49 protein-coding genes, 8 tRNA genes and 1 pseudogene (1 of these 58 only partly in view) are annotated in these 57,671 nt (G+C 42.1%); 22 read left to right on the top strand and 36 right to left on the bottom strand.

Annotation, left to right across the window (positions count from 1 at the left end):
* Positions 1-56: 56 nt before the first annotated feature.
* The 3 genes from AC19MV_RS00550 to AC19MV_RS00540 all read right to left on the bottom strand — a co-directional run bounded on the left by AC19MV_RS00550 (position 57) and on the right by AC19MV_RS00540 (position 3,320).
* The gene (locus AC19MV_RS00550) at positions 57-638 is read right to left on the bottom strand and encodes a hypothetical protein (protein WP_498305211.1); all 582 of its coding nucleotides are present in this window, start codon (positions 636-638) and stop codon (positions 57-59) included.
* 530 nt (positions 639-1,168) lie between these two features.
* Positions 1,169-1,948, bottom strand: coding sequence for a 2OG-Fe(II) oxygenase (locus AC19MV_RS00545; RefSeq protein ID WP_498305209.1), 780 nt, complete (start codon positions 1,946-1,948; stop codon positions 1,169-1,171).
* Between the two features lie 10 nt (positions 1,949-1,958).
* On the bottom strand, positions 1,959-3,320 hold the full coding sequence (locus AC19MV_RS00540; RefSeq protein ID WP_498305208.1) for an aldehyde dehydrogenase family protein: 1,362 nt from the start codon (positions 3,318-3,320) through the stop codon (positions 1,959-1,961).
* Positions 3,321-3,441: 121 nt separating this feature from the next.
* Here AC19MV_RS00540 and AC19MV_RS00535 point away from each other — a divergent pair, with 121 nt between their 5' ends.
* Positions 3,442-3,798 carry a winged helix-turn-helix transcriptional regulator gene (locus AC19MV_RS00535; RefSeq protein WP_498305206.1) on the top strand — a complete coding sequence of 119 codons (357 nt, stop codon included), beginning with the start codon at positions 3,442-3,444 and terminating at the stop codon, positions 3,796-3,798.
* A gap of 189 nt (positions 3,799-3,987) precedes the next feature.
* Entirely contained in the window at positions 3,988-4,755 is a 768-nt protein-coding gene (locus AC19MV_RS00530; RefSeq protein ID WP_498305204.1) for a substrate-binding periplasmic protein, read from the top strand.
* A gap of 953 nt (positions 4,756-5,708) precedes the next feature.
* On the opposite strand, the gene AC19MV_RS00525 is transcribed toward AC19MV_RS00530, so the two are convergent.
* The 10 genes from AC19MV_RS00525 to AC19MV_RS00480 all read right to left on the bottom strand — a co-directional run bounded on the left by AC19MV_RS00525 (position 5,709) and on the right by AC19MV_RS00480 (position 12,614).
* Positions 5,709-5,794: transfer RNA gene (locus AC19MV_RS00525), tRNA-Leu, on the bottom strand.
* Between the two features lie 47 nt (positions 5,795-5,841).
* Positions 5,842-5,915 (bottom strand) — tRNA-Cys (locus AC19MV_RS00520).
* A 40-nt stretch (positions 5,916-5,955) separates the two neighbouring features.
* Positions 5,956-6,031: transfer RNA gene (locus AC19MV_RS00515), tRNA-Gly, on the bottom strand.
* A gap of 250 nt (positions 6,032-6,281) precedes the next feature.
* Positions 6,282-6,830 carry a CDP-diacylglycerol--glycerol-3-phosphate 3-phosphatidyltransferase gene (gene pgsA, locus AC19MV_RS00510; protein WP_432405492.1) on the bottom strand — a complete coding sequence of 183 codons (549 nt, stop codon included), beginning with the start codon at positions 6,828-6,830 and terminating at the stop codon, positions 6,282-6,284.
* Between the two features lie 44 nt (positions 6,831-6,874).
* Positions 6,875-8,707, bottom strand: coding sequence for an excinuclease ABC subunit UvrC (uvrC, locus tag AC19MV_RS00505; RefSeq protein WP_498299652.1), 1,833 nt, complete (start codon positions 8,705-8,707; stop codon positions 6,875-6,877).
* A 39-nt stretch (positions 8,708-8,746) separates the two neighbouring features.
* Entirely contained in the window at positions 8,747-9,391 is a 645-nt protein-coding gene (gene uvrY, locus AC19MV_RS00500) for a UvrY/SirA/GacA family response regulator transcription factor (RefSeq protein ID WP_160053391.1), read from the bottom strand.
* A 257-nt stretch (positions 9,392-9,648) separates the two neighbouring features.
* A complete protein-coding gene (locus AC19MV_RS00495; protein WP_498299653.1) occupies positions 9,649-10,068 on the bottom strand; it encodes a secondary thiamine-phosphate synthase enzyme YjbQ in 420 nt (139 codons plus the stop codon).
* Between the two features lie 507 nt (positions 10,069-10,575).
* The gene (locus AC19MV_RS00490) at positions 10,576-11,247 is read right to left on the bottom strand and encodes an SCO family protein (RefSeq protein WP_432405481.1); all 672 of its coding nucleotides are present in this window, start codon (positions 11,245-11,247) and stop codon (positions 10,576-10,578) included.
* On the bottom strand, positions 11,222-11,668 hold the full coding sequence (locus AC19MV_RS00485) for a toxin-antitoxin system YwqK family antitoxin (protein WP_498305203.1): 447 nt from the start codon (positions 11,666-11,668) through the stop codon (positions 11,222-11,224). Before AC19MV_RS00485 ends, AC19MV_RS00490 begins: the two co-directional genes overlap by 26 nt.
* 124 nt (positions 11,669-11,792) lie before the next feature.
* On the bottom strand, positions 11,793-12,614 hold the full coding sequence (locus AC19MV_RS00480) for a YHYH protein (RefSeq protein ID WP_498305202.1): 822 nt from the start codon (positions 12,612-12,614) through the stop codon (positions 11,793-11,795).
* A gap of 413 nt (positions 12,615-13,027) precedes the next feature.
* Between AC19MV_RS00480 and AC19MV_RS00475 the strand changes: the two genes are divergently transcribed.
* A complete protein-coding gene (locus AC19MV_RS00475; protein WP_498305200.1) occupies positions 13,028-14,494 on the top strand; it encodes a DASS family sodium-coupled anion symporter in 1,467 nt (488 codons plus the stop codon).
* 82 nt (positions 14,495-14,576) lie between these two features.
* Here the strand turns inward: AC19MV_RS00475 and AC19MV_RS00470 are convergent, their stop codons facing one another.
* The gene (locus tag AC19MV_RS00470; protein ID WP_498305199.1) at positions 14,577-16,205 is read right to left on the bottom strand and encodes a methyl-accepting chemotaxis protein; all 1,629 of its coding nucleotides are present in this window, start codon (positions 16,203-16,205) and stop codon (positions 14,577-14,579) included.
* A gap of 458 nt (positions 16,206-16,663) precedes the next feature.
* On the opposite strand from AC19MV_RS00470, the gene AC19MV_RS00465 reads away from it, so the two are divergent.
* Entirely contained in the window at positions 16,664-17,887 is a 1,224-nt protein-coding gene (locus tag AC19MV_RS00465; protein WP_498305197.1) for an MFS transporter, read from the top strand.
* Positions 17,862-18,830 carry an HTH-type transcriptional regulator YidZ gene (gene yidZ / locus AC19MV_RS00460; protein WP_498305196.1) on the top strand — a complete coding sequence of 323 codons (969 nt, stop codon included), beginning with the start codon at positions 17,862-17,864 and terminating at the stop codon, positions 18,828-18,830. Before AC19MV_RS00465 ends, yidZ begins: the two co-directional genes overlap by 26 nt.
* Before the next feature lie 580 nt (positions 18,831-19,410).
* On the opposite strand, the gene AC19MV_RS00455 is transcribed toward yidZ, so the two are convergent.
* Positions 19,411-20,505 (bottom strand): DUF2855 family protein, encoded by a 1,095-nt coding sequence (locus tag AC19MV_RS00455; RefSeq protein WP_498305195.1) that lies wholly within the window; start codon positions 20,503-20,505, stop codon positions 19,411-19,413.
* Complete coding sequence (locus AC19MV_RS00450) at positions 20,498-21,925, bottom strand: NAD(P)/FAD-dependent oxidoreductase (RefSeq protein ID WP_498305193.1); 1,428 nt, start codon at positions 21,923-21,925, stop codon at positions 20,498-20,500. Before AC19MV_RS00450 ends, AC19MV_RS00455 begins: the two co-directional genes overlap by 8 nt.
* 184 nt (positions 21,926-22,109) lie before the next feature.
* Here AC19MV_RS00450 and AC19MV_RS00445 point away from each other — a divergent pair, with 184 nt between their 5' ends.
* The 6 genes from AC19MV_RS00445 to AC19MV_RS00420 all read left to right on the top strand — a co-directional run bounded on the left by AC19MV_RS00445 (position 22,110) and on the right by AC19MV_RS00420 (position 28,935).
* Positions 22,110-22,697 (top strand): TetR/AcrR family transcriptional regulator, encoded by a 588-nt coding sequence (locus tag AC19MV_RS00445; RefSeq protein WP_498305192.1) that lies wholly within the window; start codon positions 22,110-22,112, stop codon positions 22,695-22,697.
* A gap of 448 nt (positions 22,698-23,145) precedes the next feature.
* Positions 23,146-23,361: a hypothetical protein gene (locus AC19MV_RS00440; protein ID WP_498305191.1), complete on the top strand. Its 216-nt coding sequence runs from the start codon at positions 23,146-23,148 to the stop codon at positions 23,359-23,361.
* A gap of 281 nt (positions 23,362-23,642) precedes the next feature.
* The gene (locus AC19MV_RS00435; RefSeq protein ID WP_498305190.1) at positions 23,643-24,323 is read left to right on the top strand and encodes a response regulator transcription factor; all 681 of its coding nucleotides are present in this window, start codon (positions 23,643-23,645) and stop codon (positions 24,321-24,323) included.
* Positions 24,320-25,729, top strand: a complete 1,410-nt coding sequence (locus AC19MV_RS00430; protein WP_498305189.1) for a sensor histidine kinase — start codon at positions 24,320-24,322, stop codon at positions 25,727-25,729. The genes AC19MV_RS00435 and AC19MV_RS00430 overlap by 4 nt, the downstream gene beginning before the upstream one ends.
* Before the next feature lie 203 nt (positions 25,730-25,932).
* A complete protein-coding gene (locus AC19MV_RS00425) occupies positions 25,933-26,703 on the top strand; it encodes an Lcl domain-containing protein (RefSeq protein WP_498305188.1) in 771 nt (256 codons plus the stop codon).
* Between the two features lie 132 nt (positions 26,704-26,835).
* A complete protein-coding gene (locus tag AC19MV_RS00420; protein ID WP_498305187.1) occupies positions 26,836-28,935 on the top strand; it encodes a cytochrome c peroxidase in 2,100 nt (699 codons plus the stop codon).
* 291 nt (positions 28,936-29,226) lie between these two features.
* On the opposite strand, the pseudogene AC19MV_RS00415 reads toward AC19MV_RS00420, so the two are convergent.
* Positions 29,227-29,808 (bottom strand): annotated as a pseudogene (locus AC19MV_RS00415) (transposase); the annotation flags it as partial.
* Between the two features lie 1,225 nt (positions 29,809-31,033).
* Entirely contained in the window at positions 31,034-33,061 is a 2,028-nt protein-coding gene (locus tag AC19MV_RS00410) for a hypothetical protein (protein ID WP_498305185.1), read from the bottom strand.
* A 405-nt stretch (positions 33,062-33,466) separates the two neighbouring features.
* On the opposite strand from AC19MV_RS00410, the gene AC19MV_RS00405 reads away from it, so the two are divergent.
* Positions 33,467-34,225 (top strand): helix-turn-helix transcriptional regulator, encoded by a 759-nt coding sequence (locus tag AC19MV_RS00405; protein ID WP_498305183.1) that lies wholly within the window; start codon positions 33,467-33,469, stop codon positions 34,223-34,225.
* A 476-nt stretch (positions 34,226-34,701) separates the two neighbouring features.
* Here the strand turns inward: AC19MV_RS00405 and AC19MV_RS00400 are convergent, their stop codons facing one another.
* The 3 genes from AC19MV_RS00400 to AC19MV_RS00390 form a co-directional block, all read right to left on the bottom strand.
* The gene (locus AC19MV_RS00400) at positions 34,702-34,935 is read right to left on the bottom strand and encodes a hypothetical protein (RefSeq protein WP_498305182.1); all 234 of its coding nucleotides are present in this window, start codon (positions 34,933-34,935) and stop codon (positions 34,702-34,704) included.
* Between the two features lie 27 nt (positions 34,936-34,962).
* The gene (locus tag AC19MV_RS00395; protein ID WP_498305181.1) at positions 34,963-35,196 is read right to left on the bottom strand and encodes a type I restriction-modification system subunit M N-terminal domain-containing protein; all 234 of its coding nucleotides are present in this window, start codon (positions 35,194-35,196) and stop codon (positions 34,963-34,965) included.
* A 106-nt stretch (positions 35,197-35,302) separates the two neighbouring features.
* A complete protein-coding gene (locus tag AC19MV_RS00390; protein ID WP_498305179.1) occupies positions 35,303-35,566 on the bottom strand; it encodes a helix-turn-helix domain-containing protein in 264 nt (87 codons plus the stop codon).
* 208 nt (positions 35,567-35,774) lie between these two features.
* Here AC19MV_RS00390 and AC19MV_RS00385 point away from each other — a divergent pair, with 208 nt between their 5' ends.
* Both AC19MV_RS00385 and tnpB read left to right on the top strand, forming a co-directional pair.
* Positions 35,775-36,119 (top strand): IS66 family insertion sequence element accessory protein TnpB, encoded by a 345-nt coding sequence (locus tag AC19MV_RS00385; RefSeq protein ID WP_498305177.1) that lies wholly within the window; start codon positions 35,775-35,777, stop codon positions 36,117-36,119.
* Complete coding sequence (gene tnpB / locus AC19MV_RS00380) at positions 36,116-36,379, top strand: IS66 family insertion sequence element accessory protein TnpB (RefSeq protein ID WP_498305175.1); 264 nt, start codon at positions 36,116-36,118, stop codon at positions 36,377-36,379. Before AC19MV_RS00385 ends, tnpB begins: the two co-directional genes overlap by 4 nt.
* A gap of 295 nt (positions 36,380-36,674) precedes the next feature.
* Here tnpB and AC19MV_RS00375 read toward each other — a convergent pair.
* Positions 36,675-36,764, bottom strand: a tRNA-Ser gene (locus AC19MV_RS00375).
* A 249-nt stretch (positions 36,765-37,013) separates the two neighbouring features.
* Here AC19MV_RS00375 and AC19MV_RS00370 point away from each other — a divergent pair.
* A complete protein-coding gene (locus AC19MV_RS00370; RefSeq protein WP_498299470.1) occupies positions 37,014-38,753 on the top strand; it encodes a S16 family serine protease in 1,740 nt (579 codons plus the stop codon).
* Positions 38,754-38,828: 75 nt separating this feature from the next.
* Complete coding sequence (gene fabA / locus AC19MV_RS00365) at positions 38,829-39,344, top strand: bifunctional 3-hydroxydecanoyl-ACP dehydratase/trans-2-decenoyl-ACP isomerase (RefSeq protein WP_432401845.1); 516 nt, start codon at positions 38,829-38,831, stop codon at positions 39,342-39,344.
* A 62-nt stretch (positions 39,345-39,406) separates the two neighbouring features.
* On the opposite strand, the gene rmf is transcribed toward fabA, so the two are convergent.
* The 5 genes from rmf to rlmKL form a co-directional block, all read right to left on the bottom strand.
* On the bottom strand, positions 39,407-39,583 hold the full coding sequence (rmf, locus tag AC19MV_RS00360) for a ribosome modulation factor (RefSeq protein ID WP_160053401.1): 177 nt from the start codon (positions 39,581-39,583) through the stop codon (positions 39,407-39,409).
* 230 nt (positions 39,584-39,813) lie between these two features.
* On the bottom strand, positions 39,814-41,709 hold the full coding sequence (locus AC19MV_RS00355) for a DUF3466 family protein (RefSeq protein ID WP_498305174.1): 1,896 nt from the start codon (positions 41,707-41,709) through the stop codon (positions 39,814-39,816).
* A gap of 25 nt (positions 41,710-41,734) precedes the next feature.
* Positions 41,735-43,651, bottom strand: a complete 1,917-nt coding sequence (locus AC19MV_RS00350; RefSeq protein ID WP_432401841.1) for an ABC transporter ATP-binding protein — start codon at positions 43,649-43,651, stop codon at positions 41,735-41,737.
* 1 nt (position 43,652) lies between these two features.
* The gene (locus AC19MV_RS00345; protein ID WP_432401839.1) at positions 43,653-43,886 is read right to left on the bottom strand and encodes a glutaredoxin family protein; all 234 of its coding nucleotides are present in this window, start codon (positions 43,884-43,886) and stop codon (positions 43,653-43,655) included.
* Positions 43,876-46,011, bottom strand: a complete 2,136-nt coding sequence (gene rlmKL / locus AC19MV_RS00340) for a bifunctional 23S rRNA (guanine(2069)-N(7))-methyltransferase RlmK/23S rRNA (guanine(2445)-N(2))-methyltransferase RlmL (RefSeq protein WP_498305173.1) — start codon at positions 46,009-46,011, stop codon at positions 43,876-43,878. Before rlmKL ends, AC19MV_RS00345 begins: the two co-directional genes overlap by 11 nt.
* Before the next feature lie 292 nt (positions 46,012-46,303).
* On the opposite strand from rlmKL, the gene AC19MV_RS00335 reads away from it, so the two are divergent.
* The 4 genes from AC19MV_RS00335 (at position 46,304) to AC19MV_RS00320 (ending at position 46,822) form a co-directional block, all read left to right on the top strand.
* Positions 46,304-46,379 (top strand) — tRNA-Met (locus AC19MV_RS00335).
* Positions 46,380-46,461: 82 nt separating this feature from the next.
* Positions 46,462-46,537 (top strand) — tRNA-Met (locus AC19MV_RS00330).
* Positions 46,538-46,623: 86 nt separating this feature from the next.
* Positions 46,624-46,699: transfer RNA gene (locus tag AC19MV_RS00325), tRNA-Met, on the top strand.
* A gap of 47 nt (positions 46,700-46,746) precedes the next feature.
* Positions 46,747-46,822 (top strand) — tRNA-Met (locus tag AC19MV_RS00320).
* Between the two features lie 280 nt (positions 46,823-47,102).
* Here AC19MV_RS00320 and AC19MV_RS00315 read toward each other — a convergent pair.
* The 8 genes from AC19MV_RS00315 to prmB all read right to left on the bottom strand — a co-directional run bounded on the left by AC19MV_RS00315 (position 47,103) and on the right by prmB (position 53,616).
* A complete protein-coding gene (locus tag AC19MV_RS00315; RefSeq protein ID WP_498305171.1) occupies positions 47,103-47,798 on the bottom strand; it encodes an alpha/beta fold hydrolase in 696 nt (231 codons plus the stop codon).
* A 20-nt stretch (positions 47,799-47,818) separates the two neighbouring features.
* Positions 47,819-48,190: a rhodanese-like domain-containing protein gene (locus tag AC19MV_RS00310; protein WP_498299451.1), complete on the bottom strand. Its 372-nt coding sequence runs from the start codon at positions 48,188-48,190 to the stop codon at positions 47,819-47,821.
* A gap of 145 nt (positions 48,191-48,335) precedes the next feature.
* Positions 48,336-48,875, bottom strand: a complete 540-nt coding sequence (locus tag AC19MV_RS00305) for an RNA methyltransferase (protein WP_498305169.1) — start codon at positions 48,873-48,875, stop codon at positions 48,336-48,338.
* Between the two features lie 22 nt (positions 48,876-48,897).
* A complete protein-coding gene (locus AC19MV_RS00300; protein WP_432401827.1) occupies positions 48,898-49,176 on the bottom strand; it encodes a YfcL family protein in 279 nt (92 codons plus the stop codon).
* A 3-nt stretch (positions 49,177-49,179) separates the two neighbouring features.
* On the bottom strand, positions 49,180-50,316 hold the full coding sequence (locus AC19MV_RS00295) for an ATP-NAD kinase family protein (RefSeq protein ID WP_498305167.1): 1,137 nt from the start codon (positions 50,314-50,316) through the stop codon (positions 49,180-49,182).
* A gap of 28 nt (positions 50,317-50,344) precedes the next feature.
* A complete protein-coding gene (locus AC19MV_RS00290) occupies positions 50,345-51,526 on the bottom strand; it encodes an MFS transporter (RefSeq protein WP_498305165.1) in 1,182 nt (393 codons plus the stop codon).
* A complete protein-coding gene (gene aroC / locus AC19MV_RS00285) occupies positions 51,526-52,620 on the bottom strand; it encodes a chorismate synthase (RefSeq protein WP_498305163.1) in 1,095 nt (364 codons plus the stop codon). The genes AC19MV_RS00290 and aroC overlap by 1 nt, the downstream gene beginning before the upstream one ends.
* A gap of 51 nt (positions 52,621-52,671) precedes the next feature.
* The gene (prmB, locus tag AC19MV_RS00280) at positions 52,672-53,616 is read right to left on the bottom strand and encodes a 50S ribosomal protein L3 N(5)-glutamine methyltransferase (RefSeq protein WP_498305161.1); all 945 of its coding nucleotides are present in this window, start codon (positions 53,614-53,616) and stop codon (positions 52,672-52,674) included.
* 79 nt (positions 53,617-53,695) lie between these two features.
* Here prmB and smrB point away from each other — a divergent pair, with 79 nt between their 5' ends.
* Complete coding sequence (gene smrB, locus AC19MV_RS00275) at positions 53,696-54,223, top strand: endonuclease SmrB (RefSeq protein WP_498305159.1); 528 nt, start codon at positions 53,696-53,698, stop codon at positions 54,221-54,223.
* A gap of 165 nt (positions 54,224-54,388) precedes the next feature.
* Here the strand turns inward: smrB and sixA are convergent, their stop codons facing one another.
* Complete coding sequence (gene sixA, locus AC19MV_RS00270; protein WP_498305157.1) at positions 54,389-54,862, bottom strand: phosphohistidine phosphatase SixA; 474 nt, start codon at positions 54,860-54,862, stop codon at positions 54,389-54,391.
* A 189-nt stretch (positions 54,863-55,051) separates the two neighbouring features.
* Here sixA and AC19MV_RS00265 point away from each other — a divergent pair, with 189 nt between their 5' ends.
* Positions 55,052-57,671 carry the 5' portion of an insulinase family protein gene (locus AC19MV_RS00265; RefSeq protein ID WP_498299438.1) on the top strand. It continues 170 nt past the right edge of the window, so 2,620 of the gene's 2,790 nt are visible here — the first part of the coding sequence; the start codon lies at positions 55,052-55,054; its stop codon lies beyond the right edge, outside the window.

The raw sequence follows: 57,671 nt of genomic DNA, 5'->3' as shown, positions 1-57,671 counted from the left end.
AAATAAATAATATCGGTTTTTGACTAATGCATTAGCGTTAATAAAACGACGGCTAATTAGAAGTTATTAGATTTCTCTTCTAAATGCATTTGCTCTACAAGGCCTTGGCCTGTGCGTTGCTGATATGCTGACTCAGCTTGTTGCATTCTAGTTTTGCCACTAGTCACAAGTGCTTGGCCTTGTTCTGTTTCACTTTGGCCTTCAGCAAGATTAGTGTTGCCGTCTTCGACAAGCTCTTTGCCATCAACATATTTTTCGTCTGCATCTTCCCAATCGTCAGCGATGTCATCTAATCTCTCTACGATTGCAGCGGCACGCTTACCATTTTGCGCGCCGGTTAAAGAGCTCGCCATAGATTGGAAAGCTTGACGTTGCTTTTGAGCATCCTGTACGGCTTGCGCCATCAACTTTTCGCCTTCACGAATTTGTGCATTGCCTTTGTCCATTGCTTTACGACCATCAGCAAGTAGTTCTTGGCCTTTTTTGACGTCCTTTTGACCTTGTTCCCACTGTTGGGACACGTCTAGATTCTTTTCGCTCTCAGCTTTCACTTTTGAAGCAAAAGTATTTTGAGGTGAGGCACAACCAGTGATACCTATTACACCAACGACTAACAAACTACAAAGTACTGTTTTCATTTAACGCCTCCATAATACGGGGTGAGAATCGGCGCAATTAAACAGCCTAGCAACAAAAATAGCAAGCACTGTTTTTACATTAAATAGCGTTAATCAAACCCAGTGTCCTCGCGGTATAGCAGCAATCCACAGTCAATACAAATCACCTTATAAAACGCTATATTGCACTCATTACAAAATCCATTTACAACAAATGGTTAACCTACTTTTTCGCTTCAAAACCCAATACCCACTTGACCATTTATTTTACCAAAAGCACTGATGGTTTTATTCCTTTGCTCTGAACAATTACGATGACACTCTTAGTCAGTTAATTCATTTCTTTGCATGATGTTCTTGTCAAGGTGGTCATAGCAAGAGTATCAAGTCGATAAAGGCTTAATGATGCTACGAAGTAAAAAAGTATCAAATTATCTGTAGCGGTATTTTCACCAAGATATAAATAAAATAACGCTCGAGCACTGTCTGGGCGTTATTCATACTTTAATCCTATCAATATTTGCAACATCACCACTGGAGCACAGCGATAATTACAACTCAAATAACACATCAGTGCGGATAATGTATTTAACCCCAGAGAAAATCGGCTCAGAGCTATGAATACAGTGCAGTGGATGCATGCCGTGAGGAAAACACAACACGCTACCTGCGGGTGTTCTTATATCTACTTGTTTAACATTATCACCACGCTTAGCGGGAAAATGTGGATTGTCGGCATTGACTAAAAAGCGTGTCGCACCGCCTTCAAAATCTTCGGTCAGTAATATTAAAAAGGTTAATTGACTATAACGATCGCCAAAAGCATCACGCACAAGCTCTCCATCAATAACCTGGCTGCCCGGCCACGAACCGTCCGAGTGAGGCTTAAAATAATCACCTTCGTTATAGCGATAAAAACGGAAACGATTGTTTAGTCCCAGCGCGGCTTTACCTTCAAAAATACCTAAATCGTCGGTCATTACCCCAGCGATACGATCCCAAATAAGCCGTTCGGTGGTATTATCAACCACCCAGGTTAAGCTGTCGTTATGACGCACATTGCGCGGTAAAGACACCGCTGCGTCAGGTAAAAAACCCATGGTTTCGCTAACATTAATAAGTCGCTGACATTCTTCAGCGCTCAGTACATTTAATAATTGAAATGCCCCTGGTACATCCGTTAACGGTTTTTTACTCACGGTACTAGGCGCGGATAAGGCTAGCTTTGCACCATTGTCGTTACTGCTTGCCCATGTTGGTAAAGCTGGATGCTCTGCGCCTGGCTCATAAGCTGCGACAAAGTATTGGCCATTTTCTGTTGTATTATTCATTACATTCACCTTAACGACTGATCACACGTACTTGAGCAAATTGTCTATGCCCTGCAGCCGTGCCATGAAAACCAAAACCACTTTGCTTTGCGCCAACCCAAGGGGCATTACCTCCGCCCACCCCCTGGTTTACGCCCACCATGCCGGCTTCAAGCTGATCGGCAACGGCATTCGCACTAGGGCCTCCAAAGACTACTGCACCTAAACCATAATGACTGTTATTGGCACGACTAATGGCTTCATCAATGTCACTGAAGCGACTAATGGCGACAACTGGGCCAAAAGTTTCTTCTGTTTCGAGTTGCATCTGTGAAGTGATGTTAGTGACTACCGTGGGTTGAATAAACGGTAATGGATAATCATCGCGGCCCAATAAAAAGCTCGCCCCTTTGGCTTTGGCATCTTTTAACTGCTCAAGCACTTTTTGATGTTGGGTTGGATTGACTATCGGGCCAATATTCACATTTGCGCCATCCCATGCACCAACACGATACCGACTGGCAAGCGCCACCACTTTTTGCTCAAACTCATCAGCAATGCGATCATCCACATATACGCGTTCAGTTGAGGTACACATTTGCCCTGCGTTTTCAAACGAGCTGGCTACCGCAAAGCGCACCGCGGCATCCATATTGGCACCCGCCATCACAATCATCGGATCGTTGCCACCAAGCTCCATCACTAGGCGTTTTAAACCAGACGCCGCATTGGCCATAATGTGTTTACCTGCGGCCATCGACCCAGTAAACGCCACCATATTAATGTCTGCCGCAACTAACGCTTGGCCAAGGGCTTTGCCACCTTGAACCACTTGCAGCACATGCTGTGGTAACACCTGGTTAAGGGTATTAATAAATAACTCAGCTACCAGCGGGGTTTCTTCAGACGGTTTTAACACCACACTATTGCCTGCAATTAAGGCCGGCATTAATAAATTATTGGCCATCGCAAGTGGATAATTCCATGGCGAAATCACGGCCACGACACCCAAAGGGCGATATTGTAATTCAGTGCGATCACCTACATCTTCAGTGGCTAGAGCATCACCGATTTCACTGGCAAAATAACCTGCATTTTGTAATGTACCGCCCACTTCATAGGTGGCTCGACGGTAATCTTTACCCATTTCTTGGCCAATAAGGGTCGCCAGCTCATCTTGAACCGCATGCAATTGTTGATACGCTTTTACCACATACTGCTGACGATCTATTAAAGGCAAGCTTGCCCATGATTTTTGAGCAACCTTCGCATTGTTTATTACGGTCGGTAATTGCTCAATAGCGGTTGTTTCGACACTGCCGACCGCAGTGGCTTCAATGTGTTCACCGACATAGTGATAGCTCGCGGGATCGTAAGAAGTTAATACTGCCATGGAGAAAGATTCCTTAATGGTACTAAAGTGACACTAGTCTAATGACTGCCTATTTTGCTACAATGGAATACAAAAGCAACCAGTATACTTTTAGTAACCTACCATAATTTAAGTTTAATTTATGAAAACTAAAATTGAAACAACGGCTAACGGCCAAAAAAAAGTGATAAACCCATGCACCGAACCTTGCTCTGTTGAACGTGGAATGCGGGTACTCGGCGGAAAGTGGAAAGCGTCCATACTATGGCACTTGCAAGATGAACCCGTGCGCTTTAACGATTTGTCGCGGATGTTAGGCGGCGCCAGTAAAAAAATGGTCGACCAGCGTCTTAAAGAACTCGAAGCACAGGGCCTGGTTACCCGCCATGTGATTAACGACAGGCCTATTGCAGTATCTTACGCGATTACCGAATTAGGCCGCACCGCGTTGGATATTTTAGAACGCCTAAAAGAGTGGGCGGACGAGTATGTCGTGTGATGGCGATTTCAGTTGTATCGTTTAAAATGAATAATCTCTAAGTCATTGATATCGTAAAGCGGTTAGAGCAAATATTCAAAACAGTAAAAAAAATGTGACAGGTAAACGAAAAATACAATTGTATAGTGGGTACTTATGCTCATGCAGATATTCTACAATCCGCAACTGATTTTATTGACGTAGGTATTTATGATCAGGTTTCTCTCAGCATTTATCATTATCTCAAGCGTGCTTATTTCGCCGATAGCCAACGCCAAAGACAAGATTGTTTTTTATACCGAATCTTACCCGCCATTCCAATCACAAGATCAACAAGGTGTATTTGTCGGTTTTGCTATCGATATTCTTCACGCTGCACAGCCTTATGTCGATTTTGATATCGACATACAAATGATGCCCTGGAGCCGTGCTTACTATAATGCCCAGAACCAACCGAACACGTTCATTTTCTCCATTGCCAACACCAATAAACGTTTAGCCCACTTTAAATGGATAGGTGACTTTTATACTGTGCAGGACATGATTTACCGTAAAAGCAATCGCCCAGACATTCAGTTAGAAAACATAAGTGATATCAACCGTTATACTTTCGCCTTATCACGCAGTGATGCGGCGTTAGATAGACTAAAACTTGATGGTAAGCACCCTAATGTTTATTTAGCAAGAAGCCAAACCGCAGCGTTAAAAATGCTGCACTTTGATCGCGTTGATTTAATCTATAACAATGAAGTTGGCTTTGCAGAAGACATCAAAAAAATGGGTTATACACTGAGCGACTTTACCGCGGTATTGCCTGTAGTGAACATGCCCATTGGTATTTCAACTCATAAAGACACCGAGGAAACACTCGCCAACAATATGCGCCAAGCACTTCACACGCTTAAACAAAATGGTGAGTTAGCAAAAATCACTGCGCGTTGGTTTGCCCCTCGTGTTATCCCCCTAGTTACTGAATAACTCAGTTACTCAGTTACTCAGTTACTCAGTAATCGTTGGTTTATTCGCACGCGTTTGGCAACCCGATTGCCTACTGACTCCCACAATTAGTGCCTCATATTCAGCGTTGAATTTGGGGACATTGTTAAGTGGATATTCTTAAGTGGATATTGTTAGACAGCGGCTAACTTCATTGGGAACAAACCATATCCCCCCCCTCTCGTCGTCCCGACAATGCTTTTGAGCCGAGATCCAGGTGTTGCTTTGTACTTATGCTTGCGACCATAAACACTTAGAATCGGCAGATTCAGCGTTGAATTTGGGGATATTGTTAAACAGCGGCTGACTCATTGGGGACAAACCGAATAGCCCCCCCTCTCGTCGTCCCGGCAATGCTTTTGAGCCGGGATCCAGGTGTTGCTTTGTTCTTATGCCTGCGACCATAAACACTTAGAATCGGCAGATTCAGCGTTGAATTTGGGGATATTGTTAGACAGAGGCTGACTCATTGGGGACAAACCGTATCCGCCCCTCGCGTCGTCCCGGCAATGCTTTTGAGCCGGGATCCAGGTGTTGCTTTGTTCTTATGCCTGCGACCATAAACACTTAGAATATGCAGATTCAGCGTTGAATTTGGGGATATTGTTAGACAGAGGCTAACTCATTGGGGACAAACCGTATCCGCCCCTCGCGTCGTCCCGGCAATGCTTTTGAGCCGGGATCCAGGTGTTACTTTGTTCTTATGCCTGCGACCATAAACACTTAGAATAGGCAGATTCAACCCGCACGGGCCAAAAGAGAACAAAGTCTGACGACTATTGATAACACAAAACCAGAGCACCTGATCAACAGAACGAGAGAGGTTTATCTTTTCTATTTTGATCTTTGAATATGAAACTCAAATTGCAGACGTAAAAAAGCCCCAACTAATGTTGAGGCTTTTTTACACCACTCTCTATTACTAGAGATTATAATGGTACCCGAGGCCGGACTTGAACCGGCACGCTTATTCAGCGAGGGATTTTAAATCCCTTGTGTCTACCGATTCCACCACTCGGGCAAAGTGTGTTCTAACCGTTACTTATGGTAACCATTAAAAGCAATTTGTGGAGGCGCGACCCGGAGTCGAACCGAGATCGGCGGATTTGCAATCCGCAGCATAGCCATTCTGCCATCGCGCCATACTTACCAACTTCAAATCCATCGGATAAGATAAGAAATTGGAGCGACATATCGGGTTCGAACCGATGACCTATACCTTGGCAAGGTATCGCTCTACCAACTGAGCTAATGTCGCATTTTCAATCTTTATAAATACTCTATTAAATCTGCAAGAAAGGTATCGTCTTTCAACCTATCCAACTGAACTAATGTCGCATTTCAATTGTTATAAACAATACTTGTTAACATCATACCCTAAGGTTTGTTGCTGACTCATCACTTGTCTACGGGGAGGCATTCTACCGAATTAACCTCGTGTGTCAATTATTGATTTAAGCAATTTTGACTGTTTGCGCACTAAATAAACTTATTGAACTATTATTGCACTATTCGGCGGTTAAATCTTTCCAAGCTGCTGAAATATAACTCATCATAGACCAGAACGTCAGCGCGGCTGCAACATAAAACAATGCAAAAGCCAGGTCAGTGAGTAACGGTGTTGGTTTCCAAATCAATCCAACAATCGCTGCCATCTGTGCTGCCGTTTTGTATTTACCTATCCAAGACACTGCGACTACGCCACGTTTGCCTATTTCAGCCATCCATTCTCGTAATGCCGAAATAACAATCTCACGGCCAATCATAAACAGCGACGCTAAGGTCAAATACATGTTGTCATTTTGCTGAACCAGTAAAACCAGCGCAGTAGATACCATAACCTTGTCGGCAACTGGATCTAAAAAAGCACCAAAACGGGTTAATTGCCCTAATTTGCGAGCTGCGTAGCCATCTAACCAATCTGTTAGCGCTGCGAGCCAAAAAATAAATGCGGAGACAAAGGGCGCCCACGTATAAGGGAGATAAAAAATCACTATAAATACAGGCAGCAGAGCAATACGAAATAAAGTCAGTGCGATAGGTACATTAAACGGCATAAAAAGACCAATTTGTCAGAAGCAGCGCCAATCTTGCCTTAATTTTAGCCCCCTCGCAATGCATCATGGATTGTTTGTGCCATTTCTAAGCTAATTCCGGGAACTTTTATTAATTCAGCCACACTCGCACCTTTGACTTCTTGAAGACCACCAAGATGTTGCAACAATGCTTTACGTCTTTTAGGGCCAACGCCTGGGATAGATTCGAGTGTTGAAGTGTTACGTGTTTTTTGACGTTTGTTTCGATGCCCGGTAATCGCAAAGCGGTGAGATTCATCACGTATGTGCAAAATAAGGTGAAATGCGGGTGAGTCACTTGGGATCTCAAAAGTTTGTTCACTGCCGCCCACAGTAAAGGTTTCTAAACCTGCTTTTCGCCCCTCGCCTTTAGTGACACATATTAACAGAGGAGGGTTATCAATCTTAACGCACTTTTCATCGACAATGGTTTGCGCCACTCTGAGTTGGCCAATCCCCCCATCAATAAACACTAAGTCAGGTATTTTGCCGTTATTATCGATTTTATCAAAACGGCGGCTAAGCGCCTGTTCCATTGCGGCATAGTCATCACCGCCGGTAATCCCGGTTATATTGTAACGACGATAATCTGCTTTATGCGGACCTTCGCGATTAAAGACTACGCAAGATGCTACCGTGCTCTCACCCATAGTGTGGCTAATATCAAAACATTCCATGCGTTTAATCGACTCGTTAAGCTCTAAGGCCTCTTCTAATAGCTGGAAGCGCTGCTCAACAGTATTTTTATGCGATAGTCGAGTAGCAACGGCATTACTGGCATTTGTCATCGCTAAACGTAAAAAATTGGCCCTTTCACCTCTAACTTGAGTTTTTAATTCAAACTTTTTATCCAGAGCATGTTCAATTGATGCCTCAAGCTCTTTAATTCCCTCAAAATCATGACTAAGTATCACTTCTTTAGGAATGGTACGTTGAATATCTGCGTTTAAGTAAAATTGGCCTAAGAAAGACGATAACACTTCTTCTATATCGGTTTCGGCTGGTACCGAAGGATAATAGCTGCGGCTGCCAAAGATTTTACCGTCGCGAATAAACAGTAAATGAAAACAGGCAATCCCAGAGGCATAATCCACCCCGATTACATCCATATCGCCTTTATGATTAGACACTTCTTGTTGCTCAGCAACACGCCTTAATGCCGTGATTTGATCGCGATATTGTGCTGCTTGTTCATACTCCATATCAACCGCAGCGACTTCCATTTTAGCCACCAACTGTGAGATCACCTGTTGGTCTTTTCCACGCAAAAACAATCCAGCTAACTTAACTTGCTCGCCGTACTCTTCATCGCTCACAATGCCTACACAAGGGGCGCTACAACGATCGAGTTGATATTGTAAGCAAGGCCGTGAGCGCGACTTGTAGTACAAGTCATCACATTGGCGAATAGGAAATAGCTTTTGCATTAAGTGCAAACTTTCGCGCACCGCGCCGCCATTAGGATAAGGTCCAAAATAATGGCCTTTTTCGCGCTTAGGGCCACGATGATAGGCAAGTCTTGGGTGTTTATGGCCGCTCAGTAAAATATACGGATAGGACTTATCATCACGCAGCAGCACATTGTATTTTGGCATGTACTGTTTGATGTAATCGTTTTCGAGCAACAACGCATCGGTTTCGCTATGCGTCACCGTCACATCGATATGATCAATATGCGACACTAATGCTTGCGTTTTTACACTGGGAATATTGCTGCGAAAGTAAGAGCTGAGGCGTTTTTTGAGATCTTTAGCTTTACCAACATAAATCACTTGTTGGCGTATATCGTACATTCGATATACGCCAGGTGCGCTGGTAACCGTTTTTAAGAAAGATTTGGCATTAAAACCACTAGGCATGATTAAAGCTACTTAATGCGTTACGCGGGATATTCCCAACTAAAATGAACCTGTGTCGAGCATTTTGTAACGAATAGCTAAACGGGTCAACTCAACATCACCACCAATGCCTAATTTAGCAAATAAGCGATAACGATAACTGTTAACAGTTTTAGGACTTAAGTTAAGCTTTTCAGAAATATCATTGACCTTTTCACCATTGGTGATCATCAACATAATCTGTAGTTCACGTTCTGAAAGGCTGCTAAATGGATTTTCATCAGAGTGGTTAAACTGGCTGAGAGCCATTTGTTGGGCGATTTCTGGCGACAAATAACGCTGCCCACGAGCAACTTGAGTAATGGCTTTAAGCACCTCTGGCGAGGTTGAACCTTTGGTTAAGTAACCCGAGGCGCCAGCTTGCATAACCTTAGTTGGAAACGGATCTTCCGTTTGTACCGTTAATACAATAATCCGAGCCTCAGGCTGATAACGCAAAATTTTACGAGTCGCTTCTAAGCCGCCCATACCAGGCATGTTCATGTCCATCAAAATAACATCAGCTTCATTCTGTCGAGACCACTGAACTGCTGTTTCGCCGTCGGGAGCTTCGCCAACCACTTTAATACCGCGTTCGTCTTCTAGAATACGACGTATCCCCGTTCTCACGAGTTCATGATCGTCAACCAAATATACAGATATCACGTTAACCCACCTATTTTATGCGTTATTCTTTTAAAAGCTTTAGGGCCGTTTTATATAACAAACACTCAGATGCGGTTAATGGCAAAATAGTCCCATAAACCCACAAATAATAATTGTCTTATTAAGACGCCTGAATTTAGCATCTTTACATTAACTTACACAAGCAAAGTCATAACTGAACATGAGGAATGCATACAAAACAGGCAATGATGTTATCTCATTTGCCCGTTATCTGTGTAATGATTCAATTGGATATACTATTCGCCTTGAACTGTAACAATTATTGTTCTTGAGGACGCATTATCGCGATGCTCACACAAATATAATCCCTGCCAAGTACCTAAGTTCAAGCGTCCATGAGTAATCGGTATGGTTTGGCTGACACCAATTAAGGTTGATTTTATGTGCGCTGGCATGTCATCCGCGCCTTCAAATGTGTGCTTAAAGTAAGGCGCCCCTTCTGGTGCAAGTACATTGAAATGGCGTTCCATATCACCGCGTACTGTCGGGTCTGCATTTTCGTTAATGGTTAAAGAGGCTGAAGTGTGCTGAATAAATACATGCAATAAGCCGACCTCAATTTCACGCAGTTGGGGCATGAGCTTCAGCACCTCATCGGTAATAAGGTGAAAACCGCGTTTTTTAGGTGTTAGCGTAATGCTTCTTTGTATCCACATAGAGAAAACCTTAAATAACCACAAAACCTTAGATCACGATGACAATAAAATATCAATATTTGCTCTGCGTAAATACTCTCACGCAACCACAAACAGAGCTCCACACTATAAAAATAAATAGCATAATCAGCCTAGAGCATACACTCAAGTTAAGCCTATCGATAGAATATATCGTGTAAATAACAACAATGTAGTTTTGATTACACAGAAAACATCTGCGATAGCATAAAATACTATGATTACTGGTGAGAATGCTTAATTCAATAAATGCATATTGGCTACGTGACCAATGCGATAAATGACTAAATGTGTTTAATAAATAATGTGGCAGATCAGATAATCACGAAAAGGGTTTGATTTCGACATGGCCCAGTGATGAGTACTGGTTAAAAATAGGTGGACGGAGTTAAATCGAGTGCTCATGACAACGTTTAGGTCGGCCATCAAGTTACTTAAGCCGTTTTGGTACTCATTCTGACAGACCCAAACGGCTTAATAAGATAACGATTACTCGCTCATTAAACGTTTTATATCGGTAATTAAGTCAGCAACAGAGGTATTATTTAAACCATTATAAATACCTCTAATATGTCTATTTTTATCCACCAGCACTAAATTTTCAGTGTGTAAAAAATCTTCCTTACTGACATATTCGCCTAAATCTTCATTGGCAAAATAGGCCTTTTTGGCAAGTGAGTAAATCTGTTCACGATCGCCGGTAACTAACAGCCATTTAGCGGCATTAATATGATTTTTTTGAGCATATTGTTGCAACACTTCAATCGTATCATTACCTGGTTGAATAGAATGAGACACAATCATAATGTCGTCATCATCCATAAACTCACTTTGCACTTTAGACAACTGCGATTTCATTCGAGGACAAATACCTGGGCAGCGGGTAAAGAAAAAGCTCGCCACATAGATTTTATCTTTTACCGTATCTTGCGTGACGATTTCACCTTGCTGATCCATAAAGCTAAATGCAGGTACCTGATGAAAATCAGCCAGCTCAGGGCTGTCAGACTTAAACCAATGCGGAGTAAACTCGGCACTGCCATAATAAGGTAACTCGGCCAACGCGGGTTCGCCACTGGGCTGAGCCATCAACGGCATCGCCACAAACTGAACAGCTACCATCGCCATTAACGCATTAATCAGATTTAACCACTTCTTCATCTTCTAATCCTACACACATATTTGAACGTTTAAGGCCAAACACTCGCCCGTTAATATATTCATAATTGCTAAAAAGTTTGCCGTTTCGACGCCAGGCTTGTTGCAGCCCAACCTCAATCCCATCCACATAGTGCATCTTTTTAAACAGCTCGCCAGTGGCATACCATTGCAACGACGTGCCATTAACCTTACCTTGCCGATAAACCGACTCAGAACGCATATTGCCATTGCTCCACCAGCTTTGGGTTATACCCTCTAGCACACCCGCGACATAATGAGAGTCGAACGCTAACGTGCCGTTTTCAAACCATTGCCGCAAAAAACCGTCTCGTAGACCTTGTTCAAAATGAGCTAACTTTGCTATCTGCCCATTGGGATAAAAAGTCACGGCATCACCTGTAAAAGGTTTTTTTTGGTACATCCTTAGTCCAGTTGTATGCGAAATGCTGATGTGCTGACTTGCTATTGGCTCAGTTGTTACCGTAAAAAAATGGCCATAACTCAGACCCGCTAACAGGATTGAACCCAAAATAACCAGTAAAGGCTTAACGGATCGCACTGGCTGAACCTTGATAATTACCTGGGAATAAAATGTAATACGAGCCTAAATACAGCTCATTTTGAATGTGATAATGATATTCAGCATCTTGAGCAAATTGGGTAATCGACGTATGCCCGCCCGACTCATCTAAGTCTGTTGGGTAAGTCCCTGTGGAGTTACATTTACGACCATATAAAAAGAAACCATCGGCAATCACACCAATTAAATTCGAATCATCGTCTGAAAATGAAATGGGTTCCAAGTGATAATGATAACTTTGCGGCCCAGTGTGCGCGCCGTTAAAGTCGAGGCTGCCAGCGGCGTCATCAAGTGGAATACCAGGGCCTTCTTCATCGTTATAAATAACTGCGCCACTCACTGCAATACCAATTGCACCAAGCCCCGTTGCTGAAGTTGTGCTGGCTTTAGATGGTGTGTTATTGACGGTTAACGTATAAGTGCCCACAAAGTCATCGATATAGCCTGGAGCCATTTTGGCGTAAGAAGTCACGGTGGGTTCTACATGTAACTCATTGCTAGCTGACCAATACGGGGAGGTGTGGTTGGGTAATCCGTTGGTTTCAATCACCACCTTAGTGCCGCTGAGTACCACGTTAACGTTATCTTGATCAAATTCGTAATACGCAGTATGTAAAATGCCACTGCCTACATCTTCTGTTCCTGAATCAGTGTCTGTGTCTGTCACAGTATCAGCTGTACTCTCGCTAGCGGTGTCAGTGTCTTCAGAACCACCACAACCAGGTAAATTCAATAATAAGGCGCAGGAAATCGCAATGCTCAGTAATCGTAAATGTGGACTTTTCATGTGATATCTCATAGTGTAAACATAAGACAAAGCTTAACAATGAAATGTGCAGAAAATATGCATAAATAATGAATAATCAGCACGTTTGTATCTATTCATGTTAATGCTGTTAATTCAGTTTATTAAGTTCGCCCCATTAACATCATACTCAGATGCGTCAGATCATATTGAGCCCAATTATTCAGCTGGCATCACTGGCATAAAACGCTTATTTTCCTGTTCCGCACTTAAGCCATCACGATTATTTTTCAACTAATTATGATGTTTAACCACAATGAGAATTCGTTCACAAAATTAGTTACCACAAAGACTTAGTATCAAGTTATGGCATTAATTTAATCAACAGAGTTGCTCACCCCAAATCACAGATATCTTCATGTTCACGGTGTATTTCCCACCCTAAGGATGCGGCAATGAAAAGTACTGATATTCGCGTTATTCCTGGCATAATTTCAATTTTGATAATTCTTTTTCTTTGGTTTATCGTCGAGCCACCGCAAGGTGTATCTGCCAATGCATGGCATTTGCTTGCGCTATTTGTTGGTACTGTTGTCGCCATTATTGGTAAAGCAATGCCTATTGGTGCAATCGCGGTATTAGCCATTACTTTAGTCGCGTTGACTGGCGTAACCAATGACAAACCTTCAGACGCAATTAAAGATGCATTGAGCGGTTTTTCTAACTCATTAATTTGGTTAATCGGTATTGCGATTATTATCTCGCGCGGATTAGCTAAAACCGGTCTTGGAAACCGAATTGGTTATTACTTTATTTCTCTATTTGGCCGAAAAACCATTGGTATTGGCTATGCATTAGCACTATCAGAACTCGTCATCGCCCCCGTCACACCCAGTAATACTGCGCGAGGCGGCGGAATTATCCACCCGATAATGAAATCAATAGCCACCAGCTTTGGCTCGTCACCAGAAGACGGTACATCCAGAAAAATTGGACATTACCTTGCCTTAGTGAATTACCACACTAACCCCATTACTTCGGCGATGTTTATTACCGCCACAGCCCCTAACCCATTAATAGTAAAATTAATTGCCGATGCGACAGGTGCAGATATTAGTATTACGTGGGGCACCTGGGCACTGGCAGCATTGTTACCTGGTTTACTGTGTATTGCGCTAATGCCGTTAATTATTTATGCGGTATACCCTCCGGAAATTAAACGAACCCCAGACGCCCGCGTATATGCTAAAGATAAATTAGCCGACATGGGGCCGATGACTTTTGCTGAAAAAATCATGGTCAGTGTGTTTGGTTTATTATTGGTATTGTGGGCAGGTGTTCCCGCCATGATATTTGGCGAAGCCTTTGCTGTTGACACTACCGCTGTAGTATTTTTAGGGCTATCGATTTTATTACTCAGTGGCGTATTGAACTGGGAGGATGTACTTAAAGAAAAAGCCGCCTGGGATACTGTTGTGTGGTTTTCTGCTTTAGTCATGATGGCGACATTTCTCAATAAATTGGGATTAGTGACTTGGTTTTCTGGCGTGGTTGAAAGCAATATCGCTCAACTTGGCGTGGGCTGGATGATTTCAGTGATTATATTGGTGGTGGTTTACTTTTATGCACACTATTTCTTTGCTAGCACAACCGCACACATTACCGCCATGTTTGCCGCCTTCTTTGCTGCAGGTATCGCATTAGGTGCCCCACCTTTATACCTTGGTTTACTGCTCGCTGGGGCATCGTCATTAATGATGTCATTAACCCATTATGCAACCGGCACCTCACCCATTATTTTTGGCTCGGGTTACGTATCAATGGAACATTGGTGGATAATGGGCTTTATTATGAGCGTAGTGAACTTAACCATTTGGGGTGTGGTTGGCGGACTTTGGTGGAAAGTACTTGGCTTTTGGTAAAATGGCCTGAAATAAAATAGCGCTAGGCGAGTCGTAATATTAACGCTGGCAAATTGCATCGGTAATTTGCCAGCGTTATCGTTTATTCCGTCTTAAACTGTTTTACGTTTAACTCTAAACTCTGCGCTAAAGCTTCCAGTTGATAACTTGCTGCAGTAATTTTACTCGCCTCTTGTTGTGCTAATAAGGCGGCATTAGTGATTTGAATAAAGTTTTCGTTAATGTCTGCTGCAACCACAGATTGTTGCTCTGCGGCTGTCGCAATTTGGGTATTCATATCACTGATTTTAGACACCGACAGATTGATGGCCGTTAAAGACTCACCGGCACGTTTAGCTTGCCCAACACTGCTATTAGCTTGGTCTTGCCCCTCATTCATCACGGTAACAGCCTTGGCTGAGCTGGTGCTCATGCTTTCAATCACCGCTTGAATTTGTTGAGTTGACTCCTGGGTACGCTGGGCAAGGTTACGCACTTCATCTGCAACCACGGCAAAGCCACGGCCTTGTTCGCCCGCACGCGCGGCTTCAATAGCAGCATTTAAGGCCAATAAGTTAGTTTGCTCTGCAATGCCTTGAATAACATCTAATACGGTGCCGATTTCTTTGCTGTCTTTCGACAATAAATGAATAATACCGGCTGCCTCACTGACTTTAGCAGCAAGTGCATCAATGTCGTTTTGTGTTTGAGTGACCTCAAGCTGGCCAGCGTTAAACTCGTTGGTTGCTGTTTGCGACAGCAAAGCGGCGTCATTGGTATGGTTAGCCACTTCATTAACCGTACTCGACATTTGGTTAATGGCAGCGGCGCCATTATCTGTTGCGAGCTTTTGGTTGTTAATAAGGTGCTCGTTTTGTTGTGCCGTTTGATACAGTGCTTTAGATGCTGCAAGCAATTTGTTAGCGGTAAGCATCGAGTTTTGCGTAATTTCAGTCAAATTCACAGTTAAATCCTGCACCGCACTTAATATACTGTGAGAAGAATCAACAGAAAACTTTACCGTAAGATCGCCTCGAGCAATTTGTTGGATGACATCAGCTGCATATTCTGGCTCACCGCCAATAATATTTCTTAAGCGTTTAACTGAAGTCAACGCAACGCCACTGCCAATCAATAATGCTATAGCTGTCACGACTAACATCACCGACTGAAAACTAGTGGTTTGCTCACGCGCAGCAGACACTTGTTGCTGAATTTGTGTTTCTTGATAATCAATAAGCTGATTAATTCTTTTTAGCCACTCGCTATATAACGGCGAAACGGTCACTAATAAGTGTTCTGTTGCAGCATCATTTTGGCTCGAATTCACCATCTGTAACAAGGTTTCAGTAGCCGCTAGTGTGGTCACTTCAATGTCTTTAATCGCTTGCAGCAAACTTAACTCTTCATTGCTGTGCTGCACGCTGGCATACATAGTATTAAGTGTTTCGGCCGCGGTGAGGTAAAACTGTTTAAGTCGATTAATATCATTTTGATGTTGTTGCGACATTGAAGCATTGTTGACTAGCACAGCATCTCGAATAGAAATGGCGCGATCATGCACACTGCCTCTGAAGTTAATCGCTTGGCGCTGCTCCACTGCTGTTTGCTCAGACAATTGGGTTAAATTGCTGTCTGCAACACTGATTTTAAATAAACCAAACAAGGTAATACCAACCATAATGACCAGTAAACTTGCAAAGCCAAAGTACAGGCGGCTTATTATTCTCATGATTAACACCTTATATGTGATTAAGTTTGTTAGGTATTCTTGCGCGATACACATTAAGCTAAATAACTAATGCGTAAGTAAAATATTTATTTGACCGTTAAATGATCGCAGTAAGTTAATTCACTTTTTGCTCGCAATGTAACCGTAAGAGTTCCATCTCAATGCTTGGTACCGTAATGTAACAAATGTTCAATAAAGACTAAAATCTTATCCAGTAAAGACCGAAACATTCACTCAAAAATTTCAACCATTTCATGCTGCCAATATAAACGCGGCATACTTCAGCACGCTCAGTACGAGTACAACGCTCTTTTAGCTCACTATGGTTAAGCAAAGACTTAACATGCCCATGTCGTAAATAGAAATACCTGTTGTCAAAATGGCAACTCGTGCATCACATGCTTTCAACTTATCCTTAGCTAACTAACCTGAGTTCGGGTTAACTAATAAGTGTGGATATGATGACCCGATTTATACTCTGTAGCTTTGCGCTCGTTCTGCTCTATCCAACGGCAATCGATCTCTATCTAGTCGGCTTGCCTCAAATAGCCAAAGACTTAGGCGCGAGTGAATCACAACTGCATATTGCCTTTTCAGTGTATTTAGCTGGCATGGCGACGACCATGGTGTTTGCCGGTAAATTAGCAGATAAAATTGGCAGAAAACCTATCGCCATTGCTGGGGCGATTATTTTTACCCTCGCCTCAGCCATGGGAAGTATAGTCGATAACAGCCAAGCCTTTTTGATAGTCCGTTTTATTCAAGGCATTGGCGCAGGGTGTTGTTACGTGGTCGCCTTTGCTATTTTACGCGATACATTAGACGACGAGCTGCGGGCAAAGGTGTTATCCATGGTCAATGGCATTACCTGTATTATGCCGGTCATTGCCCCCGTGATAGGCCACTTGATTATGCTTCGCTATCCCTGGTCAAGCTTGTTTACCACCATGGCGGGGATGGGAGTATTAGTGTGTTTGTTATCTGTGTTTGTATTACAAGAAACTCACAATAAAACGCTAATACCATTGGCTGAACACTCACACAGTTCGGAGCCGACAACAGATGCACAAATAGCCACGACAGAATCCTTTTATGAACGATTTTTCTTAAGCAGATTACTCATCAGTGCCATAGCAGTGACCGCAATTCTGACGTTTGTAAATACATCGCCAATGTTGATCATGAATACCATGGGCTTTAGCCGCGGCGAATACTCAACTACCATGGCCTTAACCGCACTGGTGAGTATGTTAACCTCGTTTGCAATGCCATTTGCGTTGTCTTTTTTCCACCAGCGCAGCTTAATGATTGTCTCTCAAGGACTATTTGTCACTGCTGCAATCATACTTGGGGTAACGCAATTAGCGCCGAGCTATCAATTGCTGAGCTTATTCGGATTTAGTCTTATTTGTGCCAGTTTTTCTATTGGCTTTGGTGTAGTGATGAGCCAAGCATTAAACCCTTACCGCTTTAGGGCCGGCGTGGCCAGTTCAATACTGGGTGTGGTTCAGGTTTGCTGTTCAGCATTATTTATTTGGTTGCTGGGTTTGTTAGGAGTAAGTGCATTGAATATGCTGATATTAATCTTGCTTATTGGTGGTGTTATTAGCATGGTTTTAATATTATTAATCCCTTCACCACTGCAGAGTGACACCCATGAAGAAATCGTTAGCACGCCTTGATCTCAACCTGCTTATTACTTTGCAGTTATTGTTGCAGGAATTGAGCGTGTCTAAAGCAGCCAAAAAGCTCAATGTGACGCCCTCAACGGTGAGCAAATCACTGAGCAAATTAAGAGAGTGGTTTGACGACCCGCTGTTTGTTAAAACGCCCCATGGATTTAGCCCAACCTCACTGGCCATTAGCATGGAGCAAGAGTTAGCCGATTGGCTGCAGTTAAGCAGTCAACTATTAGCAAAACGCGGTGATGAAATCCCCAATGGTATTCGCTTTAACCTTGCGATGGAATCGCCGCTCTTACTGACCATGTTTAATCAGCTAAGCCAACAGATTTACCACAAATACCCTGATGCTAAAGTCAAAGTGCATAACTGGGATTACGACTCCATTGAAGCCATTATTCGGGGCGAAGTTGATATTGGCTTTACTGGACGCGAAAGTCACCCTAGATCAAAAGAGTCAATTGAACTGCTGCCCTACTTTATTAATTATGAAGTGTTATTTACCGATCTTCCGGTGGTTTATCTGCATAAAGATCACCCTGCATTACAAGAAGAGTGGAATATTTCGACCTTTGTAAAGTACCCGCAAATCAATATCACCTGGGAAAAATGTGACACCTGGGCATTAGATGAAGTGTTAATTGAAATGGGCCTAAAACGCAATATTGAACTCACCATGGCCACCTTTGAGCAATCGTTATTTATGACCGCTCAACCCGGCCACGAAATGATCACAACAGCGCCGCAATATTGCCAACATTACTGCCAAAAAGTGCACCCCGACTTAGTGTGTTTACCCATCCCTGTCGACAGCGCATTACAAGCAAAACTGATGATACCCTTCACCCTCATTTGGCATAAACGTAATAATCAAAACCCTAAAATATCCTGGTTAAGAAATGCCATTAAAAGCTTATATAGCGATCTCAATAATCGCCAATAAACACAAGCCATATAGGGGCACTAATGTATTAAGTAAATATTGAGATACCACTGTGGGCTAAGGGTATGAGGGTATGAGTGCGAGAAGCTAATCGTGATACCCATAAAAAAATGTATCAATTAAGTATACCCAATCAAGAAAACCAAATAACACCGTTAACCAATACCATTACACCTCAAACAACCTCAATAACGGCCAATCAAAGTCATTAACACTGCGATTATGCATTGATTTGTTATTTCAAATGATAACGATTGCCAAACAGGATCTACCCTCACAAAAAAGCCTTAGCTATCACATACCAACAAGCGTAATAGTAAGGCGTATTTTTAAGCTAACGCGAGTGTATATTGGTTATAATGTTTTAGCCTTAGCATCTTTACCTGCAATTAAAGCAAGGTAGTTAAAGCGTTCTTTGTGAACGATATTGAGTCGCAATAATAAATAACTCTACTATTTTATCTCGATATTTATGGCATGTTTATCTTTGTTTATAAACACGCCCTAATACTCAAAAGTAACTAGTGAAGTGACCCATTAGGTTTCCACTAGGTAAGTGTTCACAACTAAGGCTTAACAACTAAGGCTTAACAATGATACCTTTTTCTGGAGCTAAAACCCCGTTACAAACATCAGCGTAAACCCCTATCATTTGTTCAATGCCATCTATCGTGGTGAACGCTAACCAACTGGCACTGCGCTGCATACTTTTTGCCATAAAACTCATGGATTGGCGCTCAAACTCTTTTGCACCCCATTGAGTAATGCGCTTTTGAATATGCCCTGGCGCAAAAAACATTTCGCTGTCGGTATGGGTAAATGGCGAGGTGAACGAAGCCGCATCCCAATGCGTTAGTCCAACCTGCAAGCAATAAGTTAAATTTTTGCCCATATGCTGTTCTATTGCTTTTAATTGTTCAGCATTTCCCGCCATATCAACAATCACGGTTTTTAATGTGGGGTTAAGCTCGGAGATATCGCCATAATTAAGCACTTGTTTGTATACACCAAGCTTGTTAACAAATTCGCTATTACGTGCGCTTGTCATGCCAATTAAGTTGGGCGCAGACTCACTGTCATCAATACCATAAGCAAGGCCAATACTGGTTTTGCTCGATGCACTAATAATAACGACCTGCTCAGCGTCAAACCAGTGCTGACTTTGTAAGTAATCCCATAAACAAAATGAAGTAATATAAAGTGGAAACAATAACATGCGTTGCTTGTCATGATTTTCGTTATAACCAGGTTCTGCTAATACCCTGCGATAGACATTATAACCAGGCGGCAATGCAGCGCGATGAGCACTGCCATCAAAAAAGCGCTGTGATGACACTTGGGTTGCCGTCATTTTAACCAGTGATGTCGGCGGAAAATAACCAAATAGTTTTTCCCCCACTGCAATATCATTACTGCGTGATGACATCACCGTCGCAAACCCCCACACCGGAATAATCCCCCAAGTATTATCAGCATTATCTGAAGCGGGGAAAAACTGCCAATAGCCAAGTTTTTCACCTAATACTGCATAGGTAATATTATTTGCGGTGAGTGCAAAACTGTCGACGCGCACAATAACTTCATTGTCAGATAAGGCTGTGTCAGTCGTTAAATCATTATTTTCTACTAACCTTGTTTTTGTAAAATCGTGTTTATTCACTTGAAACTCATGCATGAGCGGCCTCCTTTTTAGGCATATTTAAGGTGGCAATTAGCCGCATTAAGTTCTCCATCGCCTTAGGCGCATTCGAGCGTAAACGCAGTAATATTGCTTGTTTTTCAATATCATCTTTTGGGGCATCAACCACTAATTGGCTAAAGCCATCCAGTCGGCTGCAATACAACCATTTTTGTAACGCCTTGTCTTGCGACCAAATATACTGGTTTCGCATAAATGCGGCATTTACCGTTAACCAATCGGTTGCTTTGTTCGGTAATGGTACGATTTGGCTTAGAGCATTTTTTTGCTGATCGTTCTGATATGTCGCTTCAATATGGGCAATGAGTGAGGCACTAAAAACGGGTTGAATAATACGTATGGTCTGCAAGGTTATTTTGTCATCGCTAAACACGGGTAACGGTGCAAGCTCACCTAAGGCACTGGCCGAGCAATCAATAAATAAGGTGTTTTCTGGCGTGTGATAACTGCCCTGCTCAAGTGTTATCACGGTGTTGTCTAAATGGGTAACGCGCCCTTTACGCAGCACCTGCTTAATGCGTCGTAATTGGCTAAGCTCTTGCTGAGAAATCGTCGCGCCGTGGTACATTTCAGGCTTAACGGTTTTATCTAGACGCACTAACACGCCTTTATCTTCAAGTTTATTAAACAGATCATCAACAGATTCTGCATTGGCCAATGCTTCCATTTGATCAGCTTGTGCGCCAATAGTGTCACTGAAAAATTCAGCCGTAGGCTGAGTGTTTCGACGATCCATCAGCCAGGCATCACGCGGCATTATCCAACAAATATCATCCGGATTAACCTGATTTTCAAGCAACCATAAACAGGCATCTATTCCCGTTTTTCCGCCGCCTATCACCACGTATTGTTCAGGCGGGTTGGTTATTGTTGGTAATTGATTTAACGCAATAAAGTTAACGCCATCTGCAATTGAGAAATTAGGCGTATGTGTTGAAGGTACCGAGGTTTTTAAATAAGTCGCATCAACTAACCGTTTGTTAACTTTAACATTAAAGATTTGGCCACTGGTCATAGAAACAAAACTGTTATCGCCAGTATATTTGCACATGGGATAATACTTTACCCGACCAGAGCCAAGAAAGTGCAGCCTCATAACCTCATCAAAGTAGGCGCTAACTTCGGCGCCAGTGGCAAGTTCATTCAAACCTGCATTAAAACCTATTTTATCTATTCGTCCTTTGCTGAGTTCTTTAGAGCCAACGCCATAAAATTTAGACGGTTGATGCAAGGTGACAAACGGATAAGCGTTATTCCAATGTCCTCCCGGCTTTGCGTGTAAATCAACCATAATAATATTGGCATCTGTTTCAGCAAGCAGAGTGTCGACAAACGCCATCCCCATTGCCCCACTGCCAATCACTAAGTAATCAGTTTCTAATACTTGAACGTCCATTTTGTCCCCGCCAATTGTTAAGCCATACCATTTTATGTATTTAGTTTTATTTTTTCGCTTCACGTAACGCTCAATATAACAGCGTTATAAATAAAATATAACAGCGTTATACTTTGTCAAGAAATAATATTAATCTCGCTAAATTAACGTTATGATGACTCAACATTGTGTGGTTGATTTGTGCATGAAAAATACTAAAGAAAAAATATTACTCGCGGCATCAAAACTGTTTTTAAAAGGCGGAATTTCGGCGTTAAGCGTCAGAGCAATTGCCCGAGAGTCGAACTTGTCAACGATTGGGATTTATAGTCATTTCAACGGTAAGCAAGGTATTTTAGATGCCCTTTACATCGAGGGATTTACTCGCTTTCAACATGCGGTTGATGTACCTATCAACAGTGAAAACCCGAAAGAAAGCATTATGCTAGCTACCCAAGGCTATATAAAAACAGCGGTAAAATATCGCGGGCACTACCTACTTATTTTTGGCGAAAGCGTCGCTGATTACTGCCCTTCTGATGAAGCCAAGCAGTCTAGCGTACAAGCATTTTTGCAAACCACTAAGATCATCGAAACGATATTACCCAAAGCCGCAAGCTTTGAGCAAAAACGCAATACGACCCTACAGGTATGGTCAATTGTGCATGGATATATGGGGCTAATGCACCACGCTATCGCTGAAGAAATCGATAACGCTCATTGGGAAGGATTAATACTTGATACCGTGAGCTTGCACATTGACGCCCTACTAAAGCTCAATCAGCCCGATTAAGTCCTCGCTAATAGCAACCCAAATGCAATAAATTGAAGCGATTATACCCAATCAACTTGAAGATACGTGTTTCAGAGCTTCACCGTGTTTTCAATACTAGGCGCGTTAATTCAGTAATGTAGGTACCTTATAAATTAGCGCAACAACGCTCTTGATTTAATAATCCGGGGAACACGGTGAAACTCCCAAAGGGCAAGTTTTACACGCGTTTATGCTGCGGCTTTTGTTAATTTAGCTGATTTTGGAAAGGGAACGACCATTACCCGCAATCAATGCCTTGCCTGAACGCGTGTAAATTCTTGCTGAAATCGAGCATCTTCAGGTTGTTTGGGTATAAATCCAACCCAGGTATTGCGTTCATGTTCTGCTCATGTTCAATCCCTTAGAATAATGTCACTGAGCTAACTAAGCCATATTTTGAATATTCTAAACATATAAGGAATCAACAATGTTGAACGAGAAAGTCTTTTACCATCAGTCTATTCAACCGCTAAAACTTTTTTTAAACATGCTTTTTTTAGCTAGCATTATCATTGTCACTTCTGGATGCACCACAGTTGTACATACACCTCCAGGGCATAAAGTGATTCATCATGTTCCTGTTAAAAAAGTGGTGGTTGTCCAACCGGTAAAAAAAGTAGTTGTAGTACAAAGAAAACGTTAAAGGTTTTTTTGACGATTGAATCTGAGCTGCAAATAAGAATTAAACAAAATGATCATGATGATATCTGATTGTTTGTAAACACTTTAATGATGGCACATCGATGCCATTGTCCGAGGCTATCACATCAGGTTCTTCTGATAAATTTCATCATGTTTACATTCTAATCATATTACCTTTAATATGCTGATTTTAGTCAGCTCAATTGAGCAAAAGCGATAGCCCGTTGATACTCTTGCGATTGAACTTGCTCGTGTCGTTTATCATATATAAGAGAAAGTGAGATGAAATTATTATTGGTCGAAGACTCAGAAGCATTACGCCGACCGGTGATGAGAGCCTTGAAAGCGTCAGGATTTGCCGTTGATGCTACAGGTGATGGTAAAGAAGGCCTGTGGATGGCACTTGAAAACGACTATGATGTCATTATTCTCGATATTATGTTGCCGAGTATGGATGGGCGAGAAGTTTTGACACAACTGCGTGAAGCCAATAATGAATCACCAGTGTTATTCCTTACAGCTAAAGATTCAATTGAAGATCGTGTCGCTGGCTTGCGCTTGGGCGCTGATGATTACTTAGTTAAATCCTTTGCAATTGAAGAGCTCATTGCTCGAGTCGAGGCCTTAGCTCGACGAAAATACCAAAACCGTTCACCCAAGTTAGTGGTCGCCGACTTAGTGTTAGACCGCTCCGCAAAAATTGTTACGAGGGCGCAGCAGTCTATACCTTTGCCATCTCAGCTCTTCTCCTTGTTGGAGTATTTAATGCTCAACACAGACAAAGTTATCTCACGCTCCCAAATTGAACAACACATTTACGACGAACAAGTCTCACCAACCAGTAATGTGGTCGACACGGCTATCTGTGCCTTACGCAAAGCAATTAGCGTTTCGCCAACCAGCTCAGCACTTATTCATACTCGACGAGGCATGGGGTATGTGATAAGTGCCCAAAAACCATGACAAGTATTCGCGCCAAGCTACTACTTTGGTTAGTTCCTAGCTTTGTGATCATTGCGATATTAGCGTGTTCAACACTTTACCTTTCTGAGCAGCACAGACTGAATGCAAGCCTGAATACAGAGTTAAATGAACTTGCACGCATCATGAAGCTCTCCCTTAAAATACACGTCGCACGATTGGGTACACCGGCGAGGTTAGATCAAAATTTTGCCTCTACTACCAATTTAAAGCTTGATGAGTTGAATAGTGGTTACTACTTGCAGTCTTGGAATAAACAAGGTCAAATTCTGCGTAAATCCATCAGCCTTGGTGAAAAAAAGCTACCAGCACCTAACTTATACAAACTAACAAAAAAGCAGACACAGCCAAACATTTCAGGCGAGCTTGAATATGACAGCCAATTAAGTACTGGCGAGGACATTAGAGTTTACTCATTTACGCTACAAGGTAGCCCAAGACGGCCCCCCGTGGACGTATCGGTTGCCATCAGCCTAGAAGAGATGAATCAACAACTCACAATCTATGCAATACAGTTAATTGGTGGCGGATTATTTTTCTGTAGTCTGTTATCGGTCATGCTGGTGTTTGCCATTCGAAAAGCATTAGTCCCAATACAAAACTTATCTGAACAAGTTGCAAGTGTAGAAGCTGGCTCATTGCATAATCGGTTAAATGAAAAAGGTGTGCCAAGTGAAATCAACCCATTGGTGAATAGACTGAATCAACTGCTGGAGCGGTTAGAGCAAAGCTTTGCACGAGAACGTCAATTTAATAACGACATGGCCCATGAATTACGTACCCCACTTGCAGCCATGCGTGCCACTAGCGAGGTAGCCTTAAAATGGCCAGAACAAGCATCCGCTGATGACTTTGGCTACATCGCACAATCCGCTATGCAATTACAACAAACCATAGACAGCTTACTGTCGTTAGCACGGATTGAAAATTCCGGCGCTGAAACCTTAATGGTACAAGTCAACATGACCACAATCGTTGAAGAGTGCCTGTCGCTGCAAACCTCTCAGATCAAGCAGCGCAATCTCAATATTATCCAACTGATCTCAAAAGCGCATTACACACAGAGCGACCCGCGTTTGTTGCGTGTTATTATTGCTAATTTAATCAGTAATGCAGTGGCTTACGCTCCCGAAGGCAGTGACGTCAGCATCGACAGCGAAAAACAAGATACGCTCATCCGTGTGGTGAATGACGCCCCAAATCTTCATCAAAATGATCTGTTAGTCATGTTTGACCGGCTTTGGCGCAAAGACAAAGCGAGAACCGATAACAAGCATGTGGGGCTAGGTTTATCTATCGCTCATAAAGCTGCGCAAGCTTTATCGTTTGAACTGACCGCCGAGCTTTACGGTCAGCAGTTACATATGAACCTAAAATACCGTCAATGAAATCATAAATCTTTCAAATCCGGCACATAATCTACACTACTATCTTATAAATCATTAGCATAACTGCAGTTTCAAGCAGCGGTATCAATCCGTTATGGCGTTGCCTTTATCACCGCATTTTTAATTGATTTCATCAGCTCATCTTCTGCTCATCTTCGTTAGATTAAGGTATCCCTGTATGAATCATTTATAAAGGAAGCACTGTGATAAACAAACTAAAAACAAATAACTCGCTTCGTATACTTTGCGCCATTTTATTCAGTCTAATGTTATTAGGTTGTGGCAGTAGCGAGAACACCGATAACAATCAAAACGAAACTGACATTAGTGAAATATCTGGCGATAATAACGATGGCTCGGGTGCAGATGATCCAGGGGATGATAATGATGACTCTGACGATGACGATAACGACGGCACCTCAACCCCACCAGCAAGCTTTAATCTGGGAATGGCCGCCCTTAACGATACAGGGATCACCTTTGGTGCAGATTACAACCGCAATGGCAGTGATTGCAGCACCACACTCACAACAAGCAATAATACCCCTATTGTCCAAGACTGTGATCAAGGCCGCAGTGCTAACTCAGCAAAAAGCGGTTTTGACTTTACACGTATCAATGCCGATGGTAGTGAATACGTAGGTAGCGGTAACTATCAAACCGCGCCTTGGTCTTGTGTTCGTGATAATCGCACGGGTTTAATGTGGGAAGTTAAAACTCAAGACGGCGGTATTCATGATGCCAATAAAACTTACCGCTGGGGAGGGTTAACCGCACTTGCACGAGACAGCATTGACCGACAAGGTGACTACTATGATGACTGGAACATTTTGATTACAAGTTCCAATGAAGCCAACCTTTGTGGTTACAGCGATTGGCGGGTACCCAATAACCATCATTTGATGTCAATCGCCCATTTCGGTGCGACACTTGCCAACAATGGCAGTTTGGCCTCTAAAATTGACCGTAATTAGTTTCCCAATACCGTCAGCGAGTTCTATTGGAGTTCAGTCCCCTATCGTGGCGAGCATAATGCATTTTACGCTTGGGCATTTCAATTTGTCTTCGGCAACAATAAAAACATTCAACGTTACCAACCAGCAGCATTGCGCTTAGTACGTGTTATTGACCCAATTGACACTCAAAACAGTATTAAGCAATCACCAGATGAACGCTACAAAATACATGATGACGGTACCGTCACTGACTTAGCCACAGGCTTAACGTGGGCACAATGTGTAGCAGGCCTTGATGGCATGTTATGTGATAGTGGCACAGCTGAAGCTATGGATTGGGGTATGGCGCTTGAATACGCTCAAAATGCTCAACTGGCAGACCATAACGATTGGCGCTTACCTAATAATAAAGAGCTGTTTTCACTGGTTGATTTTAGTACTGCCTCCCCGGCTATTAACTTAACTATCTTCCCTTCTACCACAGTCGATTACACCTGGAGCTCATCCCCTATGATTGAGTTTTCACAAGACTCATGGTTTATCAATTTCAAGACAGGGTTAAATTGGTTTAAAGGTCGCAGCGATACCATGTTAGTCAGATTAGTCCGTTCAGGCACCGATGACTCACAACTCGCTGAGATTGATATCCAACAAGGCGATGCCATTATCAGCGATGACGGCTTAGGTAGCCCTGAAGGTAATATTGCCCCTGTGGATGTACATGCACAATTATTGATCACCGAACAAGGCCTAACCGGTGATGCTACAACGGGTAGAAAGCTACCCAATATTAATGATGCTAAAGCTCAATTAGGTAAAGCGCTGTTTTATAGCAAACGCTTAAGTGGTGAGTACGATACCGCTTGCGCCTCTTGTCATCATCCTGCGCTCGGCGGCGGTGATAGCCTTTCATGGCCTGTAGGCTACGATGCTGTAAATGTGTTTCACGATTTTGCACCTAATCTACTCGGTTCAGGCAGATACTTTAATGGCAGTGATGCCGCTGAACTTGAGGGTTATCCAGTTATCGGTCGCAATGCGCCTACCATATTCAATATCGGCTTGCTGGATCGCGGTTTATTTTGGGATGGTAGAATTGAAAGTGTCAGTAACACGCCTAATGCTCGTGGCACAGATGCAGGGATCATTACTCCTGACTCAGCCAATTTCATTAGCGCAGATAACAATATTCCAATTGGTGCATCGCTGGCCAATGCTCAATCACGCTTTCCGACTATTACCCACAATGAAATGCGCGGTGATGAACCCTTAGGCGGCAGTAACCAAACTTACCGTAATATGTTAGCAGATCGCTTTGGAGGCCATAAAGAATGGCAGGCATTATTTCTTTCTGCGTATGGCGATGACACAGTCACATTTGATCGTATCGCAGAAGCCTTAGCCGCTTTTGAAGAGTCAATGGTCTTCGCTGACAATCCGTGGAAAGAGTATGTCGCCGCACTGCGTGGCGAAGCCAATAGCAACATCAACATTCTCAGCTTTAATCAAAAGGTAGGTGCTGTACTGTTCATGACCGCTGGAGATGAAGGCGGGGCCGCATGTAGCCAATGCCATACCGGAGATGCCTTTACTGATGGTGAATTCCACGCCATAGGCCTAGGTCAAGTAGGCCCGGGGAATGGCAACAGCAACCAGTTTGTAAACGGCAGTGATTTTGGCCGTCAAAATATCAGTGGCTATTTGGGAGATGCATATCATTTTCGCACCTCACCATTACTGAATATTGCCGTCACAGGTCCGTATATGCATAACGGCGCCCTGTCTACATTAACCCAAGTGATGGATGTATACGGAAATCCTGGCGGGGCAATGAATGACTTATTGGGTATAAACTCGATACTTAATGCCGATTCGCAGTTTAATGAGTTAAACAATGCTGACTACTGTCAACTGACCTCGATCGTCGACCTAATGAACAAATACGGTGAAAGTTGCGAACAGGTATACAACAACATGAATCCCTATGCGTTTGAAAATACACGCTTCTTATTTCGCCAAAGTTTTGATGAATCAACATCTAACTCGCCAGCACCCGAAATAGACATCAATGTAGAACAATCAAATAAGGTCGTCGAATTTATGGATGCACTCACTGATCCCTGCGTTACCAACAGAGCCTGTTTACAGCCATGGATTATTGATAGTAGTAATTGGCAACAACACCCTGATTACAATGAAAACCCAGATTTGATATTAGTAGGAGAGGATAAAAATGGCATGAAGCATTAAAGCTGCCCAGAAAAAATAACTTCAACTAGGGTCTGTTGATCTTTGCTGGTTGAATTTTGTTCGAGTTAAAAACGTTTTAATCGAGGCGAATGGATTGATGCCTAGTCATCTAAGCAACTCTTTATTTGCAAAGAGTCATTCAACAAAGAGTAAAACGTTTTTAGCCGAACCCTTCGGGCAGCGTTTGTTGGCCATTTTTACTGCGTTATCGACTTTTTATGTAGAATAACTACACCTATAAGTCTTTGCCGCGCAGTTGTGAAAAAAACGATGCCACCCATTTTTTGAACACGCATCAGCCAGAAGCAGTTTGTTTTTCATCCTAAAGGCCTTGGGGAGATAGGTTCTTTCTGAAGCGGTATCAGCACTTATCGCCATTGCCACCGGGTTAAATGTGCGCAATGACATAGTCATATGGCACTCTATCGCAGCTGGATTTCGCTTAAAACGGCTTGGGTACACGTCTGCTAACGCCTTGTGGACATGAAAAGAACTGCCGTCCTGAAGCAAGATATCATCAAAGCAAGACAACCTCTTCGGGAGTAAAGCGCATTGTTGGCGCGCAAATTGGGCGATAGCCAACTGAACCAGTTGCTTCATAAAATCAGGAAAGGCTGCTTTACGGAGCTGGTTATGAAAAGGCTTATAAGCCACATTATCATTTTCTGTCAGACACATACCATTAAACTGACGATGTAAGTCAGCAATGGCATGGAAGTTACCTTTGCTCAACGCAGAGACCAAACTCGGCACCAGTAGTTCAGGAAGAACAGCGCGATTTCGCTGTATAAACCCAGTGCGCTTAGCCATTTTTTGAAGGATGTCTACATTGAAGAATTGCATAAACTGCTTTTTTAAGGTGATAATTGTCATCGGCTTTATTTATTGTTCATGTTGATTTGTTTGGCGACAATTATCAGATCATAAATAAGGCCTTTTTTCTATCTAAAATATAGGTTTATCGCTAAAGATCCTGTCTATGAATCGGTCTTAGATTTATTTCTGAGGCCGATTTTTTTATGTCTGAATTTTCTCTTGAGTTACAAGCGACTGCTGAATTTCATTTTCCTGAGTCAATCGACTCATTCCGCAAAAATATCCCTATCGAATGGGTATCGGAAGCCGTTAATCAAACAGGTCGTGCCGCCGTCAGAAAGAGGCGATTCCCTGATTCAAAAGGCGATTTGCCCCCCTTAGCCACGAGCAGTATTGTTAAAGCTAGACAGCGCAGCCTTAGGTTTGTCAATTTGGCATTTTGCATATGGTCTTGGATTTTGAGGAGGGATAGCTTGCTTGTAATAAAGAGGAACCCGGGGTTCAAAGTCCTATCTTTCGCCCAATAAAAAGGCCCGCTATAAATAGCGGGCCTTTTTATTTGAATGTGGCGGAGGGATAGGGATTTGAACCCTAAAAACTTCGTCAAAACAAAAGTAAGCCGTTATTTATCAGTGCTTAACAGATTGAATCTCAAATCAAAAATATCAATTGCTAACTACGGTTGACCATAGTGAAAATTGAAAATTATGTCAACTTTTTAAATGAAATACCTATAGACTCTGTACGTATTACGAACAAAGTCAGACCATTTTTCAAACACTTATTGTAAGTGAATCAACGTACCTGCCAAATCAAAAACTAACGAGTTACACGTTAACGTACCTAACGTTGTAGCTTTGACCGTATGCTTGCAAACATCACTTGTATGCAACCAACAAATTCCTATTTGCTGACTAAGTAGAATGTTTCGCTATCATCTTCTGCGACTGAACAGCAACACGCCAAGTAACCATCATCAAGGACGAATGCTCTAAGAGAGTCAATATCTTCTGAAAAGTTCGTAGGGAAATTTTCGAATTGCTCAAAGTTAAAACACTTATACATTAAAATCGTTTTATACTTTGCATTGCTGTTTTTAGTATGACTTTGAAATGATTGTTTGCTTTCAAATATGTCGTAGCCCTCCTGACAGTTGTCCAAACACTGCAATAAATCATCATCTTAGGTGTCTTAATTATTATATATGTCTGAAATTATTGAGCCGCGAATAACTCAATAGAAATGGCAACCCCGGAAGGAGTTGCCACGATACACCTGTTTACTATTTGTTCATATCGTGACAGGTAACACATGAATACGGATCAGGGAAAGTACGACTTAGACTGTAATCATTATTATAACCACTCTTAACTGCTGGATAGTCCTCTCGATCAAGCACTCGACTAGTCGGTGGAAAATAAATCGTGCGTTTATTTGCAATGAGGTCTTCTGGCTGAATTATTTTTGATAAACCTGCGTCATGGTGATTATCTAGCACCATTTCGCCCATAGGGTTATGACAACTAAAACACCTAGACCCATAGGCATGTTGCTCAGGAGCACCATTATTACCATGGCAACTTGCGCAATAGTAAGGCTGAACATAATCAAAACCCTCTGCGCTGTTTACAGGCCAAGACTGTCCACCATGACCTAACGGGTTTTTATCTTCATTATGACACTGAGTACAATCAGCAATTTTCCAACCAAAGTGATTATCATCAAGAATAGACGCATTACCAATCCGCTCACCCTTAGTTGCAGCGTGTTTAATAGCTAGCAATCCTTTAGTCTTACCTTGTCCATCCCACCCCATAGGGATATCAGATAATTCTAACTTGCTCTCTGTGACGTATACATTAGTCTTCAAGTCTGGATTTTTTAAGAGATCGATATCTAGAATCCCTAAAAGATCAGCTACAGGCATAGATCCATATAACCCTACATACTCTGGAGGATACGCCAAACCGATATTACCGAAAATTGTTGGAGCCTTGTTACCACCAAAGCCACTCCAAATGAAAAATTCATCTAGGCATTGTTCGTTTGTTAAGCGTCCTTCCCCCTCAGGAGTTCCATCGAGCCCGAAGTTACACATGTGATCAGATCCCCAGAAACGACCGCCAGGAACAAAATCATCCTCTCTCTCTCTCTCCCCCATTACAGGCATAGCACCAGTCCAGCCAGAATGCTGTCCATTAAAAGGATCCCGTGAAACAGTAAAACTGTTGATAAGAGTACCATCTGGGTAGACTGGCCAGAATTGTAAACCAAAATCGTAATCAAAATCCTCCGCGAGAGTAAGCCAGACATCAATTGCGTTTATTTGGTCTTTCTGCCAAATATCTGGGCGCATATTGAACGGTCTCACTTCTACATCAGTTGCTAATACGTGCTCCATCATAGTAGCTGATGGGTCGAGACCATGCGGAGTCAACTCTCGATAAACAACCTGAGGAATAATAAACTTCCCTTCATTTGCAATCAGACGATCTTGTTCCTGCTTCCATGTCCATTCCAAACGGCCCCTGAAAGTATCAGATAGGTTTATAAAACGAGCCATATCTCCCGGCCTTAGCCAATGATGATCCATTCTCATATTGGAAGATAGACCTTTAGTTAATCCACCAAAATTTTTACTCTGTCCGACATCCCCATGCATATTATAGTGCCAGTTATCCGAACCGCTGAATCGTCCGTCATTAGTGAAATCACCATCCCTATTGTAATCCCATGACAATTTGTACTCAAAAGTATTAAACTCTGAATCCTCGTAGCTGACGATACTTCCCTCGTCAAACTGAAGATCATCCCGAGTAGCGACTAAGTAGCGTAACAAGTCAAAATGAGAATATACTCCTTCAGCGAATATATCAGGTCGTGCCGGACCTGCGGCAATGCCATCTGGATTCATCAACAGTACGCGTTTAATATCTTCCGTTGATATCTCCCACTGCTCAGCTTCGCTTCCATCCCATAATGTATTGTGCAGCCCTTCAGGGAGATCATGTACATTAATAAAACCATCGCTGTTTTTATCTATAGGTGGTGTGTCCCCAAAACCATATACCCATAGGTTCACATTGTCAGTTACACGACCTAACCCAGCATAAACCACCCCAGAAAAATTGTACTTTTCGAATTTTTGGTAAGGTGTTGCAACATACTTCCAACCGGGGCTGATTTCATCGGCGTTTGGTGGAGTATCCGTTACAGGTGTATCTAGCGGCGGTTCGGCATCGCTATCCGAGCCACAACCAACCATGCCCAAGCTGCACGCTAACATACTTAGGAAGATTATTTTTTTCATTGTGCGTCCTATTAAACTTGTGAATAATTATTTATTCTTTGGCAATAATCATATTATCAATTCAAATTAAGGGCGGTATTATTAAAGACCTTATAAACGTGAGATTAGCTAACAATTTCCCGATAATGCCCGCTGCTTTAAACCCTATGAACTAACAATTTAAGATCTGTTTTTTTAAAGAAGAACATGTTCTACACATTCTTTGTTATTAAACAAACACGAGCATCATAATTACTAAAATCACCCAAAACACCGTACTTTTTAACGCTATTTTTTTTGCATAAAAGAAAATGTTAACTAACCACAATTAATTACAGACACGCTTGAACGGCAAGATTGTCGATGCTAATGTTATTCGACAATCGGTGTGGAGATGTGGGGTTAGTCCCCCTTAGAACTTAAACCATGAAACATATAAATAATGATGAAATAAACCGTCATTTTCAGAATAAAATGAATCGATTTGAAGAGCTTGAATTCATGTATATGACTTGCCCTAAAAGTGGATTAGGTGTGCTAAACGGAAAAAAATTATCATTTCAACGACTCGACCGAATCCTTTCAAATTACCCAATGGTAACAACGAACGAAACGACCTCCAGGCTTTTCGAAAAAATCTCCGCATATAGAAAAACACATCGAATGTTACCCAAAAATTGGGCCCTGAATGGTGAGTGGTTTTCAGGCTTCCGTCCATTAGAGTATTGGCTCACTCCAAAGGCAGGATTCGACCTAATTGAAAGCTGTTTTAATGAAAAGTGTAACAATCGCTGCTCCTTAACAATCATAACCCATGTTGTTAATGTCAATGATTTAGATGCTGTTGGCGTGTTTGCTATAGGAAGCAAATCGTTAAGCATAGATGAACTAAGTCGCTATATTGTTAACGCTAAGATAGATGAATATTTGGAATTAATTCATTACTTCATGACAAGAAAGTTTCCTCATTTCGCCACCCCATCTTTTTACAATGGTCTCCTCCCCGAAAAGACTGTGCAGATACTTACGATGACAGCGAACGGTTATACAATAAGCCAGATAGGTAAAGAGCTATTCATGACTAATCGAGGCGTTGACTATCACATTGAAAGGGCGAAGAAGCTCTATCGTGCCAGAAGTAAATCGGAACTGATTTACCGATTTACAAAAAATTGCATCCTTTAATATTTTAGAAGAAGTAATTCCAACGATTATTTAATATTAAAAACTCCCTAACCTTCAGGCTGCCCATCATTTGAATATGCTAATTATTGGGTAAACAACTACACTATCTCAAGCGTCATTTGACGCATCACACTTGAATTTGTCTTTACATTCCTTGACCTAGTGACGGCGGTTTCGGCATCTGGCTGAGTTATTGATTGTCGTTTGGAGATCTGAAAAACGAAGCCACCCATTTCTTGAACAAATAACATAACTCGTTTTCATGGCTTTGGCGAAGGTTACGGTCGATGTACTCAACATCTTAACATATGCTAGTTGTTGAGCACGCTCATTGCAGTAGGTCAGCGTATTTGGCCATATCGTCTGATGTGTATGAGGAGAAGTAAGTCTATCTAACGAATTCAAAAACAAGCTTACGCTCACACTGTGCGCGCAAAAGTGAGTTAGCTCCCCTAACCCACTTCTTGGTAGAAAACCTATTCTTTAGCAAGCTCAGTCTGCACAATGAGCTTATCCAGTAATTTAGACTGCTCATAAGAGCTTTTTTGCAGCTGGGCGAGCAAAATGTCACGCTCAGATTTAAGCGATGCATTGTCCGATTTGAGTTCACTGTTTTGAATACGCAACCGCTCAATTTCATTCGAGTTGGATTCACAGTTCCTCTGCAAATCTATGATCTTGTTTCTCTCAATAAACAGTTCTTTATTCAACCGGCTTTGTTTCTTAAATCAGAGGAACTAAATCGATAGTTGATGATCAGATCTCCAAACGACCATTTGTTCAGGATTAGTAAGATCGGCCTTAATTTCATCTTGGCGTAATTTGAAAGCATCGGAGACATATTTAACAAAAATAAAACCTAGCACCGCGTGTTTGTATTGCGCCGCATCTAGCGTTGAGCGGAGCTTATCTGCTGCATTCCAAAGCTTTGCTTCGAGGCCTTTTAAAAACTGTTGTTCTGTTTGATTCATCAGGGATTTTCTTTAAAACCGAAAAATTCCCAGCATCATATCACTTAATCTATCAATGTCAGTGATTTATGCAGCAGTTAGCGACAGTCCGATAAGTAAATAAACATTATTTTAGCACCCGAGCATCAAAACTCGAGCTTACCTGCAACAGATCTATCCCCTCTTTCGGATCTAAGTTTAAGACTTCACAGTACTGCACAAATTCGTAGATGTTCAACTTACGCTGACATGTCTCTATTTTTGTGACTATCTGAAAGGGCTCATCTAACAACTTTCCCATATCTCGCACGGTTAATCCCCGCTCCAGCCGAGCAGCCTTTAACCAGCTTATGAGTGACTCATATTGAGTATTATTTATTGACTTAATCATAATCGTCCCTATTATAGGGACGCGACCCACAGTCCCCGAATTGGGGACGTTCACAATTTCATAGGAGCCAGTTATGACTGAAGATAAAACCGACAATATTCCAGAGCATATATTCATCATTAAAGCGTAACCGTCTAGCGAACCACACCTCGCATCGTTAATCTAACTATCTCAAAATACCTGCTCAATGATAAATTCGGAGCATGTGATGAAAACTTACAAAACAACTACTCAGTGGCAGATGCTACTTCAACAACGCGGCTCGTTTAGTGGCACTAATATTGAGTTCTGCCAACACTATAATGTCTCTATCACCACTTACTATAAACAGCGCGCTTTACTGGCTGAGTATCAGCCTAATTCAACCTTGCCAGTGCAAACAACGAACCCCACATCATCACGTTTTATTCAGTTAAAACAAACCACCACTGAAGTCTGCGCGCAAACTCATCAAAATGTGGTGCAGTTTGATATCCGCACAGGCCAGTTAATGTTTCCAGCCAATTTAGCAACGAACTATATCGTTGCCATTATTAAAGGGCTAACGGCATGAAGATGTTTGTTGATGTGCCCACCGTTTATTTATGTGCCGATGTGGTCGATTTTCGTAAATCGATTAATGGATTGGCGGCGTTGGTGGAAGCAGAGCTTGAACTACCTGTGCTCAGTGGTGCGCTATTTGTGTTTTGTAATAAAGGGCGCGACAAACTCAAACTGCTGTACTGGGATAACACCGGGTTTGCCCTGTGGTATAAGCGATTAGATAAACATAAGTTCAAATGGCCTAAACTCATGTCATCCACCATGACATAGGGATTAAACAAGACACCCATAATTAATCAGTACTGCCTAATGATACATTTTGGGTATTAGTCTTGAATCTTGAAGAGGGATAGCTTACTTGTAATAAAGAGGAACCCAGGGTTTAAACCTCTATCTTTCGCCCCAAATAAAAAGGCCTTAGGTTTGTCGATTTGGCATTTGGTCTTGGTTCTTGGATCTTGAGGAGGGATAGCTTGCTTGTAATAAAGGGGAACCCGGGGTTCAAAGTCCTATCTTTCGCCCAATAAAAAGGCTCATCATTTCTGATGAGCCTTTTTATTGAATGTGGCGGAGGGATAGGGATTTGAACCCTAGAACGGGATAAACCGTTGCCGGTTTTCAAGACCGGTGCATTCGACCACTCTGCCATCCCTCCGAACGGCGTGAATAATATAAGTAACTCGTTTGCTTGTAAACCATAAATTTCAAAAAAATGGCTGAATGTTTAGCATTTAATCATCCTGCTATGATTTTATGCATTCGCACTATTAAGGTGTTAAGCGGTAACAGGTTAAATTCGTTAGTGACTTAATCGATTTGGACTGAGAATCAGCTAAGGCTTTTGTGGTGCTTTATGCTAATATCATCAGACTATTTTTCGTTGCTATGGCCCGATTATTACTCTATGAACCCAACGTTATTGCCTAGTGCCAAACTTGCCCCTCAATATCATTTACCAGAAACGGCCACATCGACCTTTTTTCCAAGCCATTTACTGCTCGGACAAGAGCGCGCTGTTGACGCATTTAAATTAATGACCAAAATCGATTCGCAACATTTGTTTCTTGGTGATTTTTCGGGTGTTGATAGACCATTATTTATCAAGGCATTAGTGTCTCAGGCTGATACGCCGTCAAATAACTACTTAGTGGCGACGAAAAAGTTGTCTGACGATGCTGAGATCCAGTTCAAATGGCAAGCTGCAATGCCTGCGCAAAATGTCGGTATTATTGCTAAGCAAGAATCATTGTCGTGTTATTTACAAGGCACACTGCGCCGTGCGGATTTATTAGGCCGAATGATTAAGACAGACAAAGCCAGTGTTTACAAACCGGGTGCTTTGGCAAGTAATCATATGGTTTTTATCTGTTTAGAGTCTATTTGGCAACGTGAAAACCTGTGGGATTTGTTAATGCAAATTCTGCATGACGGTTACTATCGTATCAATAACGAGCTGGCCCCTATCCCGGTTAATTGCAAAATTATTTTGGTTGGCTCAGGGCTCGCTTATGGCCAATTGCGATCAGAAGACCGCAAATTTAACCGCCACTTCCCTATACTTGCAGAGATGAGCAACGAGGTTGATTTAACTCAGCACCCTGAATCTGCTTATGTGCAATGGCTAAGTGTGTTAGCTAAAGATGAAGCCGCCGAATTAGAACCGTCGAGTTTATTACCGCTGTTTTGGTTTAGTTCTCGCCAAGTTGAGCACCAGCAACGCTTAAGTTTAAACATGCTGGAGATTAAGCAACTCATTGCTCAAGCCAAGGCTTATGCCGGTAAGTCATCTCTTAATGCCGCTGCGATTGCTAAAGCGCTGGAGAAGCTCAAGTTTCGCCATAATAGTTCTGAAGTGTATTCTGCCCAGAGTTTTGACGATAATTTCATAAATCTGCCAACTAAAGGTGCTATGGTAGGGCAAATTAATGGACTGACAGTCATTGATACTGGCGATTACACCTACGGTGAACCAGCTCGTATTACCACGTCAGTGCATTACGGTGACGGTGAAGTTGCAGATATTGAAAGAAAGTCTGAATTAGGCGGCAATATTCATACTAAAGGTATGATGATTTTGTCAGCTTGTTTATATCGTATCTTTGGCCGTGATGCGCCGCTGCATTTGAATGCTAACATTGTGTTTGAACAGTCATACCAAGAAATCGACGGTGACAGTGCTTCATTAGCTGAATATTGCTGTTTGATGTCTGCCATTGCTGAGCAACCCATTGTGCAGAGCCTCGCAGTGACGGGAGCATTAGACCAATTTGGTAACGTACAAGCCATTGGCGGCGTAAATGAAAAGATTGAAGGATTTTATACCTTATGCCAACGTCGTGGACTCAGCGGCGAGCAAGGTGTAATTATTCCTAAAGCGAACGTATTACAGCTCAATTTAGAACCCGCTGTGATTGATGCGGTAAACAAAGGCTTATTTCATATCCATGCCATTGAACACTTGGACCAGGCTGTTGAGATTTTAATGCAAATGCCAGCAGGCGTTGCCAATGAAGATAACGATTTTGCAGCAGATACCCTTTATGGTTTGGTACAACAACGGCTGGATAAACTCGCAGGACAAGATGATGATGATATTGAGCTCAACTTTTTTGCTAAATTGTTAGCTAGGTTACGGATTATATAGTGATCGGAGTTGTTTAGCTTACACGTGTTCGCTATCTTGTTTGGATTAATAGTTTATAGAGTGGTAAAGAATTAAATGGAAAAAGCTAACAGTTTCACTAAAGAACAACTTATCGCCTGTGGTAACGGTAATCTTTTAGGCCCTAACAGACCTCGCTTACCTGTCGATAACATGTTGATGATTGACCGCATTATTACCATCAATGAAAATGGTGGTGAATTTGGTAAAGGTGAAATTGTTGCCGAACTTGATATCACTCCTGACTTATGGTTTTTTGATTGCCACTTTAAAACAGACCCTGTTATGCCGGGTTGCTTAGGTTTAGATGCTATGTGGCAGTTAGTGGGTTTCTATTTAGGCTGGGAAGGCGCTGAAGGTAAAGGTCGAGCTTTAGGTGTTGGTGAAGTTAAATTTACCGGACAAGTATTGCCAGATGCCAAAAAAGTGACTTACAAACTCAATATTAAACGTAAAATACATCGCAAATTAGTGATGGGTATTGCTGATGCCACGATGGAAGTCGATGGCCGCCAAATTTATTCTGCTACTGATTTAAAAGTCGGCATTTTCAGTGATACTTCGACGTTCTAAACGTATTATTGTGTTTTACCCTATTACAACAATGCCCTCATTTGAGGGCATTTTGTTGGGCATTATTTGTTAAATAAGCCACTGAGTCGACCATCAACGCCTTCTCGCCATCCGCCAAGCCATTGAGACCGTGAGTCAAGATTAGCGTGAGGGCAAACTTCTTTTGAACGCCCTCCTATCCCAGCCTGAAATCCTTTTGAAAAAGCTCTGTCTAAACGATCTCTTTTCTGTCTTTTCATTCATGCGTCCTCTTCCATTTACAGGCTTCTGTTTAACGGGATGAAGCTGAAGCCATAAATATAGAAATAGACGTTTTTTTAACCAAAATCAATTAAAAAAATGACCAATTTATGGATTTTTTATTAAGGTATTGAGATATAAATTAAAAAAAATCGAGGAATAATTCCTCGATTTTTTGATTAGTCATTTGTATCTAGCAAACTGATACAAATGTTAACTAGACTCAGCGTTATTTTTTTACTCTGCGACGAAGCCATAACAAAGGTAATGCGAATAACCAGGCAAAGCTTGCTGCGCCTTTACGCTCATAGTCAACGTCTTCAACCGCATCTGATGTTGAGCATGGTTCACCTGCGGTTGCTTTTAATACCACCATACGGGGTAAATAAGAGGTTACAGGCTCACCGTTACCATCTAACTCAAATAGCGGTAAACCATTTTCACCAATAATTAAGTCGCCCGTTGTCGAGTCATATTGGTATTCAGGTTTTAGAATAAACGCAGTACCGACAATAGTGCCGTCTTCGTTAATGCTATTGGCTTCTACAACTGAAATTTCGGTGTTGTAAGTTAATATTTCACCGGTACCGTCTTGAACACTTACGCTATGACGAACCCAGTCACCTTCGGTGTTTCTTTCATAACCTTTTGACTCACAGGTCAATTGATTATTTAAGTTAACGAATTCCGCAGTAGTGCTGTCATACAAGAAAGCCACTTTCGGACGAGGCTTTTCTTTGTCGTATGTCGACTCAATATAACCAACAACCTGGCCTTTATTGTTAATGTCTTTTGGTTTACTGCTTAAATCAGACAATGACGTTTGGAAATCATTTGGCGTTGTGATGCCCTCTTCTGGATTATTAGTATCCAGCATAAAGAACTTACTACGCAAATAACCACTAATGTACTTGCTGTAGCTACCAACTAAAATACCTGAATCGTTGATATCATAAGCAATTGAATAATAAACTTTATCATCCATTTCTACCCAGTTGTACTGGTAGTTGCCATTACTGTCTTTTTTCCAATATGCGGCATCAAAATATAAATCATCGTCATCGCCATTACGATAAACATGTGAACGACCCGCTACATCACCAGCTGAGTTAATCCCTAAACCTTGCGAAGTAAAAATGAGCGTTGAGTCTTCATCAGGAGTTAATCCAAGCGGTAACTCTGTGCTCTGAGCTAAACCATTTTCATCTATGTTATCAAGATCCCAAACCATACCGCGAGTTTGATATTGAATATAGCGCGTACCATTAGTATCTGGGTACTGCCATGCTTGCACACAAATATCTGTAGGGATTGGATTGCTGGCATCGGTATCTTCAGCATCTTCAATACATTTATCGATACGAGTCTCACTAGATGAAGCAAGCGCTGTACTGCCATAACCTACCACTAGATTATTATTATTTACTCTAGAAGCAAGTGACCAACCACCGACTTCAACTGTAGCGGCATCTACGTCAGCGGTTTGCTCGCGATCGTAAGTGGTAAATGAAGGTAATAACGGGTATTCGACATCATTTTTTACCGCAATACCGCGCATTTCAAATTCACGGTAATAAAAATATTCTTGCGTCGTACTGGTGCCTTCATAATCTAAGGTTAGCTCTGGACCAGTATAAGCACCGACTTTTACGCCATTATTATTAATGCCATAAAAAAAGGTATCGACATCATTTACGATTAACTCATCATCTGAATCTGTTTCTGTGCTAGCAGGATCAAATGTGCCTGCCATGCTAAAGAATTCAGGAACCCAAGAGCCCACTGAAGCATTATCGCTTGATATAAAAGTAAAGTTGTTGGCTTCGATTTCAGAGTAAACAGAATACGTGATTGACTCTGCTGCGGTAATACCGTCTTCGATATCAATCACAGAATCATCAACGTCGTCGATGCTTAACTTGTTTTTGCCTTTCGAAATACCAACAAGTTCATCTTCATCATTAACGGCCATGGCATAGCCATTTCGTGTGCCATCTAATGTGCCATTTAAATCGTAATCTTCGATGTTAACAATTTCATATACAGAGGCGGCTTGAGCCGAACCGATAACACTTAATACGCCTATTGCAACTAATGACAAGGCTTTATCAAACTTTAACTTCATGTAACCATTCCTGTTTTATTATGCTTTACTTCAGTGACTCAAGTTCTTCCCAGCGTTGGAAGCACAGCTCTAAATTTTGTTCTTTCTCTGCTAACGTTTGCAGAGCCTTGTTAACCGTGTCAGCTGGTTGATTATAAAAATCAGCACTGCTTACAGTTTGTTGTAATACTTCTATGTCTTGCTCAAGCTGTTCCATTTGACTTGGAAGTGCTTCTAGCTCTTTTTGTAATTTATAAGAGAGCTTTTTAGCTGACTTTTCAGGTGCTGCTGTAGGCTTTGTTTCAACAACAGGTGTTGGTTGGACAACAGTTGTTGCGACAGGTTCCTCAGAATAAAATTTTGCCCCCTGAGAAATTGCATCTTGGTAGCCACCAACATATTCAGCCCAGTGTCCATTACCAGCAAACCACCAGCTACTGGTGACGGTATTGTCGATAAATGCTCTGTCGTGGCTCACTATCAATAACGTACCTTCAAAATCTGCAAGCAAAGACTCTAGCAATTCTAAAGTCTCAATATCAAGATCGTTTGTTGGTTCATCGAGAATAATAAGGTTTGCTGGGCGTAGTAACAACCGCGCCAATAACAAACGGTTCTTTTCGCCACCAGACAGTGCTTTAACTGGCGTGCGTGCACGCATTGGAGAAAATAAGAAATCTTGTAAGTAACTTAAAATATGGCGGTCTTGGCCATTAATCGTAACGGTACTTTTACCTTCGCCAACGTTTTCTTCAACGGTTTTTTCAGGATCAAGTGCTTCGCGATACTGATCGAAATAAGCCACTTCTAGTTTAGTACCGACTTTAATTTCGCCCGATTGAGGTTGTAGTTTTTCAATCAATAACTTAATTAATGTTGATTTACCACAACCATTAGGGCCAATTAATGCAATTCGGTCACCGCGCATCACGGTAGTGCTGAAGTTTTTAACTAAATTTTTATCAGGTAAATTGTAGTTAACGTCTTTAACATCAAACACTAACTTGCCAGAACGCTCTGTGTCAGACACAGCCATTTTGGCATTACCTTGACGGTTCAGTCGCTCTCCACGCTCAGCGCGTAATGCTTTTAACGCTCGAACGCGGCCTTCGTTACGAGTACGACGCGCTTTAACACCTTGGCGGATCCACACTTCTTCGTCAGCTAATTTCTTATCGAAATGGGCATTTTTCTCCGCTTCAACACGAAGCCATTCTTGCTTACCATCTAAATAGGCCTGGTAATTACCTGGGAATGAAATCACTACACCGCGGTCTAAATCTACAATTCTGGTTGCCATGCGTTGAATAAAGCCACGGTCGTGACTTACAAATACAATGGCGCCTTTAAAGCTTAATAAAAACTGCTCTAACCACTCGATGGTATCAATGTCTAAGTGGTTGGTCGGTTCGTCGAGTAACAACAAATCAGGGTTTACAACCAAGGCACGTGCCAAGGCGACTTTACGCTGCCAACCTCCTGATAGTTCATTCAGTGGTTTGTCAGGATCTAAGCCCAATAATTGACAGTTTTGAATAATACGTGAGTCAAGTTGCCAGCCATTGTTATGGTCTAACACCTCTTGGATACGCTGCATTTCATTTAGCATGCGCTCCATATCATCAGGATTTGCGTCTGCTACGTCGTGCGATAATTGATGATACTTCTCTAACGCTTCACCAATGTCTTTTAATGCTGCTGCAATATAAGAATAAACCGAGCCAGTTTCGGCTTTAGGCGGGTCTTGTTGTAGGCGACTGACATTGACGTCGTTAGCGATATTAAACTCGCCTTCGTCAAGCAGTACGTCTTTTGACAACACTTTCATTAAAGTGGATTTGCCTGTGCCGTTTCGGCCAACGATACACACTCGCTCGCCAGGCTCAATGGTAAAATCTGCATTTTGCAGTAAAGGAGTATAACCGTAGGCTAACGAGCCATTATTTATCCGAACCAGACTCAATCTAAACTCCTATAAACTCTTGTAATTGTTCGCCATCAAAAGGCCAAAATAATTCACGCTTTCCCTGTGCTAACACAGGTATGCTTATGCCATAACGCTCAGCTAACGCGGCGTCATCACAAATATCAATGTGTTGAAAATCAATGTCAGTTTGCTCAACGAGTGCCAAAGCAATATCACACAGATGGCAGCCATCTGTGTGATATAAAATGTAGGGCAAAGCACTACTTGGCATGCGTGAGTAACCAAACATTATGAATATGTGGGTTGCGCTTATAATCTAACGGTAAACATAAATTATCGATATTCGTCACGTTAATACCAGCTTGGTTTAACGCTTCAATATCCATCTTAAATTTACGTTTGTTATTAGAGAAAATAAGCTCACCCGTTGGAGACAATAGCTTAATCAATCCGCCTAACATTTCGGCGTGATCACGCTGTACATCCCAGCTGTCTTCCATACGTTTTGAATTTGAAAACGTGGGAGGGTCAATAAAAATCAAATCAAATTGCTGATGGCTATTGTCTTTTATCCACTGTAAACAATCCGCCTGGATAAAATCGTATTTAGCCCCAGATAAACCATTTAGCGCAAAGTTTTCTTTCGCCCAGTTGATATAGGTGTTTGACATATCAATGGTGGTGACTGTTTTAGCGCCGCCAATAGCCGCATGCACAGAAGCTGAACCAGTATAAGCAAATAAGTTAAGTACGCGTTTGCCTTTAGATTTGTCACCCACCAATTTACGGGTTACTCGGTGATCTAAAAACAAGCCTGTGTCGAGGTAACCCGTAAGGTTAAGTTTAAATCTGGCACCATATTCTTCGGTGATAACTTCAACTTTACGCTCATCTAATTTTTGATACTGACTCGCACCTTTTTGACGTTCGCGCGTTTTTAATGTCACGCGATCGGGGTGAATACCTAAGGCACTTGGTAGTGCTAACAGTACATCACTAATACGACGCTTTGTTACAGCTTCTGGAATGGTTGCCGGAGCTGAGTATTCTTGAATAACGACATAATCAACGTATTTATCAATGGCGACATTGTATTCAGGCAAATCGGCATCGTATAAACGGTAGCTGTCGATACGCTCTTTTTTAGCCCACTTTTCAAGCTGCTTAACATTCTTTTTAATGCGGTTAACAAATGCTGGCGCAATATCGATGAGATCGACACCGTCAGGAAGAGCAACCGCTTCACGACGCGTGCTATTAGCATGCAAAGTATAAATGTTAAATGCACACTCTAATGCACCATTAAACATTTTCATTTGCTTATCGGCTTTAAGCTTGAGCGATGATATTAACTCTATATCGCTACACAGCATGGCAATTTTCCAACCACCGAACTCTTTTTTCAACTTGTCACCAAGCTGGTAGTAAAGTTGTAGTAATTCAGTGACATTACCTAAACGCTCACCGTATGGCGGGTTAGAGATTAAAAAGCCTTCGCTTACTGGTGGCGAGACATCTAATGCGTCAGAAACAGTAAATTCAATAAACTCTGCTACACCCGCATTTTCAGCATTACGTTTAGCAATTGAAACGAGGTGCGCTTCAATATCAGAGCCGTAAAACTTAATTTTACAACGTGTCTTACCTAAAGTGGCACGAGCCTGAGCTTCATCAAAAATGGTTTGCCACATCGCTTTGTTGTGACTTTGCCAATTTTCGAAACCAAATTTTTCACGTTTCAAACCAGGTGCAATATCGGCGGCCATTAAAGCGGCTTCAATCAATACCGTACCGCTACCACAAAATGGATCAAGAATAGTCGTTTGATTTGCTTGCCAACCACTGCGCACCAACATATTGGCTGCCAGGTTTTCTTTTAACGGGGCTTCGCCTGTTGTTGAACGGTAACCACGTTGATGTAACGATGCACCCGAAAAGTTCATCGAAATGGTGACTTGGCCATTGCGGAAATGAGCATCGATTTTAAAATCGGGATTAACGCGCTCAACATCTGGGCGAGGAGTACCATCATCACGAAAACGGTCAACAACCGCATCTTTGATTTTTAGCGCACCAAATTGAGTATTATTGATAAAACCACCCGTACCATGGAAATCGATACTGAAGGTTTTTTTATGTGAGAAGTGCGATGGCCAATCGATACAATACGCAGCGTTATAAAGTTGCTCGGCAGATTCACAAGCTCCTTTATAAATAACTAATACGATACGGCTCGCTAGGCGGGTCCATAGGGTGATCCGATATGCCAGTTCAAGCGGTGCAGAAAAGTACACACCGGCAACACTTTCTTTAACATCGGTAGCGCCAAAATCTTTCAATTCAGAGGCTAGGCTATATTCAAAACCCTTAGGGGCTGCAGCAAAAAAATTAAACATGTATTAGTCAGTCATCGTTACTCAAAATTCAGTGCAACATTATACCTGCTCAAACACATATCCCCAACGACTTATCGAAATGGGGCTATAAATTATCCAATTTGTCCCATTAATGATCGATCTCATTTAATTACAGCACTGCACGCTTAATTAACCAGCAAACAAAAGGAATTATTCCGATTTTACTTGCAAAGACAAATGGGGATCGCTATAGTTCGCTCCGCTTTGAAGCAGACAGGTTTACACGCCAACTGGCATGTAACTCAGAATCAACAAAGCAGCGTTTATCGGACGCGGGATGGAGCAGTTGGTAGCTCGTCGGGCTCATAACCCGAAGGTCGTAGGTTCAAGTCCTGCTCCCGCAACCATTTTCTTGTTTGACGAAAAGATAAACGATTAGTAATACATTCTTTGTCAATAGAATTAAAACAATTGATAGCGTTTATCGGACGCGGGATGGAGCAGTTGGTAGCTCGTCGGGCTCATAACCCGAAGGTCGTAGGTTCAAGTCCTGCTCCCGCAACCATTTTCTTGTTTAACAAGAATAAAGATAAACGATTAGTAATACATTCTTTGTCAATAGAATTAAAATAATTGATAGCGTTTATCGGACGCGGGATGGAGCAGTTGGTAGCTCGTCGGGCTCATAACCCGAAGGTCGTAGGTTCAAGTCCTGCTCCCGCAACCACTTTCTTAAAATTTAAGAAAATAAAAATAAACGTAATCAAAATCAGTCGCGGGATGGAGCAGTTGGTAGCTCGTCGGGCTCATAACCCGAAGGTCGTAGGTTCAAGTCCTGCTCCCGCAACCATTTTGAAAATGATCAACTCTTCTATATCCAATCCAAATCTTCATATCCAATCTATTCTTGTGTTATCAGGCTAAAACCAAAACAATTGATAGCTCGTCGGACTCAGCTTTTCATAAACCGCCGTATTTTATAAACCGCTCTTCTTTATAAGCCAAAGCTGAAGGTCGTCGCTCTTTCTTCTTATCAAGCCCTGCTTCCGCAACCATTTTCTCTCATCAAAAATCAGCTCCGCGCATACAATTCAGCTACATGAATAAACTCAATTTACGTCAGAAAATGTTCACTCGAGTCTGTTAAGAAAGGTTTCGATACATTGATTTACCCGATCGGGTTGTTCAGCAAAGACCATATGACTGCCCTTCTCTATAATGGCAATTTGCGCGTTGGGGATATGCTGCTGTAAAAATGTGGCATATTTTATCGGTGTCATTTGATCTGCATCGCCCACAATAATTAACGTCGGCACATCAATTTTCGGCAGTTGCTCAATGACATCAAATTGGTCGCACATAGTGAAATCAGTCAGCATGACGTTAACGCCATTATTGATAATTGAAGTATTAATTTGTGATTGTAAAGGCTCGGCAATATTTTGATTTGCTACCAGCAAATAGTCTGGTATTGGCAGTACCGACTCGACCAATGTTGAAAGTGATTGTAAAAGCTGAGGCATCACTTTGAGCCGAGCTCCCGCGCCAATGAGCACTAATGCCTTTAATTGTATCTTTGCCTTTGCTGAGATAGCGAGTTGCATTGCTACAGCGCTACCAAGAGAATGCCCAACTAATACCACGTCATCCAACTGATGCTGCGCAATATAGTCTACCAGCCATTGAGTTAACGCATCTACAGTTGTCAGTGCTTGCCCCTCTGGGTGACCGGGGTAATCAATAGCAATGCTATGTTCAAAAAACTGTTGTTGGTGCTGCCAAACAACATGCGTACAACCCGAGCCATGTAAAAAGAGTAATGTCATATTGATAAGCCTTGTGTGTACTAGTTTTGAGTCGATAGTGTCGGAAGTTTCGCTTTCCACCAACTCAGCATTCCGCCTTTGAGTTGATAGACATCATTAAAACCAAACTGCTTAAGTTTTCTAACGGCTGGAATACTTCGATGGGCAGAGAGACAAATAACGATAACTTTCTGGTCTGTATTAAGCTGTAGTTGTTTAACGGAATCAGCCGAAAAATGAGTAATAGGAAGGTTAATAGCCCCTTTGATGTGTGATTTATCCCACTCCAGCGTAGTGCGCACATCTACAATTTGAATATTGTTATTTTCAAGGTGTTGGAAAACTGTATTGGCATCCATTTCTGGCACATGACCAAATGGTAGCCACTGAGATAGTCGACTGATGAGTGACATAGGTAGTTCCTTCACATAACAAGTAGTTAGCTTAAACTACATTATGTTAAGACTTTTATTCAATCTAATAATAGCAATTCAGCTGAAAAAAATGCCGGATGATTTCTCATCCGGCATTTTCAATTTAATATGTTATTGAACCTACTTACTTCAACCAATGCTTCACTTTGGTCCGGTTATTATTATCACGACTTTGTTTAATCAATTCATCACCCGCTTCGACTTGAGTCATTTTAGCAAGGCGATCATAAAGTAGTACATTGACTGATGCCGCTAAATTCATACAACCTACAGTAGGCACATAAACAACATCGGTAGCCGCATCAATTAATTGCTGCGGAATAGTGCCATCTTCAGGGCCAAAGATATAAAACGCATTATCGGGATGAGTAAATAATGGCAACGGTGTCGCGCCAACGACTAAGTCAACACATACAATGGTTGCACCTTGAGGGACATTTTCAAGTAATGACTCAACACCCACTAATGGAATGCGTTTAGCTGCATCTTTAGTGTCGACATCATATTGTGCATCACCAGACTTAGCCGCTAACTCGTAACGTTTGCCGGTATAACAGACACTGTCGACACGATAGCAGCCTGCAGCGCGCATAATCCCACCAACGTTTACCGGCGTTTTAGGGTTGACTAAACCAATAGTCACTTGCGAAGACGGATTTACCATAACACTGTTTATCTATTCCAGTTTACGCAGCTTGCGCAACGATACGTTGACGCAGTTGTTGCCAGGCAGCTTCTACTAGCGCGAAATCGTCTGCATTTAATTCTTTATCCGCTAACGCTAAACAGGTTAATATTTTTTGATCGAGGGCGGCTAAATCTTGCTCAGCTTCTATTTCTAATTCAGCTAACACAACAGCGATATGACCTTGTAAGTAACCACAAGCAAACAATGCATCATCGTCACTGTTATTTACGCTTTCTTCAATCCAAGACTCTAATGCTGCATCGTACTGTTCTAACATGGTTTAGTTCTCCACTAAATCTGGGTTGGCTACTTGATACATCACGTAATCGTGGTAGCCAGTGACTATTTTGTAATAGCCTGTGAGTGCTTTGTCTAATTCAGGGTCGCCACTATCCACAATTAATGGTCGACCTTCAAGTGCTTTAAGCTTAGTTTTTGTGGCTAAGATTAAAATATTGTCTTTTGGGATGCGTTTTATCAGCTCAGGTGACAATTGTTGGTTACCGCGCCCCAATATATGCCCTTGCCCACCAATAAGAGTGATCACCAATTTAACCTTGTCGGCGGGTATATCTTTGGTGAATTCGAGTAACTGATCCGCGCTGACATCTTGAGCGATTAACGTTTTGTCTTGAATAACATCAACACCGAGTAAGGTATTGTCTATTCCTAAATCTTCCATCACTGCGGCAACGGTACTGCCCGAGCCCATAATAAATATCTCATCGTCCATTGATTCAATAATATCTGCCGCGATGTCTGCTAATACTAACTCGTCAACTTCTTTACCACCCATTTTCACCGCTTGGATATAGCGAGGCTCTGCGGGTACGGTCATTTCACCAAATCGTTTTGCTCTTACCGTGCCTTGTCTAAAGGCAACTTCATCAATGTCCATCACATCGGCCGACATTAAACTGACAAGCTCACCTTTTAACAACAGACTCACCACAAGGCCTGAAGCATGTGGTGTAATACCGTAAACCCCCGAGTGAATTTTAACGCCAGCAGGCACGCCTAATACGGGTAACTTATCGTCAACAACAGCATAAATATCTCGTGCAGTGCCATCACCGCCGGCAAACAGCAGCAAATCTAATGGTTGTTCGAGTAAACATGTCACAGCTTGTTGGGTATCTTGCGCGGAGGTGGTATTGTCGCAGCGATAAACTTCACTAGTCGTAAATCCCATTTGGCGGCATAAGTTTGCGCCCATGTCGCCCGAGGCGGTAATGATGTCAATGTTATCTGCAAAAGGTAATATTACTGCTAGCGCTTGCTGCATACGCATTTGAGCTTTAGGTATTGCGCCTTTAGCGATGGCCTCTAATGCCACACCATCTGAGCCTTTTAGGCCAACACTGCCACCTAATCCAGCCAATGGATTGATGATTACCCCTAAGCGAAAACGTTTCACGATAACTCCTTGCGACTGTTTTTAGATATTAATCTTGTGCTGCATTAGCGACGGCTTCACCATTAATATTTGGGATCATCAATACCGCAATCATAGATAAAAACGCGCAGCTAGCGGCAAAGACCCAGACCCACATGGTTTGGCTACCATCGCCCCAAATCATGCCACTTATCCAGGTACCTAACGCACCACCCACACCAAAACTGACACTGGCGTATAACGCCTGCCCTGTGCTGCGGTGGCTAACATTAAAATGACGATGAATAAAATGAATGGACGCAGCATGCACTAAACCAAATGTAAACGCGTGTAGCAGTTGGCTAATAATCAACATTAAAACTGAGTCGACACCAAAAGCCAATAACAGCCAGCGCACTGCAGTCAGTAACATACTCACCACCAACAAGACTCGAATACCATATTGGCGAATTAATCGAGATGAATAAAAGAAAATCACAATTTCGGCAAGTACACCTAATGCCACCAACATACCCGCAACGGTTTCTGAATAACCAAATTGCTTTAAGTACAGTACAAAGAAGCCATAAAATGGTCCGACACTCATCTGCAATAGCATCGCAGATAACATAAACCAAATGAGTGAGGCATCGAATGTTAATTTGGGACGGTCAGACTTATTGAGTACGACACTGCGATTAGCCGGTAACGGTAATGAACAGGCAAACAAACCAAGAAATAATATCATGCCCATATAAGGCAGCACTTCAGGGCCCCAATAATCAATGGCAAAACCACCGCTTATTACTAACACAATATATCCGACACTGCCCCAGCTGCGAATAGCGCCATAACGTTCAGCTTTATCACCTAAGGTTTCTAAGGTGATTACTTCTAACTGCGCCAGAATTGAATTCCAAAAAAAGGTGTAGATAGCCAAGCTAACCGCGAGGTATAAAAAGCTGCCATCAAAGAAAAAACTGATGTACGTAATTGCAGCCGCGAACGATCCGAGTTTAATCAGTTCCGCACGCATTCCGGTTCGGTCAGCCACTGCCGCCCAAATATTAGGTGCGACAATGCGCGTGGCCATTAAAATAGCCAACAAAAAACCAATCTCTTGCGCGTTGAAGCCTCGGCTATCAAAAAAGACCCCTAAATAGGGGACCATGATGCCGAGAATAGAAAAGAAAAAGAAATAGCAGGCGCCGAGCCAGCGTAAATCAGGTTCAGCGCGGTGACTTGAGGGCATTAACGCATTCCAATCTCTGGCGTATGACGAACAACATCTTGATTTTGCGCGCGGTGTCTTAATAAATGATCCATTAATACAATCGCTAACATGGCTTCTGCAATAGGTACTGCTCGAATACCCACACAAGGATCGTGTCGACCTTTGGTGATCATATCGACCGTGTCACCCTGCACTGTCATGCTCTGCCCTGGCACACTAATACTTGATGTTGGCTTTAACGCAATATGGGCCACAACAGGTTGCCCTGATGAAATACCGCCTAATACACCACCAGCATGATTTGAGGCAAAGCCCTCTGGTGACATTAAGTCACGACCTTCAGAACCTTTTTGAGTAACCACGCCAAAACCATCACCGATTTCAACACCTTTAACGGCATTAATGCCCATAAGCGCATGAGCAATATCAGCATCGAGTCGATCAAATACAGGCTCACCAAGACCCACTGGCACGCCTGTGGCCGCTACCGTAATTTTAGCGCCAATTGAGTCACCCGATTTACGTAAACCACGCATGTACTCATCTAATGCTTCTAGCTTGGTGGCATCAGGGAAGAAAAACGCGTTTTGTTCAATTTGGGTTAAATCGATAGTTTCAGCACAAATAGGTCCTAATTGAGCAAGGTAGCCGTGAATCTCAATACCATGCACTTGCTTAAGATATTTTTTAGCCACGGCACCAGCAGCAACACGCATAGCGGTTTCACGCGCCGATGAGCGTCCACCACCGCGGTAATCACGCATACCATATTTTTGCTGGTAAGTATAATCAGCATGACCTGGGCGGAAGGTGTCTTTAATGTCTGAATAGTCTTGGCTGCGTTGATCGGTATTTTCAATCAATAGACCAATTGAGGTGCCTGTCGTTTTACCTTCAAACACACCCGATAAAATTTTCACTTCATCCGCTTCACGTCTAGCGGTGGTGTAGCGCGATGTACCTGGACGTCGTCTGTCTAAATCATGTTGCATGTCTTCAACGGTTAATTCGAGTCCTGGTGGACAACCGTCAATAATACAACCCAAGGCAACACCATGGCTTTCACCAAAGGTTGTCACAACAAAATTTTGACCAATACTGTTTCCTGACATGCGCGTTAACTACCTCTATATTTTATTCAATCAACCTTAGCTTATTCTCTATTATTCAACATCTTTGTATACAGAGAAAAGTGATTCATTTTCAACTAGCTGATCACGGGTCAATACAAATACGCCGTCACCGCCAAATTCAAAATCAACCCAGGTAAATGGAACATCAGGGAATTGCTCAATTAAATGCACCATTGAGTTACCCACTTCAACGACTAATACGCCATTTTCGGTTAAGTAATCGGCCGCATTAGCTAAGATGCGTTTGGTTAAATCTAAACCATCACGCCCTGACGCTAAACCAATCGCTGGCTCGTGGTGATACTCATCTGGCATGTCGCCTATATCTTCAGCATCAACATACGGCGGGTTTGAAACGATTAAATCGTAATGCGGCCCTTTAGGAATTGCCGAGAATAAATCTGACTGAATAGGGAAAACACGCTCAAGCACATCAAGTGACTCGATATTAATCTGCGCCACTTCTAATGCATCTTCACTAATATCAAGTGCATCAACTTCGGCATTTTCGAATGCATGAGCACAGGCAATAGCTATACAAGCACTGCCCGTACATAAATCCATAATACGATTCACAGGCTTGTTATATAACCACGGACTAAAATGGTTATTAATCATTTCTGCAATCGGTGAGCGAGGCACTAACACACGCTCATCAACATAAAATTCAAGCCCGGCAAAACGCGCTTTGTTGGTTAAATACGGCACCGGTAAACGTTCACGTACACGACGAATAATTAACTCAACAATTTTATGTTTTTCACTGCTAGTTAGGTTACTTAAAATAACTTGCTGACCGATTTCTTCAGGTAAGTGTAAAGCATGAAAAACCAATGCAATGGCTTCGTCCCAAGCATTATCAGTACCGTGGCCATAATAAATATTGGCATCATTAAAACGGCTAACCGCCCAGCGCAACATATCACCTATGGTACTTAACTCAGTGACAGCTTCATCTACAAAGATCTTATCCAAAACACACTCCTAAAAAATTGTTCTGCCGTATTGTAACTGATGTCTATTAAGATGACCTAGAATTCAATACAATACCGCCATGAAAGACGAAAATTACTCAGACACGTCGCTGTTTAGTCAACTGATAGACGGTATCAAACCGCTTAAGCAAGATACCCACCATTTTAAACAGCCAGTCAAACCCAAACAACAATTCGAATTTAAAGAGCGTCAAATCCACGTTGATAGCTATTTTTCGGATACTTATCAGCCGCTGCTGCCGGTCGAAGGCCCTATGCGCTGGATAAATGACAGTGCAGATAAGCTTGAGCTAAAACGCTTAAGGCGAGGTGATTATTCGCCCGACCTATTACTCGACTTACATGGTTTAAGGCAGTCTGAAGCCAAACTCGAACTAGCAGCACTTATCCAAGCATGTGTTAAACAAAGCAGTATTTGCTGTTGTGTTATGCACGGTTTCGGTACGGGGATTTTAAAGCAGCAACTGCCTTTGTGGTTAGCGCAGCACCCTAAGGTAAAAGCGTTTCATCAAGCGCCTAGAGAATGGGGCGGCGATGCGGCGTTACTGGTACTGATAGATATAGGTGAACAACCTCATCGACGTTAACCTTTAACGTGATTAATCCAAAGCGAAATTAAACGACGTCATGTGCAAACGATAAAAGCGGTCGTGTTATACCTGTGATGAAGGTAAGTGATGACTTACCTTATGTGTTGGAATTCAATCTCAGACAAATATATTGTTCAATTTATTAATCAATTTATTTATCTATCAAGAAGCAACTTGGTGCGGGGCGGTCATGGCAACAAAGCTACACTGCTGCATGTGTTTATCTATTTGAGCAATAGCAGAGGTGGCAAATAATGGCGGCTCAATACCAGCAACTAATTCGCTGACCATAAAACCGAGAATAGGCATGTGAGCAATCACTAACACATGGTCTGCTTTGTATTGCTCTGCGTAAGCAAGCACAACATCTGTGGCTCTTTTAGCATCACCAGAGGGAGTGACGTCATCAAGTACAACTAGCTTGCGGGGCTCAGGTAAATGCTTACTGACTTCTTGCCACGTTTGTTGCGCACGCAAATAGGGGCTTACAATCACTAAATCAAAGTGGCTAATATTTTTTACTAACCAATTAGCCATATACCCACTGTGAATACGGCCTATTTCAGTTAACTTACGCTCTCTGTCTGACGGTGCATCAAAACTTGCTTCGCCATGTCGCATCAAAAATAGTTGCATACTTCTCTCTGGATGTTTTTATTATCATTCTGAGTCAATTGTAGCGCTAAATAGCGTAACAACATACCCTACTATCGCCGATATTTAGCTAAACTTTAGTCGATAAAAGCATAAAACTTGCCCCGGCTATTTGCTAAAAACCCATAAGAAGATCAATATATAACAAGTTATGTTTTCTGGAGCCTCCTTTTGCCTGATTATCCAGCAGTTTATAAAAGCCAAAACGATCATCGTCAATATCAATACCGAGTATTAAGCAATCAATTACGAGTGCTTTTGGTTGAAGATATGCAATCAAACCAAGCCGCCGCTTCAATGGCGGTCAGCGTTGGTCATTTTGACGATCCTGTTGAACGCCCTGGCATGGCACATTTTCTTGAACACATGTTGTTTCTAGGTACTGAAAAATACCCAGATTCGGGTGAGTACCATGCTTACATTAATCAACATGGCGGCAATAACAATGCATGGACAGGCACAGAACAAACAAACTTTTTTTACAGCATTAATGCCGACGCTTTAGAGGGCTCATTAGACCGTTTCAGTCAATTTTTTATCGCGCCTAAATTTGATTTAGAATTAGTTGACCGCGAAAGACATGCGATTGAATCTGAATTTAGCCTAAAGCTTAAAGATGATATTCGCCGGGTTTATCAAGTTCAAAAAGAAACCGTTAATCCAAAGCATCCATTTTCGAAGTTTTCTGTGGGTAACTTAGCCACTTTAGCCGGTAAACAGGCAGATATTCGCCAAGAGCTATTAGCATTTTACCAGCAGCATTACAGCGCTAATATTATGACGCTTTGCGTTGTCGCCCCACGGCCAATTGCTGAATTAGAGGTTATTGTTAACCAATATTTTTCAGGTATTAAAAACAGAAATGTAAGTAAACACTATCCGTTAGAAGCCTTATTAAATAAAGACCAACAACAAAAACACATTCAAATTGTGCCGCTTAAAGATCAAAAACGGGTCAGCATCTGTTTTACCCTTCCTGAAATAGATCAATTTTACAAACGTAAACCTCTGACTTTCATCAGCCACCTTCTGGGCAATGAAAGTCCTGGTAGTTTGTTGTCGTATTTAAAATTACAGGGACTGGCGAATAATTTATCTGCCGGTGGTGGCGTTAATGGTTACAACTTCAAAGATTACTCAATCAGTATTCAACTCACAGACAAAGGCTATGCTGAATTAGAAGAAGTCGTCACCTGCGTATTTGAATATATTGAACTCATTAAACAACATGGCTTAACCGCATGGCGATACCAAGAACGTGCGAGCTTATTAGACACCGCATTTCGATTTCAAGAACAAATTAAAACACTTGATTTAGCCAGCCATCTGAGCATTAACATGCATCATTACGACATCGAAGACATTATTTACGGTGACTATCGCATGGATGAAATGCTGGAGCATGAAACCAAACAGTTATTATCGATGATGTCTGCCGATAACATGCGTTTAATGACCGTGGCAAAAGAATCACAAGTCGAAAAACAAGCCGCATGGTACGACACACCTTACAAAGTCAATCCAATAGCTGCAGAACAACTTGAAAAATGGGCCTCTGTGACTACAAGGTCAGCCCTTAAGTTACCTGAAAAAAATCCATTTATTGTCGCTAATCCGCAAGCGAGAACCGATAAAAGTAATACCTTCGCCCCTAAGATTGTCGCCGAGGGTGAAGGCTACCGGATATGGCACAAAAAGGATGATGAATTTAATGTGCCGAAAGGCCACCTGTATCTATCACTGGACTCAGATCAAGCCAGCTCAACACCAAGACAGGCGGCATTAACACGTCTTTATGTTGAAATGCTCATCGACTATTTAACTGAGCCGACTTATCAAGCTGAAGTAGCAGGACTTAATTACAATATTTATCCGCATCAAGGCGGTATCACCCTGCACCTCACAGGGTTTACAGGTAATCAGGAAAAACTGTTAACCTTGATTATTAATAAAGCGCGCGAACGTAACTTTACCGAACAGCGCTTTAACATGATCAAAAAGCAAATTCTGCGCAGCTGGAATAACGTTGCCCAGGCTAAGCCGATATCACAACTCTTTACTAGTCTTACCGTCACATTACAACAAAGAAGCTTTGAACCCGGTAGAATGGCGCAAGAGTTAGCCGATTTCACATTAGAAGACTTGCATAACCATGTCAGTGCATTCTACAAAAAGGTCTATCTTGAAGGGCTGGTCTATGGTGATTGGTTAGAACAAGAGACACTGGATCTAGGTAAACGATTACAGCATTTATTGTCGTTAGTCACTAAACCCAGTGCAGAGTCTGCTAGAGAGTTAGTCAATTTAGACAAAAGAGGCTCGTTACTACGAGAGAAAAGCATTGCTCATCAAGACAGTGCAATCATCGTTTATTATCAATCACGAGCAGCAACACCAGAGCGAATGGCGCTATTTAGTTTGCTAAATCACACCATGTCCTCCACATTCTTCCACGAGTTACGCACTAAGCAACAACTCGGCTATATGGTGGGCACGGGTTACTTACCACTAAATCGACACCCTGGGATTATCTTTTATGTGCAATCCCCGACTACTGGGCCTAGGCAGCTCCTAGAAGCCATTGATGAGTTTATCGCTGACTTTAACTATGCTGTGATGCAAATCACCAATGAGCAGTGGGAAAGTACCAAGCAAGGCATGATTAGCCAAATAATGGAAAATGACACTAACTTAAAAACCCGCAGCCAACGTTACTGGGTAAGTTTAGGAAACCGAGATTATCAGTTTAACCAACGAGAAACCGTGGTTGCTGAAGTCATGAAACTCACCA

It is taken from the genome of Shewanella sp. MF05913, assembly GCF_059758095.1.
Note: the sequence above shows the minus strand (reverse complement) of the source record. Positions and strands in the feature narration are given on the sequence as shown.

What these genes read in the sequence shown, in the direction of transcription:
- AC19MV_RS00550 (WP_498305211.1), bottom strand. Translation starts at nt 638, where the DNA reads ATGAAAACAGTACTTTGTAGTTTGTTAGTCGTTGGTGTAATAGGTATC.
- AC19MV_RS00545 (WP_498305209.1), bottom strand. Translation starts at nt 1,948, where the DNA reads ATGAATAATACAACAGAAAATGGCCAATACTTTGTCGCAGCTTATGAG.
- AC19MV_RS00540 (WP_498305208.1), bottom strand. Translation starts at nt 3,320, where the DNA reads ATGGCAGTATTAACTTCTTACGATCCCGCGAGCTATCACTATGTCGGT.
- AC19MV_RS00535 (WP_498305206.1), top strand. Translation starts at nt 3,442, where the DNA reads ATGAAAACTAAAATTGAAACAACGGCTAACGGCCAAAAAAAAGTGATA.
- AC19MV_RS00530 (WP_498305204.1), top strand. Translation starts at nt 3,988, where the DNA reads ATGATCAGGTTTCTCTCAGCATTTATCATTATCTCAAGCGTGCTTATT.
- pgsA (WP_432405492.1), bottom strand. Translation starts at nt 6,830, where the DNA reads ATGCCGTTTAATGTACCTATCGCACTGACTTTATTTCGTATTGCTCTG.
- uvrC (WP_498299652.1), bottom strand. Translation starts at nt 8,707, where the DNA reads ATGCCTAGTGGTTTTAATGCCAAATCTTTCTTAAAAACGGTTACCAGC.
- AC19MV_RS00495 (WP_498299653.1), bottom strand. Translation starts at nt 10,068, where the DNA reads ATGTGGATACAAAGAAGCATTACGCTAACACCTAAAAAACGCGGTTTT.
- AC19MV_RS00490 (WP_432405481.1), bottom strand. Translation starts at nt 11,247, where the DNA reads ATGAAGAAGTGGTTAAATCTGATTAATGCGTTAATGGCGATGGTAGCT.
- AC19MV_RS00485 (WP_498305203.1), bottom strand. Translation starts at nt 11,668, where the DNA reads ATGTACCAAAAAAAACCTTTTACAGGTGATGCCGTGACTTTTTATCCC.
- AC19MV_RS00480 (WP_498305202.1), bottom strand. Translation starts at nt 12,614, where the DNA reads ATGAAAAGTCCACATTTACGATTACTGAGCATTGCGATTTCCTGCGCC.
- AC19MV_RS00475 (WP_498305200.1), top strand. Translation starts at nt 13,028, where the DNA reads ATGAAAAGTACTGATATTCGCGTTATTCCTGGCATAATTTCAATTTTG.
- AC19MV_RS00470 (WP_498305199.1), bottom strand. Translation starts at nt 16,205, where the DNA reads ATGAGAATAATAAGCCGCCTGTACTTTGGCTTTGCAAGTTTACTGGTC.
- AC19MV_RS00465 (WP_498305197.1), top strand. Translation starts at nt 16,664, where the DNA reads ATGATGACCCGATTTATACTCTGTAGCTTTGCGCTCGTTCTGCTCTAT.
- yidZ (WP_498305196.1), top strand. Translation starts at nt 17,862, where the DNA reads ATGAAGAAATCGTTAGCACGCCTTGATCTCAACCTGCTTATTACTTTG.
- AC19MV_RS00455 (WP_498305195.1), bottom strand. Translation starts at nt 20,505, where the DNA reads ATGCATGAGTTTCAAGTGAATAAACACGATTTTACAAAAACAAGGTTA.
- AC19MV_RS00450 (WP_498305193.1), bottom strand. Translation starts at nt 21,925, where the DNA reads ATGGACGTTCAAGTATTAGAAACTGATTACTTAGTGATTGGCAGTGGG.
- AC19MV_RS00445 (WP_498305192.1), top strand. Translation starts at nt 22,110, where the DNA reads ATGAAAAATACTAAAGAAAAAATATTACTCGCGGCATCAAAACTGTTT.
- AC19MV_RS00440 (WP_498305191.1), top strand. Translation starts at nt 23,146, where the DNA reads ATGTTGAACGAGAAAGTCTTTTACCATCAGTCTATTCAACCGCTAAAA.
- AC19MV_RS00435 (WP_498305190.1), top strand. Translation starts at nt 23,643, where the DNA reads ATGAAATTATTATTGGTCGAAGACTCAGAAGCATTACGCCGACCGGTG.
- AC19MV_RS00430 (WP_498305189.1), top strand. Translation starts at nt 24,320, where the DNA reads ATGACAAGTATTCGCGCCAAGCTACTACTTTGGTTAGTTCCTAGCTTT.
- AC19MV_RS00410 (WP_498305185.1), bottom strand. Translation starts at nt 33,061, where the DNA reads ATGAAAAAAATAATCTTCCTAAGTATGTTAGCGTGCAGCTTGGGCATG.
- AC19MV_RS00405 (WP_498305183.1), top strand. Translation starts at nt 33,467, where the DNA reads ATGAAACATATAAATAATGATGAAATAAACCGTCATTTTCAGAATAAA.
- AC19MV_RS00395 (WP_498305181.1), bottom strand. Translation starts at nt 35,196, where the DNA reads ATGAATCAAACAGAACAACAGTTTTTAAAAGGCCTCGAAGCAAAGCTT.
- AC19MV_RS00390 (WP_498305179.1), bottom strand. Translation starts at nt 35,566, where the DNA reads ATGATTAAGTCAATAAATAATACTCAATATGAGTCACTCATAAGCTGG.
- AC19MV_RS00385 (WP_498305177.1), top strand. Translation starts at nt 35,775, where the DNA reads ATGAAAACTTACAAAACAACTACTCAGTGGCAGATGCTACTTCAACAA.
- tnpB (WP_498305175.1), top strand. Translation starts at nt 36,116, where the DNA reads ATGAAGATGTTTGTTGATGTGCCCACCGTTTATTTATGTGCCGATGTG.
- AC19MV_RS00370 (WP_498299470.1), top strand. Translation starts at nt 37,014, where the DNA reads ATGAACCCAACGTTATTGCCTAGTGCCAAACTTGCCCCTCAATATCAT.
- fabA (WP_432401845.1), top strand. Translation starts at nt 38,829, where the DNA reads ATGGAAAAAGCTAACAGTTTCACTAAAGAACAACTTATCGCCTGTGGT.
- rmf (WP_160053401.1), bottom strand. Translation starts at nt 39,583, where the DNA reads ATGAAAAGACAGAAAAGAGATCGTTTAGACAGAGCTTTTTCAAAAGGA.
- AC19MV_RS00355 (WP_498305174.1), bottom strand. Translation starts at nt 41,709, where the DNA reads ATGAAGTTAAAGTTTGATAAAGCCTTGTCATTAGTTGCAATAGGCGTA.
- AC19MV_RS00345 (WP_432401839.1), bottom strand. Translation starts at nt 43,886, where the DNA reads ATGCCAAGTAGTGCTTTGCCCTACATTTTATATCACACAGATGGCTGC.
- rlmKL (WP_498305173.1), bottom strand. Translation starts at nt 46,011, where the DNA reads ATGTTTAATTTTTTTGCTGCAGCCCCTAAGGGTTTTGAATATAGCCTA.
- AC19MV_RS00315 (WP_498305171.1), bottom strand. Translation starts at nt 47,798, where the DNA reads ATGACATTACTCTTTTTACATGGCTCGGGTTGTACGCATGTTGTTTGG.
- AC19MV_RS00310 (WP_498299451.1), bottom strand. Translation starts at nt 48,190, where the DNA reads ATGTCACTCATCAGTCGACTATCTCAGTGGCTACCATTTGGTCATGTG.
- AC19MV_RS00305 (WP_498305169.1), bottom strand. Translation starts at nt 48,875, where the DNA reads ATGGTAAATCCGTCTTCGCAAGTGACTATTGGTTTAGTCAACCCTAAA.
- AC19MV_RS00300 (WP_432401827.1), bottom strand. Translation starts at nt 49,176, where the DNA reads ATGTTAGAACAGTACGATGCAGCATTAGAGTCTTGGATTGAAGAAAGC.
- AC19MV_RS00290 (WP_498305165.1), bottom strand. Translation starts at nt 51,526, where the DNA reads ATGCCCTCAAGTCACCGCGCTGAACCTGATTTACGCTGGCTCGGCGCC.
- aroC (WP_498305163.1), bottom strand. Translation starts at nt 52,620, where the DNA reads ATGTCAGGAAACAGTATTGGTCAAAATTTTGTTGTGACAACCTTTGGT.
- smrB (WP_498305159.1), top strand. Translation starts at nt 53,696, where the DNA reads ATGAAAGACGAAAATTACTCAGACACGTCGCTGTTTAGTCAACTGATA.
- sixA (WP_498305157.1), bottom strand. Translation starts at nt 54,862, where the DNA reads ATGCAACTATTTTTGATGCGACATGGCGAAGCAAGTTTTGATGCACCG.